Below are 56,980 nucleotides of genomic sequence, written 5' to 3' on the forward strand. Positions count from 1 at the left end.
CAGGGCCACGGACATGTCCGTGGCTTTTTTTCGTTTAAAACTATGGGTCATTTTCATGCAACAACAGTCACCCACCACTGCCCCCGACAATAAGCTGAAACGCGGCCTCAGCACGCGTCATATCCGCTTTATGGCGCTGGGATCGGCCATCGGCACCGGGTTGTTCTACGGCTCGGCGGACGCCATCAAAATGGCCGGCCCGAGCGTGCTGCTGGCTTACCTGATCGGCGGCATCGTGGCCTTTATCATCATGCGCGCACTGGGGGAGATGTCGGTCAACAACCCGCAGGCCAGCTCATTTTCCCGCTACGCGCAGGACTACCTCGGCCCGATGGCGGGTTACATCACCGGCTGGACTTACTGCTTTGAGATCCTGATCGTCGCCATCGCCGACGTGACCGCCTTCGGCATCTATATGGGGGTCTGGTTCCCGGAAGTGCCGCACTGGATCTGGGTGCTGAGCGTGGTGCTGATCATCGGCGCCATCAACCTGATGAGCGTCAAGGTATTCGGCGAGCTGGAGTTCTGGTTCTCGTTCTTCAAGGTCGCCACCATCATCATCATGATCGCGGCCGGCATCGGCATCATCATCTGGGGTATCGGCAACGGCGGGCAACCGACCGGCATTCATAACCTGTGGTCGAACGGCGGCTTCTTCAGCAACGGCGTTATCGGCATGATCCTGTCGCTGCAGCTGGTAATGTTCGCTTACGGCGGCATTGAAATCATCGGCATCACCGCCGGCGAAGCCAAGGATCCGAAAAAATCGATTCCCAAAGCCATCAACTCGGTGCCGTGGCGCATTCTGGTGTTCTACGTCGGCACGCTGTTTGTCATCATGTCGATCTACCCGTGGAACCAGGTGGGCACCAACGGCAGCCCGTTCGTGCTGACCTTCCAGCATATGGGCATCACCGTGGCGGCGGGCATCCTCAACTTCGTGGTGATCACCGCTTCGCTGTCGGCGATCAACAGCGACGTGTTCGGCGTCGGCCGCATGCTGCATGGCATGGCCGAGCAAGGGCACGCGCCGAAGATGTTCAGCAAGGTGTCGAAACGCGGCATTCCCTGGGTGACGGTGGTGGTGATGATGCTGGCGCTGCTGCTGGCGGTATACCTCAACTACATCATGCCGGAGAGCGTGTTCCTGGTGATCGCCTCCCTGGCGACCTTCGCCACCGTGTGGGTGTGGATCATGATCCTGTTCTCGCAAATCGCCTTCCGCCGCAGCCTGAGCAAAGAGCAGGTGAAGCAGCTGGCGTTCCCGCTGCGCGGCGGGGTGTTCACCTCGGTGGTGGCGATCGTGTTCCTGGTGTTCATCATCGGCCTGATCGGTTACTTCCCGACCACGCGCGTCTCGCTGTACGCCGGCCTGGTCTGGGTGGTGTTGCTGCTGGCGGGGTACTGGTTCAAGGTCAACCATCAGAAAAAACGCGTGCCGTTGGCGACGCAGCAAGACTAAATGGAAAAACACCGGCTGAGGCCGGTGTTTTTTTAGAGGCAGGCGTTAAGCGAAGTCCAGCTTGCGCAGTTTCGAAACGTCGATGGACTGCCTGGCCTGCCACAGATCGTAAGCATCTTGCATGCCCATCCAAACCTGTTCGGAACTGCCTATCACGATGGACAGGCGGATGGCCATTTCCGGCGAGATATCGGACTTTCCGCTGATCAGGCGTTGAACCGTAGACGGCGCGACGTCCAATGCTTTGGCCAGCGCGCGCGCGCTGAGATTCAGCGTTTCCATGGTTTCTTTGATCAATTCTCCAGGATGAGGAGGATTATGCATGCGGTTCATTAGTGATAGTCCTCATAATTCACGATATAAACATCACCCTCGACCAGTTCAAACGTGATACGCCAGTTGCCGGTGACGGTGACGGATCACTGCCCGCTGCGAGCGCCCGTTAGCGGGTGCAAGAAGAAGCCGGGCAGATCTACGTCATCAATCACTTTCGCCAGATCCAGCACGCTCAGCCGCAGCGCGATTTTCTTCGCCTGCTTGGCGTCGATACCTGCCGTTGAACCGGTTTCGAAAAACTTTTTGAGTCCCTTATGCTTGAAGCTTCTTATCATCCTGATGGCTCCATGAGTGTTGCGTGTGGCGCAACAAGATGGGGCGTTTTTTAACCTGCTATGCCAAGCGTTTGTCTTCCGCTTCCTCCTCCCCGGCGGCGCGCGCTTCGATGCGCATGCCGCCGTCGTTCAGCCGTTCCTCCTCTTCCTCGCCGGCGCAGCGCGCCAGCACTTCGCGAATGTCCTGCAGGTTGCTGCTGAGGGCGCTCAGCGAAGGTTGCAGATTGCGGGGCATGCGGCTTTCATCCAGCGACGCGTTGTGCAGGCAGCCGATAAACAGCAGGGTGGCCAGCAGGGTAAACAGCCGATGACGTATCCGTTTCAGCAAGGGCTTTCCCTCTCGGTGGTGAAGGTGATGGCGCATTAACGCCGTTTTCGCCGGGGAAAAGAAGGGGATGGAGATATCTGCTGGCAATTGAAAGAGAATAATTACCAGCAGACACAGTTACGTCAGCCGACGTCAGGAAGCGTTCGCGCTTTGTCGCAGCATGCCGCGCAGGTCATTGCCGGTTGGCGTCTGATGCACGCGCAGGCCGAACTCGTCGATCACCGCCAGGATATGGTCGAAAATATCCGCCTGAATACTTTCGTACTCCGCCCAGACCGTGGTGTTGGTGAAGGCGTAGATTTCCAGCGGCAGGCCCTCCGGCGTCGGCGCCAGCTGGCGCACCATCAGCGTCATGTTCTGGTGAATGCGCGGGTGAGCGCGCAGGTAGGCTTCCAGATAGGCGCGCAGCGTGCCGAGGTTGGTCAGGCGGCGGCCGTTGAGCGGCGAGGCCAGATCGACGGCGATCTCCTGGTTGTGCTGGCTCAGCTCCTGGGTCTTAACGTTCAGGTAGCTGTGCAGCAGCGGGTTGCGCTGCAGGCGGCGCTGTTCCTCTTCCGACAGGAAGTGCACGCTGCCGGTGTCGATATTCAAACTGCGCTTGATGCGGCGCCCGCCGGATTCCGACATCGACCGCCAGTTCTTGAATGAGTCGGAGATCAGCGCGTAGGTGGGGATGGTGGTGACGGTGTTGTCCCAGTTGCGCACTTTGACCGTGGTCAGGCCGATGTCGGTGACCGCGCCGTCGGCGCCGTATTTCGGCATTTCCAGCCAGTCGCCGATCTTCAGCATGTCGTTGGCGGAGAGCTGGATGCCGGCCACCAGCCCGAGGATCGGATCCTTGAACACCAACATCAAGACCGCGGTCATGGCGCCCAGGCCACTGAGCAGCAGCAGCGGCGATTTGCCCATCAGCAATGAGACGATCATGATGCCGATCAGGATCGCCGCCACCAGCTTCAGGCCCTGGAAAATGCCGCGCAGCGGCAGCTGATTGGAAATCGGGCTTTGGCGCAGCAGCGCCAGCAGCGTATCCAGCAGCGAGAACAGCGACAACAGGGTGAAGGCGAGGATCCACACCTGCGCGGCGGTGACGATCACCGCCTGAGTCTGGCTGCCGCTCTGCAGCCACAGCGTCGCCTGGATGCTGATGATCACCCCTTGCAGCAGCAGCGCCACGCGCTGGAACAGTTTGTATTGGGTGATGGCCTGTTGCCAGACGCGCTGCGACTGCTGGCCACGGCGCTGAAGGGCCGCCAACACCACCCGGTGCAGCACCAGGTGGATCGCGACCGAGATCAGAACAATCAACCCCAATACCATCAACAGCGACATCACTCCGCCGAATTCCAAACCAAACTGTTCCAGCCAGCGCGTTATCTGTTGTTGCATTACCGCTCCTTAAAAAATGCGCAAAAAATATCCTGTAAACTTAAAACGCGTTAGCCTAAGGGGTAACGTGCAGGATTTGTGCCTGTTTACCTTTTTTTACATCAAGTTAGCGTTATTTTTCAGTCTCCGCCCCCCGGCTCATCCCCGGGTTTTGCGGCCAGAGAGGAGGGGGAGTTGCACTTAACGTGGCATTGTTCGTTTTTGAAGAACGCCGTCGATTTCGTTTGGTACAGCAGGAGAACAGTATGCTTAACGCCTGGCATCAACCGGTCCCGCCTTTTGTGGTGAAACAAGGGCAACGTTTGGATATCACGCTGTGGTTACAAGGGGATGAACTGCCGGAACGGGTATTTTTGCGCGCCGAACCGGACAACGAAGAGTGGCTGCTGACGATGAAAGCGCAGCGCCACGAGGGGATGCGGCGCTACCAGGCCAGCCTGACGCTGAATGAGGGCGAGCCGACGCGGCGTTACTGCTTCAAGCTGCTGTGGGCCGATCGCCAACAGTGGTTCGGCCCGCAGGGCTGGTCGCCAACGCCGCCGGGCCAGCTGGCGCAGTTCGCCGTCGACGATCCTGACAATGGCCCCGCGTGGGTGGCGGATCAGCTGTTCTACCAGATTTTCCCCGATCGCTTCGCCAGCAGCGGCGGCGAGCACGGCATCCAGAGCGGCAGCTATCGCCATCACGCGGCCGGCGCCGAGGTGATTCGGCGCGACTGGCAGCACCCGTTGGAGGATCGCCACGCCGCCTCGACCTTTTACGGCGGCGATCTGGACGGCATCAGCGCCAAACTGCCGTATTTGCAGCAGCTGGGCGTGACGGCGCTGTATTTGAACCCGATTTTTACCGCGCCGAGCGTGCATAAGTACGATACCGAGGACTATTACCAGGTCGATCCGCACTTCGGCGGCAACGCGGCGCTGCAGCGTTTGCGAGTGAGCACTCACAAAGTGGGCATGAAACTGGTGCTGGACGGGGTCTTCAACCACACCGGCGACTCGCACCCGTGGTTCGACCGCCATCGTCAGGGCGAAAACGGCGCCTGTCACCACCCCGATTCGCCGTATCGCGGCTGGTTCAACTTTTACCCGGACGGCCGCGCGCTCGACTGGAAGGGCAACGCCAGCCTGCCGAAGCTCAATTTCGCCGAGCCGCAGGTGGCGGAAGCGATTTATCAGGGGGAAGGCAGCGTGGTGCGTCACTGGCTGCGCCCGCCGTACAGCATCGACGGCTGGCGGCTGGACGTGGTGCATATGCTGGGGGAGAACGGCGGCGCCACCGGCAATCTGCGCCACCTGGCGGGCATCTATCAGGCGGTGAAGCAGGAGAATCCACAGGCCTATGTCTTGGGCGAGCACTTCGGCGACGCGCGCCGCTGGCTGCACGCCGGCGTGGAGGATGCGGCGATGAACTACATGGGGTTCGCGTTGCCGGTGCGGGCGTTTTTGGCGGGGCTGGACGTGGCCTACCACCCGGTGCGGCTGGACGCCGCCGGGTGCGCGCAGTGGATGGACGGTTACCGCGCCGGGCTGCCGCACAGCCGCCAACTGATCCAGTTCAATCAACTGGACAGCCACGATACCGCGCGCTTCCTCACGCTGTTGCAGGGGAATGCGGCGCGCATGCAGATGGCGGCGGTGTGGTTGCTGAGCTGGATCGGCGTGCCTTGCCTCTACTACGGTGATGAGATTGGTCTGGATGGCGGCAACGATCCGTTTTGCCGCAAGCCGTTCCCATGGGACGTCGGCGACTGGGATCGGCCGTTGTTGACGCTGTTCCAGCGCATGGCGGCGCTGCGTAAACAGAGCCTGGCGTTGCGCCGAGGCGGCTGTCAGGTGCTGTACGCCAGCGGAGAAACGCTGGTGTTCGTGCGCCTGTATCAGCAGGAGCAGGTGTTGGTGGCGCTGCAGCGCGACGGCAGCGGCCAGGCGCAGTTGCCGCACAACCCGCTGTTGGCCCGCGGCCCGTGGCGGCGTGTGGAAGGGCGAGGCGAGTTGAGCGAAACGACAGGAGGGTTGCGCCTGCAGTTGGCGGAAGAGTCGGCCACCGTGTGGCGTTGCGAGGGCTAAAGGGAGTGCGGGGGCAGAAACGCCCCCGCGGTTAAGGTGAGTGGGTGTTTACATCAGTAACCGACCGCGGAGCCTGCCGGGCGGCGCACGTCGTTGGCGCCGTACAGATAGCCTTCGCGCACTTTGCCGGATACCGCCGAATCGTTGCCGGAGTTGGCCGGGCTGACGCCCGCCGCGCCCGGCAAACCGACCAGAATCAGTTCGGCGGCGCCCCACGGCGTTTGCTCGACCATCTTGTAGCCCATGCCGCTCAGCAGCTTCAGCGTATCGGCGGAAACGCCGCGCTGTTCGTAGTACACCTCATCCGGCAGCCATTGGTGATGGATGCGCGGTGCGTCCACCGCTTCCTGCGGCGCCATGCCGTGGTCGATCACGTTCAACGCGGTCTGCAGGGTGATGGTGATGATGCGCGAACCGCCCGGCGAGCCCAGCACCATAAAGATCTTGTTGTCCTTGGTCACCAGCGTCGGGCTCATCGACGATAGTGGGCGCTTACCGGGGGCAATGCTGTTGGCGGTGCCCTGTACCAGCCCGTACAGGTTTTTCTCGCCCACTTTCACCGTAAAGTCGTCCATCTCGTCGTTGAGGAAGAAGCCGGTACCCGGTGCGATGACGACAGCGCCGAAGCGACCGTTGACGGTATAGGTGGTGGAAACCGCGTTGCCGTCGTGATCGACGATCGAATAGTGGGTGGTTTCCGGCTTCTCATGCGGCTCCATGCCGGGCTGCACGTTTTCCGACGGCGTGGCCTTGTCCGCGACGATTTTCTTGCGGATCTGCTCGGCGTAGCTCTTGCTCACCAGTCGGTCGATCGGGTTCTTGATGAATTCCGGGTCGCCAAGGTAGGTGTTGCGATCCATGTAGGCATGGCGCATCGCTTCGGTCATGGTGTGAATGGCCGCCGCCGAGTTGAAGCCCATGCTTTTCAGATCATAGCCTTCCACCACGTTGAGGATTTCGCACAGCGTCACGCCGCCGGAACTGGGAGGCGGCGCTGACACGAACTTGTAGCCGCGATAGCTGCAGGTGATCGGCGGGGTTTCGGTGACTTTATAGTTGGCGAAGTCGGCGGCGGTCAAAATGCCGCCGCCCTGTTTGGCCGCCGCCTCTACCGCCTGCGGGATCTTACCTTTATAGAAGGCGTCGGTTCCGCCTTTGGCGATGGCTTCCAGCGTGTTGGCCAGATCGGTTTGCACCAGCTTGTCCCCCGGCTGCAGCGGGCTGCCGTCCGGGCGCAGGAAGATTTTGGCCGATTCGGGATCCTGCCTGAAGCGCGCGATGGTGGTGTCGAGGATATCGGTGTCGGCGCGGGTCAGCACAAAGCCTTCGCGCGCCAGCCTGATCGCCGGCGCCAGCACCTGTTCGCGGCTCAGTTTGCCGTACTTCTCACGCGCGGTTTCCATCCCCAGCACGGTGCCCGGCACGCCCGCCGCCAGATAGCCGTACAGGCTGGCGTCTTTCTTCACCTTGCCGTCGGCGTCCAGATACATGTTGGCGCTGGCCGCCGCCGGCGCGGTTTCGCGGAAGTTGATGAAGGTATCGGTGCCGTCCGCCAGGTGGACGGTCATAAAGCCGCCGCCGCCGATGTTGCCGCAGCAGGGGTTCACCACCGCTTGCGCATAGCCGACCGCCACGGCGGCGTCGATGGCGTTGCCGCCCATCTTCAGGATATCCACCCCGACCTGCGAGGCCAGATGCTGCGAGGTGACCACCATGCCGTTTTGGGCTTCCACCGCTGGGTTGGATGCCGCATACAGGCTGCCGCTGACCAGCAGCGCCGCCATGGTCAGGGGTTTGCTCCATTTCTGTAAAAACATAGTTATTCCTACCCTGTCAGTTTTTTATTGTGTTGTGTTTGCTTGCCGCTGTTCGCTTGCAAAGCGCGAGCCAGCGTTATTGATAGTAGCCGCAGATGGGCATTCGCGCGGCGAACTGGGCGGGAAATGTGAGCGGAAACAGGGAAATAAAGCACTGAAGACGGGCGGTCTGCCCCAAAAAGGGGCATAAAAAAACCGGCCGCGTGGGCCGGTTGATTCACTATCAGGCTGAAATTACAGCTTGGCAGCGTTTTCAGACAGGTATTTTGCCACGCCGTCTGGGGAAGCGCCCATACCTGCTTTGCCTTTTTCCCACTGAGCCGGGCAGACTTCACCGTGCTCTTCGTGGAATTGCAGCGCGTCAACGGTACGGATCATTTCGTCGATGTTACGGCCGATTGGCAGGTCGTTAACAACCTGAGCACGCACGATGCCGTCTTTGTCGATCAGGAAGGAGCCGCGCAGCGCAACGCCGGCTTCCGGGTGTTCGATGCCGTAAGCTTTCTGGATTTCACGCTTAACGTCAGCAACCATTGCGTATTTCACTTCACCGATGCCGCCTTTGTCGACAGGGGTTTTACGCCATGCGTTGTGGACGAATTCTGAGTCGAAGGAAACGCCAACCACTTCAACGCCACGCTTCTGGAACTCTTCATAGCGGTGATCGAAAGCGATCAGCTCGGAAGGGCATACGAAGGTGAAGTCCATTGGCCAGAAGAACAGCACGGCCGGTTTGCCGTTCAGGTGCTTCTTCAGGTTGAAGTTTTCAACGATTTCGCCGCTACCCAGTACGGCAGCTGCAGTGAAGTCAGGGGCTTGACGAGTTACCAGGACCATAATTACTCCTGTAATAGGTGTTAAAGGGTGGATGTAAAAACAAGGGCCAGTATAGGGGCCATGACTTGGTGAATAAAGGGTAAAAGACCAATCAATGAGATAGCTTTTACCTATCAAAGTCGTTGATATAATTTATCAAGCTTTAAAAATAACCTTTTCCTGCAAAAGGGCAAGCGGCAAAACGTAAATTCTTGCAAGGCGCTGCAATTTCAAAAGCTTGGGCTTGACCTCAGAGCGTTTTTTCCTTCGCCTGCTGCATCATTTGCGGATAAAACTGCCAGAATTGTGTTTCAAGCTGATGATAATGTTGTTCGACGTCGGCGAACGAGCCGGCCAGCGCTTCGAGGCGCGGACGGCGGCTGGCCATGCCCTGCAATACCCGGGCGATGAACGGCAATTCGGCGTAGCGTTCCAGCCAGCGTTCCGGCCACAGATAGCCGTTCAGGTTCTGAAAACGCGGCGGCGTGAGCGGCAGGTAAGGTTCGATCTGGCTGCGGGCTTCCTGGGTAAACTGGTGCAGGTCGCGTGAAGGCTCCAGCTGCTGCCAGTGGCGCGCCAGAAAATGGTCCCACACCACGTCGAGGGTGATCGGCGCCACGCGGCGGTAGGGGGCGCTGAAATAGTCGCGGCAGGCTTTCACCTGCGGCAGGCTGTCGGTCAGCACGTCGACGCGGCGGTGCATCATGATGCCGGCCACGACCTCGGGCTGGTAGTCGGCGGCGGGGTTGCCGCGAACGAAATCGGCCAGCAGGTTGCCCAGCAGCGAGCTGTCTGCCAGCATGGCCAAGTGAAGGTGAGCGAGAAAATTCATCCCTCAACTATACCTGAAGTCAGGCAAATCCTCCTTATTTCTTGCCGCTGACCGCCCCCGGCTTTAGACTAGGCCGCCTGTTTTTTACCAACCAGCCTTAAATTGAAGAAGTGAATACCCATGCGCGTCGCTGATTTTTCGTTTGAACTTCCCGAATCCCTGATTGCCCACTATCCCCAGGCCGAGCGCAGCGCATGCCGCCTGCTGCAGCTGGATGGGCCGAGCGGGGCGCTGACGCACGGCGTATTCACCGATCTGCTGGACAAGCTGGAGGCCGGCGATCTGCTGGTGTTCAACAATACCCGCGTGATCCCGGCGCGCATGTTCGGCCGCAAGGTCAGCGGCGGCAAGATTGAAGTGCTGGTGGAGCGCGTGCTGGACGACCATCGCGTGCTGGCGCACGTGCGCGCGTCGAAAGCGCCGAAGCCGGGCGCTGAGCTGCTGCTGGGGGATGACGAGAGCATCGCCGCCACCATGGTGGCGCGCCACGAGACGCTGTTCGAGCTGCGCTTCAATGACGAGCGCGACGTGTTCACTATCCTCAACGCCGCCGGCCATATGCCGCTGCCGCCGTATATCGCTCGCCCGGATGAAGATGCTGACCGCGAGCTGTATCAGACGGTCTACAGCGAGAAGCCGGGCGCGGTCGCCGCGCCGACCGCCGGCCTGCACTTCGACGAACCGCTGTTGGCGGCGCTGCGCGCCAAGGGCGTGGAAATGGCGTTCGTGACGCTGCACGTCGGCGCCGGCACCTTCCAGCCGGTGCGCGTGGAAACCATCGAAGATCACGTGATGCACGCCGAATACGCCGAGGTGCCGCAGGAGGTCGTGGATGCGGTGCTGGCCTGCAAAGCGCGCGGCAAGCGCGTGGTGGCGGTGGGCACCACCTCGGTGCGTTCGCTGGAAAGCGCCGCGGCGGCCAGCAAAGAGGCGCTGATTGCGCCGTTCTTCGGCGACACCAGCATCTTTATCTATCCGGGCTATCACTACCAGGTGATCGACGCGCTGGTGACCAATTTCCACCTGCCGGAATCGACCCTGATCATGCTGGTATCGGCCTTCGCCGGCTACAAAAATACCATGAACGCCTATCAGCAGGCGGTGGCCGAGCAGTACCGCTTTTTCAGCTACGGCGATGCGATGTTCATCAGCCGTAATCCGCAGGCGGAAAACGAGTCCGTCGGCGGTTAATTTCCCGGGCTGCGCCTACGGCGCGGCCCCGTTTCAACGACATCAGACTGTTTCTCTGATGCTGGAGGCTTTGTGAAGTACGAACTACAAACTACCGATGGCCGCGCACGCCGCGGCCGCCTGATTTTCGACCGCGGCGTGGTGGAAACCCCGGCCTTTATGCCGGTCGGCACCTACGGTACGGTCAAGGGCATGACGCCGGAAGAAGTGAAAGAGACCGGCGCGCAGATCCTGCTGGGCAACACCTTCCACCTGTGGCTGCGCCCGGGCCAGGAGATCATGAAGCTGCACGGCGATCTGCACGACTTCATGCAGTGGCCGGGCCCGATCCTCACCGACTCCGGCGGTTTCCAGGTGTTCAGCCTGGGGGCGATGCGCAAGATCAAAGAGGAAGGCGTGTACTTCCGTAACCCGATCAACGGCGACAAGGTGTTCCTGAGCCCGGAAAAATCGATGGAAATCCAGTATGACCTGGGCTCCGACATCGTGATGATTTTCGATGAATGCACGCCGTACCCGGCCGACTGGGACTACGCCAAGCGTTCGATGGAAATGTCGCTGCGTTGGGCGCAGCGCAGCCGCCAGCGTTTCGACGAGCTGGAAAATAAAAATGCGCTGTTCGGCATCATTCAGGGCGGCGTTTACGAAGATTTACGTGATGTTTCCGTCAAAGGGCTGGTGGATATCGGCTTTGACGGGTACGCTGTGGGCGGCTTGGCTGTAGGCGAGCCGAAAGAGGATATGCATCGCATTCTTGAACACGTTTGCCCGCAAATTCCGGAAGATAAGCCACGCTATTTGATGGGCGTCGGCAAGCCGGAAGATTTGGTGGAAGGCGTGCGTCGCGGCATCGACATGTTCGACTGCGTCATGCCGACCCGCAACGCCCGCAACGGCCATTTGTTCGTGACTGACGGTGTGGTAAAAATCCGTAATGCCAAGCACAAGGATGATACTTCTCCGCTGGATAAGGACTGTGATTGCTACACGTGTCGCCATTACAGCCGCGCCTACTTGCACCATCTCGACCGTTGCAACGAAATATTGGGTGCTCGACTGAACACAATTCATAACCTGCGTCACTATCAGCGCCTGATGGCGGGTTTACGCCAGGCTATCGAAGAGGGTAAATTAGAGCAGTTTGTTGCGGATTTCTATGGTCGGATCGGCAAGCCGATTCCGCCTTTAAACGCTTGATCTAATAATTGATAACTTAATGAGGGAATTTCAATGAGCTTTTTCATTTCTGACGCCGTCGCATCCGCAGGGGCTCCGGCTCAGGGAAGCCCGTACTCTCTGATCATTATGCTGGTGGTGTTCGGCCTGATCTTCTACTTCATGATCCTGCGCCCACAGCAGAAGCGCGCTAAAGATCACAAGAAGCTGATGGACTCCATCGGTAAAGGCGACGAAGTGCTGACCACCGGCGGCCTGATCGGTCGCGTGACCAAAGTGGCCGACACCGGCATCATCGCCATCGCGCTGAACGACACCACGGAAGTGATGATCAAGCGTGACTTCGTGGCGGCCGTTCTGCCGAAAGGTACCATGAAGGCCCTGTAATCTTTTTTCCCGAAGGGAATTGCCGTGCTAAACCGTTATCCTTTGTGGAAGTATCTGATGTTGATCGTCGTGATCCTCGTCGGTCTGCTTTATGCGCTTCCCAACATCTACGGTGAGGATCCGGCCGTACAAATCACTGGCGCGCGCGGCGTCGCCGCCAGTGAAACTACGCTGGACCAGGTCCGTACCGTATTAGAAAAAGACAACATCGCGAGCAAGTCGATTGCGCTGGAAAATGGCGCCATCCTGGCTCGCTTTAAAGATCCTGACGTTCAGCTGCGCGCCCGCGAAGCGCTGGTGACCGAGCTGGGTGACAAATTCGTCGTGGCGCTGAACCTGGCGCCGGCCACGCCGACCTGGCTGGCCATGCTGGGCGCAGAGCCGATGAAACTCGGCCTGGACCTGCGCGGCGGCGTGCACTTCCTGATGGAAGTGGACATGGACACCGCGTTGAGCAAGCTGCAGGAACAGACCATGGATACCCTGCGCAGCGAGCTGCGCGAGAAGGGCATTCCTTACGCGTCTATCCGCAAGCTGGACAACAACGGCGTGGAAGTTCGCTTCCGCGACGATGCGGCCCGTGACCAGGCCATCAGCTACATCGGCCCGCGTCAGCGCGATCTGGTGCTGTCCGCCAACGGCGCCAACACCATGAAAGCCAACCTGACGGACGCCCGTCTGAGCGAAGCGCGCGAATACGCCGTACAGCAGAACATCACTATCCTGCGTAACCGCGTCAACCAGCTCGGCGTCGCCGAACCGCTGGTGCAGCGCCAGGGCGCCGACCGCATCGTGGTTGAGCTGCCGGGCATTCAGGACACCGCGCGCGCCAAAGAAATTCTGGGCGCCACCGCGACCCTGGAGTTCCGTCTGGTGAACACCAATGCGGATGCCACTGCGGCGGCCAATGGCCGCGTGCCGGGCGACTCCGAGGTGAAATACACCCGTGACGGCCAGCCGATCGTGCTGTACAAGCGCGTGATCCTGACCGGTGACCACATCACCGACTCCACTTCGAGCACCGACGAATACAACCAGCCGCAGGTTAACATCTCGCTGGACAGCGCCGGCGGCACGTCCATGTCCAACTTCACCAAGGACAACATCGGCAAGCCGATGGCGACCCTGTTCGTGGAGTATAAGGACAGCGGCAAGAAAGACGCCAACGGCCGTGCGGTGCTGGTGAAACAGGAAGAAGTGATCAACGTGGCGAACATTCAGTCGCGTCTGGGCAACAGCTTCCGCATCACCGGCATCGGCAACCCGAACGAAGCGCGTCAGCTTTCGCTGCTGCTGCGTGCGGGTGCGCTGATCGCGCCGATTCAGATCGTTGAAGAGCGCACCATCGGTCCAACCCTGGGTCAGCAGAACATTACTCAAGGTCTGGAAGCCTGTCTGTGGGGCCTGGTGGCGTCTATCGTCTTCATGGTGGTCTGGTACCGTAAGTTCGGCGTGATCGCCACCACGGCGCTGGTCGCCAACCTGGTGCTGATCGTCGGCGTGATGTCCCTGTTGCCGGGGGCGACGCTGACCATGCCGGGCATTGCCGGGATCGTGTTGACGCTGGCGGTGGCGGTTGACGCCAACGTACTGATTAACGAACGTATCAAGGAAGAGCTGAAGAACGGCCGGTCCGTTCAGCAGGCGATCCATGAGGGCTATAAAGGCGCGTTCTCCAGTATCGTCGATGCCAACATCACCACCCTGATCACCGCGGTCATCCTGTACGCAGTGGGCACCGGTTCGATCAAAGGCTTTGCGATCACCACCGCTATCGGTGTGGCGACGTCCATGTTCACCGCGATTGTCGGTACCCGTGCCATCGTCAACCTGCTTTACGGCGGCAAACGCATTAACAAGCTGTCTATCTGAGGAGTGCGTTGTGGCACAGGATTATACTGTTGAGCAACTCAACTACGGCCGTAAAGTCTACGACTTTATGCGCTGGGACTATTTGGCCTTCGGCATCTCGTTGCTGCTGTTGGTCGCGTCGATCGTCACCATGTCGGTGCGCGGGTTTAACTGGGGTCTGGATTTCACCGGCGGTACGGTGATTGAAATCAACCTGGAGAAACCGGCTAACCTCGACCTGATGCGCGATACGCTGGAGAAGGCCGGGTTCCAGGATCCGATCATCCAGAACTTCGGCAGCAGCCGCGACGTGATGGTGCGCATGCCACCGGCGACCGGCACCGCAGGCCAGGAACTGGGCAACAAGGTGATCGGCGTGATCAACGACTCGGTGGATAAAAACGCCACCGTGAAGCGCATCGAGTTCGTCGGCCCGAGCGTGGGCAGCGAACTGGCGCAAACCGGCGGCATGGCGCTGCTGGTGGCGTTGATCTGTATCCTGATCTACGTCGGTTTCCGCTTCGAATGGCGCCTGGCGCTGGGGGCGGTTATCGCGCTGGCGCACGACGTGATCATCACGCTGGGCGTGCTGTCGCTGTTCCACATCGAGATTGACCTGACCATCGTCGCGTCCCTGATGTCGGTTATCGGTTACTCGCTGAACGACAGCATCGTGGTTTCCGACCGTATTCGTGAGAACTTCCGCAAGATCCGCCGCGGCACGCCTTACGAGATCATGAACGTGTCGTTGACCCAGACGCTGAGCCGTACGCTGATGACTTCCGGTACTACCCTGATGGTGGTGCTGATGCTGTACATCTTCGGTGGCGCGATGCTGCAAGGTTTCTCGCTGGCGATGTTGATCGGCGTGTCGATCGGTACCGTCTCCTCCATCTACGTCGCGTCCGCGCTGGCGTTGAAACTGGGGATGAAACGCGAGCACATGCTGCAGCAAAAAGTGGAAAAAGAGGGCGCGGATCAGCCTTCGATTCTGCCTTAACCGCCGCAGTATTCAGCGAAATGAGAAGGAGCGCCCATCGGCGCTCCTTTTTTTGCTTTGGGTTTCAGCGTTGCTGCACCACCGCCGGTTGGGCGGTCGAAACCAGACGGTGCAGACGGATATAGCCCAATTGTTCCGGCGTCACGCCGCTGAAGCGCAGCTCAAAGTCCTGGCCGGGTTTCGGCAGCAGCGAATCGGCGCTGGCGATCGGTTGCGACAGCGCCTCGGCGGTCAGCGGCCGCCCGGTGGCGTCGTCCAGTTGGCCCCATTCCACCACCGCTTTGAACGGCGGCAGCGTGGCCTGTGAGAGGATGCGCACATGCAGCTGCGCCTGCGTGCCGTTGGCTTCGCTCTTGATGTGGCTCAGCGAAACGCTCAGCTCGCCGATGCCGCTCTGCAAACGGGCGGCGCTTCGGGCCGCCGGCAGCAGGTAGACGCCGTTGTCGGAGTGCTGATTGAGCATATTCTGCCGCTCCAGCGCGGTGGTTTGATCGGTCAGCACGCTCACTTTCTGGTTCAGCGCGGCGACCTGATGGCGCAGTTGAGGCACGGCGGCGTTGTGCGCGCAGCCTGCCAGCAACACGGCGGCGGCGAGCAGGGCGATTTTGGGGTAACAGGTTGTCATGACGGCGATTTCCTATGCTGAATCTCCTGCTATCAGCTTAGTCCGCTCGGAGGGGAAAGTCATATCGGCGCCGCTTCCCGGCGGCGTGTCGCAACAAATGGCCGCCGCCCTTTGTTGTGGCTGCACTTCGGGGTAAACTGCGTTTATCTATAAAAACGTTTATCAGGACGTGTTATGCATTGCCCTTTCTGCGCCGCCGTTGATACCAAAGTCATTGATTCCCGCCTGGTGGGGGACGGTTCGCAAGTGCGCCGCCGCCGCCAGTGTCTGGTGTGCAATGAGCGCTTCACCACCTTCGAGGTGGCCGAGCTGGTGATGCCGCGAGTGATTAAAAGCGATGAGGTGCGCGAGCCGTTCAACGAAGACAAACTGCGCCGCGGCATGCTGAAAGCGCTGGAAAAGCGCCCGGTAAGCTCGGACGACGTGGAAAACGCCCTTAATCATATCAAATCCCAACTGCGCGCCACCGGCGAACGCGAAGTGCCGACCAAACTGGTGGGCAATCTGGTGATGGACGCGTTGAAAAAGCTGGATAAGGTCGCCTACATTCGCTTTGCGTCGGTGTACCGCAGCTTCGAGGACGTACGCGAGTTCGGCGAAGAGATTGCCCGCCTGCAAGACTAAAGGATCTTTCATGCATCACGACGAATTTTATATGGCGCGCGCCTTCGAACTGGCGCGCCTGGGGCGTTTCACCACCGCGCCCAATCCGAACGTCGGCTGCGTTATCGTGCGCGACGGCGAAATTGTCGGTGAAGGCTACCATCTGCGCGCCGGCGAGCCGCACGCGGAAGTGCACGCGCTGCGCATGGCGGGCGACAAGGCGCGCGGCGCCACCGCCTATGTGACGCTCGAGCCGTGCAGCCACCACGGCCGCACGCCGCCCTGCGCCGATGCGCTGGTGGCCGCCGGCGTGACGCGGGTGGTCGCGGCGATGCAAGATCCCAATCCGCAGGTGGCGGGGCGCGGGCTGTACAAGCTGCAGCAGGCCGGCGTCGAAGTCCGTCATGGCCTGATGCTGGCCGAGGCCGAAGCGGTCAACCTGGGCTTCCTCAAGCGCATGCGCACCGGTTTCCCTTACGTGCAGCTGAAGCTGGGCGCGTCGCTGGACGGCCGCACGGCGATGGCCACCGGCGAGAGCCAGTGGATCACCTCACCCGAAGCGCGTCAGGACGTGCAGCGCCTGCGCGCGCAGAGCGCCGCGATTCTCAGCACCAGCGCCACCGTGCTGGCGGACGATCCGTCGCTGACGGTGCGTTGGGATGAGCTGGACGCCGAGACGCAGCGCCTCTATCCGCGCGAAAATCTGCGCCAGCCGCTGCGCATCCTGCTCGACAGCCAAAATCGCATCACCCCGCAGCACCGCGTGGTGCAGCAGCCGGGCGCTACCTGGCTGGCGCGCCTGCAGGCGGATGAACAGGCCTGGCCGCAAGAGGTCGAACAGTTTATCTGCCCGGCGCACGGCGGCGGCATTGATCTGGTGGTGATGATGATGCTGTTGGCCAAGCGCCAGGTGAATTCAATCTGGGTAGAGGCGGGCGCAATGCTGGCCGGTGCGCTGCTGCAGGCCGGCCTGGTGGATGAGCTCATTTTGTACATCGCGCCGAAACTGTTGGGCGATAATGGCCGTGGCCTGTGTCATCTGCCGGGCCTGGAACGGCTGGCCGACGCGCCGGAATTCGTCTTTAGCGACGTGCGCCAGGTCGGCCCCGATCTGCGTTTGCGCCTGCGGGCGAAACACTGAATCTCGCGCCCGCGCGCCGGTTTTACAAAAGCGCCGCGCAGGCGATGAAAGAATATGATAGAATCCGCCCCCCTGCGGGGTATTGAACCCATTTTTAAGGAAAGCCCATGAAAGTTATCGAAGGTGTTGTTGCTACTCCAAATGCCCGTGTGGCGATCGCAATTGCACGTTTTAACAATTTCATCAACGACAGCCTGCTGGAAGGCGCCATCGACGCGCTGAAACGCATTGGTCAGGTTGCTGACGACAACATCACTGTTGTCTGGGTCCCGGGCGCTTACGAGCTGCCGCTGACGGCGAGCGTATTGGCCAAAACCGGCAAATACGACGCGGTTATCGCGCTGGGCACCGTTATCCGCGGGGGCACCGCGCACTTCGAATATGTGGCGGGCGAAGCCAGCTCCGGCATTGGCAACGTTGCGATGAATGCCGAAATCCCGGTTGCCTTTGGCGTGCTGACCACCGAAAGCATCGAACAGGCGATCGAACGCGCCGGCACCAAAGCGGGCAACAAGGGCGCTGAAGCCGCGTTGACCGCACTTGAAATGATTAATGTTATCAAAGCTATTAAAGCCTGAATTTAGTTAAGGGGAATTCCGTGAAACCTGCTGCTCGTCGCCGCGCTCGTGAGTGCGCTGTTCAAGCGCTTTACTCTTGGCAGTTGTCTAAAAACGACCTTGCCGATGTTGAACACCAGTTCCTGACGGAGCAGGATGTCAAAGATGTTGACGTCGCCTATTTTCGCGAGTTGCTGTCCGGCGCGGCAGTGAATGCAGGTATGCTGGACGAACTGATGGCGCCATACCTGTCGCGTCAGCTCGAAGAGCTGGGCCAGGTGGAGCGCGCGGTGCTGCGCGTCGCGCTGTTTGAACTGAAGATGCGCGAGGATGTCCCTTACAAAGTGGCGATCAACGAAGCGATCGAGCTGGCGAAAACCTTCGGCGCGGAAGACAGCCACAAGTTTGTGAACGGGGTGCTGGATAAAGTGGCGCCAACCCTTCGCAAGAAAAAGTAAAACATTAAGGCCGGCATTCCCGGCCTTAATTTCTTCTCGTGGAATATCGATATGGCATGCGGCGAATTTGACCTCATTGCCCGCTATTTTGACCGGTTTAAGCGCGTGCGCCGGGATGTACAGTTGGGCATTGGAGATGACTGCGCACTGCTGGCAGTGCCGGAAAAACAGCTGGTGGCCGTCAGTACCGATACATTGGTGGCGGGCGTGCACTTCTTGCCGGATATCGATCCGGCCGATCTCGGTTATAAAGCGCTGGCGGTCAATCTGAGCGATCTGGCGGCGATGGGCGCCGATCCGGCGTGGCTCTCGCTGGCCCTGACCCTGCCGGAGGTGAACGAACCCTGGCTGAAGGCCTTCAGCGACAGCCTGTTTGATCAGCTCAACTATTACGGCATGCAGCTGATCGGCGGCGATACCACGCGCGGCCCGCTGAGCATGACGTTGACCATTCAGGGTTTGATCCCGGCCGGCCGGGCGTTGACCCGCAGCGGCGCGCGCATCGGCGACTGGATCTACGTGACCGGCACGCTGGGCGACAGCGCCGCCGGTCTGGCGATCCTGCAGGATCGCCTGGCGGTGCCGGATGCGGCGGCGCGCGATTACCTGCTCGCTCGCCATCTGCGGCCGCAGCCGCGGGTGCTGCAGGGGCAGGCGCTGCGGGATCTGGCCAGCTCGGCGATCGACATCTCCGACGGCCTGATTTCCGATCTGAAACACATCCTGAAGGCCAGCGACTGCGGGGCACGCATCGTGCTGGACGAGCTGCCGATGTCGCAGGCGCTGAGCAGCCACACCGACGCCGAGCAGGCGCTGCGCTGGGCGCTGGCGGGCGGCGAAGATTACGAGCTGTGCTTCACCGTGCCGGAGATCAACCGCGGCGCGCTGGAAGTGGCGCTGAGCCACCTCGGCGCCGACTACACCTGCATCGGCCAAATTGGTCCGCTGTCTGAAGGCATCCGCTATTATCGCGACGACGAAGCGGTAGAGCTGGACTGGGCCGGGTTCGATCATTTCAATGCGGAGCCGGGCACCCATGGATGAAGCCAAACGTCGGCTGCGGATGAGCAATCCGTGGCACCTGCTGGCCACCGGTTTTGGCAGCGGTTTGTCGCCGGTGATGCCGGGCACCATGGGATCGCTGGCGGCGATCCCGTTCTGGCTGCTGCTGATCCAGCTGCCGTGGCAGCTCTACTCGTTGGCGGTGATGTTCAGCATCTGTATCGGCGTCTATATTTGCCACCGCACGGCAAAAGACATGAAGGTGCACGATCACGGCAGTATCGTCTGGGATGAGTTCGTCGGCATGTGGATCACGCTGATGGCGCTGCCGATCAACGACTGGCGCTGGGTCGCCGCCGGTTTCGTCATCTTCCGCATTCTGGATATGTGGAAGCCGTGGCCGATCCGCTGGTTCGACCGCAACGTGCATGGCGGCATGGGCATCATGGTCGACGATATCATCGCCGGCGTGCTGTCCGCCGGCATCATCTACCTGATTGGCCACCACTGGCCTATCGGGCTGTTCTGACAGACGGGCGCGCTTCTTCGCGCCCGCTTCTCTTTATTCAAACCCTGTCACCCGGTGCGGCACGTAGGCCGTCTCCAGTTCCGCCACCTCTTGTGGCGACAAACTCAAATCGACCGCGGCGATGGCGTCATCCAACTGCTCGCTGCGTGAAGCACCGACGATCGGCGCGCTGACCGTCGGTTTGTTCAGCAGCCAGGCCAGCGCGATCTGCGCGCGTGAAACGCCACGTTCGTCGGCGAGGCTGGCGACGCGCTCGGCGATGATGGCGTCGATGCCTTCAGTGTCCTCGTACAGGCTCTTGCCGAACTGGTCGGAGACCAGCCGCGCGGTGGTTTCGCCCCAGGGGCGGGTCAGGCGGCCGCGCGCCAGCGGGCTCCACGGCAGCACGGCGATGCCTTCGGCGGCGCACAGCGGGTGCATCTCGCGTTCTTCTTCGCGCTGGATCAGGTTGTATTGATCCTGCATGCTGACAAAGCGCGTCCAGCCGTGCAGATCGGCGGTATACAGCGCTTTGGCGAACTGCCAGGCGTACATCGAGGAGGCGCCGATGTATCGCGCTTTACCGGCTTTCACCACGTCGTGCAGCGCTTCCAGCGTCTCTTCCAGCGGCGTTTCGTAATCCCAGCGATGGATCTGCAGCAAATCGACATAGTCGGTGCCCAGACGCCGCAGGCTGTCGTCGATGGACTGAATGATCTTGGCGCGCGACAAACCGCGCTCCAGGTTGCTCAACGGGAAATAGACCTTGGTGGCGATCACCACGTCCTCGCGGCGCGCATAGTCGCGCAGCGCCCGACCGAGGATCTCCTCGCTGCTGCCGTCGGAATAGCTGTTGGCGGTGTCGAAAAAGTTGATGCCGGCTTCCAGCGCCTGTTTCAGCAGCGGGCGGCTGCTCTCTTCCGGCAACGTCCAGGCGTGATTGCCGCGATTCGGTTCGCCGTAGGTCATGCAACCCAGGCAGATGCGCGAAACGTTCAGATCGGTGTTGCCCAGTTTCAGGTACTTCATGTTTGCCTCCCATTCACAGCTCAGACAGTAACTGTAGCGCGGATCCCGGAGGGCGGAAACGAAAACGCCTCCGAGAGCGGAGGCGTTTTTTCAGGCGCGGGGGTGATTACTGCGCCAGCCAGGTTTCGATTTGGCGCTGAATGCCGGCGGCGTCCAGCCCCAGATCGGCGCGCAGCTCTTCCTGGCTGCCCTGCGAGACGAAGCTGTCAGGCAGGCCGAGGTTCAGCACCGGCACCGGCCGGCGTTTGGCCATCAGCAGTTCGTTGACGCCGCTGCCGGCGCCGCCCATGATGGCGTTTTCTTCCAGCGTCACCAGCGTTTCATGGCTGGCGGCCAGTTCGAGCACCAACTGCTCGTCCAGCGGCTTGACGAAGCGCATGTCGACCAGCGTGGCGTTGAGCGCTTCCGCCGCTTGCGCGGCCTCCGGCAGCAGAGTGCCGAAGTTGAGAATGGCGATCTTTTCCCCCTGGCGGCGCACCACGCCTTTGCCGATCGGCAGCATGTTGAGCGGCTCCAGCGCCGCGCCGGTGCCGGTGCCGCGCGGATAGCGCACGGCGCTCGGGCCGGCATTGTAGTGATAGCCGGTATACAGCATCTGGCGGCATTCGTTTTCGTCGCTCGGCGTCATGATCACCATGGTCGGGATGCAGCGCATGAACGACAGATCGAACGCACCCTGGTGAGTCTGACCATCGGCGCCGACGATGCCGCCGCGATCGATGGCGAACATCACCGGCAGGTTTTGGATCGCCACGTCGTGGATCAGTTGGTCGTAGGCGCGTTGCAGGAAGGTGGAATAGATCGCCACCACCGGCTTGTAGCCGCCGATCGCCAGCCCGGCGGCGAAGGTGACCGCGTGCTGCTCGGCGATCGCCACATCAAAATATTGCTGCGGGTAGTCGCGGGAGAACTGCACCATGCCGGAGCCTTCGCGCATCGCCGGCGTGATCGCCATCAGCGAGCTGTCTTTGGCGGCGGTTTCACACAGCCAGTCGCCGAAGATTTTCGAATAGGTCGGCAGACCGCCGGCGCTTTTCGGCAGCGTGCCGCTGGCGGGATCGAACTTCGGCACCGCGTGGAAGCTGATCGGATCCTTTTCCGCCGGCGCGTAGCCACGGCCTTTCTTGGTCATGATGTGCAACAGCTGCGGGCCTTTCAGATCGCGCATGTTTTTCAACGTGGCGACCAGCCCCTGCACGTCGTGCCCGTCTACCGGGCCGATGTAGTTGAAGCCCAGCTCTTCGAACAGCGTGCCCGGCACCACCATGCCTTTCAGGTGCTCTTCGGTACGTTTCACCAGCTCCTTGATCGGCGGCACGCCGGCCAGCACTTTCTTGCCGCCTTCGCGCAGGGTGGAGTAAAGCTTGCCGGACAGCAGCTGCGCCAGATGGTTGTTCAGCGCGCCGACGTTTTCCGAGATCGACATCTCGTTGTCGTTCAGCACCACCAGCATGTCCGGATTGATGTCGCCGGCGTGGTTCATCGCTTCGAACGCCATGCCGGCGGTGATGGCGCCATCGCCGATCACGCACACCGTGCGGCGGCCTTTGCCTTCACGCTCCGCCGCCACCGCCATGCCGAGGCCGGCGCTGATCGAGGTTGACGAATGGCCGACCGACAGCACGTCGTATTCGCTTTCGGCGCGCCATGGGAAGGGGTGCAAGCCGTTCTTTTGCCGGATAGTGGCGATCCGGTCGCGGCGACCGGTCAGAATTTTGTGCGGGTAGGCCTGGTGGCCGACGTCCCACACCAGATGATCGAACGGCGTGTTGTAGACGAAATGCAACGCCACCGTCAGTTCGACGGTACCCAGCCCGGAGGCAAAGTGGCCGCTGGAGCGGCTGACGCTGTTCAGCAGATATTGCCGCAGCTCATCGCACAGCTTCGGCAAGCTCTCTTTGGGCAGTGAGCGGAGTTCCTCGGGGTTTTCCGCTAGCGCCAGGGTTGGGTATTTGGCTATATCAAGACTCATTCGATACTCATATCAGAGGAGTTAACGTCATACGTTAATTGTCGCGTTCAATAATGAAGCTGGCTAACGCTCGCAATGGCGCTGTGTTGTAAGATTGCGCTGCCAAAGTGTCTAATGCAGCTAATGCTTCCTGATAGAGATCCCACGCTTTTGCTTTCGCGCTGTCAAGCCCGAGCAACGCCGGGTAGGTACTCTTTCCGTGTTGTTGGTCCGCGCCCTGGCGCTTGCCGATCTTTTCAGTCTCGCCGACAACGTCCAAAATGTCATCCTGCACCTGGAACGCCAGGCCAACCGCAGCGGCGTAGCGATCCAGCTGCGGCAGCGCCGCTCGCCCGGCCTCGCCGGCGCTCAGCGCGCCCAGGCGCACCGCCGCGCGGATCAGCGCGCCGGTTTTGTGGCGGTGGATCTGTTCCAGCGCCTGCAGATCAACGCGCTTGCCTTCAGCTTCCAGATCCAGCGATTGGCCGCCGCACATGCCGGCGACGCCGCTGGCGGTCGCCAGTTCGGAGACCATCGCCAGCCGATCGCGCAGCGCCACGTCAGGCATTTCGGCATCGGCCAGGATCGAAAACGCCAGCGTTTGCAGCGCATCGCCGGCCAGGATCGCGTTGGCTTCGCCGAATTTAATGTGACAGGTCGGCTGGCCACGGCGCAGATCGTCGTCGTCCATCGCCGGCAGATCGTCATGGATCAGCGAGTAGGCGTGGATGCATTCCACCGCCGCCGCCGGCGCGTCCAGGTTGCTCAGCGACACGCCGAACATCTGGCCGGTGGTGTACACCAGGAACGGACGCAGACGCTTGCCGCCCAGCAAGGCGCCGTGACGCATCGCCGCCACCATGTTGCCGTCGTTGAACGGCAGCGGGGCGATGAAGTCCAGCAGCGCGCGATCGGCGCGCTGGCGGAAAATCTGCAGTTGATCGGCAAAAGCGGCCGATGGGGCGATCTCAGACATGTCGGTTACTCGGCATCCGGTGTGAAAGGCGCCAGCGCCGCATCGTCGGCGCTGTCGTTAAGAAGTATCTGCACACGCTGTTCCGCCTGTTGCAGTTTCTGCTGGCCTTGGCGCGCCAGCTGCACGCCGCGTTCGAATTCGTTCAGCGCGTCTTCCAGCGGCAGTTCGCCCGACTCCAGACGCGTCACGATGCTTTCCAGCTCGCCGAGGGCGCTTTCAAAGCTGGCAGTTTGCTCTGTACTGGCTGATTGTGCTGGTTTTTTCGGCATAATTTTCTTTTTACGTCATCATGTGAACCGTGGCGCCAGAGCCTATCCTAGCGGATCTTGATTAGCAAATCATGGCGCTCATGTGTGGTTTTGTGCGCAGAGCACGGCGATATGGTGATATACTCCGCGCCGTAATTCTTATCTGACAACAAAGACCGCCATGAAGTTTATCATTAAATTGTTCCCGGAAATCACCATCAAGAGCCAATCTGTGCGCTTGCGCTTTATCAAGATTCTCTCGACCAATATTCGCAACGTCCTGAAGCAGTATGATGAAACGCTGGCGGTCGTCCGTCACTGGGATCATATCGAAGTTCGCGCCAAAGATGAAAACCAGCGGCCGATCATTGCCGACGCGCTGACGCGCATTCCCGGCATCCACCATATTCTGGAAGTGGAAGATCGCGCTTATACCGATATCCACCACATCTTCGAGCAGACGCTGGAAACCTACCGCGCCCAGCTGGAAGGCAAAACCTTCTGCGTGCGCGTCAAGCGCCGCGGCAAGCAGGCGTTCAATTCGCAGGACGTGGAGCGTTACGTCGGCGGCGGCCTGAATCAGCATATCGAGAGCGCGCGCGTTAACCTGACCCGACCGCAGGTCACGGTAAACCTGGAGATTGAAGACGACAAGCTGATGCTGGTCAAACGCCGTCTTGAAGGCATCGGCGGTTATCCGGTCGGCACTCAGGAAGACGTGATGTCGCTGATTTCCGGCGGTTTCGACTCGGGCGTGTCGAGCTATATGCTGATGCGCCGCGGCTGCCGCGTGCACTTCTGCTTCTTCAACCTGGGCGGCGCCGCGCACGAGATTGGCGTGAAGCAGGTGGCGCACTACCTGTGGAACCGTTTCGCCAGCTCGCACAAGGTGCGCTTCGTCGCCATCGACTTCGAGCCGGTGGTGGGCGAGATCCTGGAGAAGGTCGACGACGGCCAGATGGGCGTGGTGCTCAAGCGCATGATGGTGCGCGCCGCTTCGCAAGTGGCCGAACGCTATGGCGTGCAGGCGCTGGTGACCGGTGAAGCGCTGGGGCAGGTGTCCAGCCAGACGCTGACCAACCTGCGCCTGATCGATAACGCGTCCGACACCCTGATCCTGCGTCCGCTGATCTCGCACGATAAAGAGCACATCATCAAGCTGGCGCGCGAAATCGGCACCGAAGACTTCGCCAAAACCATGCCGGAATATTGCGGCGTGATTTCGAAGAGCCCGACGGTGAAAGCCGTCAAGGCCAAGATCGAAGAGGAAGAGAGCCACTTCGATTTCAGCATTCTCGATCGGGTGGTGAGCGAAGCGAAGAACGTCGATATTCGCTCCATCGCCGAGCAGGCGCAGGAGCAGGTGACCGAGGTGGAAACCGTTGCGGCCTTCGGCGCCGACGAGGTGATCCTGGATATCCGTTCCAACGACGAGCAGGAAGAGAAGCCGCTGCAGCTGGAACAGGTTGAAGTGAAAGCGCTGCCGTTCTACAAGCTGAGCACCCAATTCGGCGATCTGGACCAAAGCAAAACCTACCTGCTGTACTGCGAGCGCGGCGTGATGAGCCGTCTGCAGGCGTTGTACCTGCTGGAGCAGGGCTTCAGCAACGTGAAGGTTTATCGCCCGTAACGCGCGTAGCGCCATAAACGAGAAGGGCTGAACCGATGTTCAGCCCTTTTTTATCGGCAAGCCGCTCAGTCGCGGAAATCGTACATTCCCGGGATCAGCACCAGCTGCGCGGCGATCTCCGCCGCTTTGGCCTTGCCGAGCAGCAAGTCTATCAGCTTCAGCGCGAACTCCATCGCGGTGCCCGGCCCCTGGCTGGTGAGCAGGTTGACGCGCGCGTCGTACACCACGCGGCGCTCCATCCATTTATCCGCCGGTATCCGATCTTTCAAACCCGGGAAACCGGTCATGTTGCCGATCGGGAACAGATCGTGGTGCTGCAACACCAGCGCCGGGGCCGCGCAGATGGCGGCAACGATGTGGCCCTGCAGATGCATCTGCCGCACTTTTTCCACCAGCAGCGGACTGTCGCGGAAGCATTCTGCGCCTTTCAGGCCGCCGGGCAGCACGATGGCGTCGAAAGGCTCATCGACGATCGCCACCAGCGGCGCATCGGCCAGCAGTTTGACGCCGCGTGAACAGACGATAGTCAGCTCGCCGTCGCCGGCGACGCTGGCGGTAGTGACTTTTACGCCCGCCCGCACCAGCAGATCGATGGTGGTGACGGCTTCGGTTTCTTCGCTACCAGGTGCCAGGCAAACCAGCGCCGATACGCTCATATTCATTTTCCTTTCGTTTAATCAATTCAAACAGCCGCGCATTCTCCGGCAGCGTGAGGCCGTGGCTGCGCGCGCGGCGCAGCAGGTAGCCGGTGATGTAGTCGATCTCGGTATGCCGCTGGCTGCGGATATCCTGCAGCATCGACGAAACGTTGTCGGCGGTGCTGTGGATCACGTCCATCACATATTGCATCAGGCCTTCGCAGGAGGTGTGGTAGCCCTCCATCGCCATCACGCTGGCGACTTCACGACACAGCGTTTCGATCTGCTCCGGGTAGCGCTGCAGATCGCCGTTGCGGCAGCCGTACAGCGCCGTCAGCGGGTTGATCACGCAGTTGACCGCCAGCTTGCGCCAGTTGGCCGAGGCGATATTGTTGTGCCAGGCAACGTCAGGCAAAGCCTGATGCAGCACTTCCGCCAGGTGGCTGAGGTGCTGGGCGGCCGGCGAGGTTGGGCCGATGTGGGTGATGCCGGTGGCGACGTGGATAATGGTGCTGCCTTCGTGGCGCGCGGCGTGGGTGGTGGTGCCCTGCAGGATGGGCTGGCCGTTTGGCGGCAGTTCCTCCTGGGTGCCCATGCCGTTATGCAACAGCAAAATGGCGCACTGAGGGTTCAGCTTCGGCAGCAGCGCGCTGACCGCACTGGACACCTGCCAGGCTTTCAGCGTCACCAGCAGCAACTCGCTCTGCGCGAGGTGCTCAGGATCGTTGGTGGGCAAATTGCGATTAAACGAGACGCCTTCCGGCTCGATCACGTTCACGGCGCAAAAAGGCTGCGGCACTCTTAGCCATCCCTGTACATCGTGGCCCTGCTGATACAGCCGGGAGAGCCACAGTTGTCCGAGCGCGCCGCAACCAAGAATGGTTATTTTCATTCAGTCTCCTTGGAAACACGGGAATACCGCTCAATTACCGTGATTTAACTATAGGCTTTATGGCAGCCTGAAGCGCTATCCCTGCGTGCGTTCAGCAGATTTTGTCTGAGGCGGCAAAGCGGTTATCATGCTCGGCATCAAAATCGCCTAAGCTATTAGGCACTCATTCAGGAGGAAGAAGTATGCCATCTTTCGACATCGTTTCCGAAATTGATATGCAGGAAGTGCGTAACGCCGTTGAGAACGCCACCCGCGATCTCGGCACCCGCTGGGATTTTCGCAACGTGCCGGCCAGCTTTGAGCTAAACGAGAAAAACCAAAGCATTAAGGTTGCCACCGAGTCTGATTTCCAGGTGCAACAGCTGCTCGACATTCTGCGCGAAAAGCTGAGCAAGCGCAGCATCGACGGCGCCGCGCTGGAGATCCCGGAAGAGTTTACCCACAGCGGTAAAACCTACAGCGTGGAAGCCAAGCTGAAGCAGGGGATTGAAACCTCTGTAGCGAAGAAAATCGTCAAGCTGATCAAAGACAGCAAGCTGAAGGTGCAGGCGCAGATCCAGGGCGAAGAAGTGCGGGTGACCGGCAAATCACGCGACGACTTGCAGAGCGTGATGGCGCTGGTGCGCGGCGGCGATCTGGGGCAGCCGTTCCAGTTCAAGAACTTCCGCGATTAATCTCTACGGGGCCGGCATTGCCGGCCCCGTTTCTTTACAGCGAATTGACCAGCGCTTCCAACTGACCGCGATTGGTCTGCTTGGTGTCCACCTTGACGTAGGCGCTGCGCTCTTCCGGCACCACGATCGCCTCGGCCACGCCGGGCTGCGCCTTCAGGCGGCTTTCCAGCGCCGAATCCTTCACCGCCAGTTCCGACAGCGTAATGCGCAGGCTGCTGACATACGGCGGCTCTTTCATGGTGCTGCTGACCAGGAACCAGACGGCGGCCAACACGGCACCAGCGATAAACACCAAGCCTGCCCCCTGCAAACCGTACAGCCAGCCGCCGAGGCTGCCGCCGATCGCCACGCCGATAAACTGGCTGGTGGAGTAGACCCCCATCGCGGTGCCTTTGTAGCCGGCCGGTGACTCTTTGCTGATCAGCGAAGGCAGAATGGCTTCCATCACGTTAAAGGCCATAAAGAACAGCTGTACGCCGGCGATGATGCCCCACAGGTGCGCGCCGGAGAGCCACAGCAGCACTTCGGCGCAAAACAGCACCGCCACGCAGCCCATAAACACCTGCTTCATGCGGCGATACTTTTCGGCATAGATGATGAACGGCACTACGGCGGCGAACGACACCAGCATGGTTACCAGGTAGACGATCCAGTGTTCGCTGGCCGCCAGCCCGGCTTTCTCCATCGCCAGCGGCAGCGCCACGAAGCTCGACATCAGCAGGATATGCAGGCACATGATGCCGACGTTGAGCTTCAGCAGGCGCGAGTTGCTCAGCACTTTGCGGAAGCTGCCGCGCACGATGCTGGACTCGCGGTTCAACAGATGGGTATCGGCGGAAGGCACTACTGCCAGAGTGATGACGATGCCGGCCAGCGCCAGCACGGCGATCATCCAGAACAACGCATGTAAGCCAAAGGCATGAGTGATGATAGGGCCCAGAACCATGGCGATGGCGAAGGTGATACCGAAGCTGACGCCGATGAACGCCATCGCTTTGGTGCGGTTCTGCTCGCGGGTCAGATCGGAGAGCAGCGCCATTACCGCGGCGGCGATGGCGCCGGAGCCTTGCAACGCGCGGCCGAGGATCACGCCCCAGATAGAGTCAGTGACCGCGGCGATCACGCTGCCGAGGGCAAAAATCAGCAGGCCGCCGACGATCAGCGGCTTGCGGCCGATGCGATCGGACACAAGGCCGAACGGGATCTGAAACACCGCCTGCGCCAGGCCGTAGATGCCGATGGCGATGCCGATCAGCGCTTCGCTGGCGCCGTTGAGCGCCATGCCGTAGGTGGTCAGCACCGGCAATACCATAAACATGCCGAGCATGCGCAGGGAGAATACGGTGCCCAATCCCCAGGTAGCGCGGCGCTCCTGCGGGGTCATTGAATTATCGTTCACATCAAACCTCGGTAAAAACCATGCCATCAGACGTTGAGACAGCGCCTGATGGCATGATTTCTGTAAAGCTGCGTCATTTTAGTGTGCGGGGCAGGGGGGGTAAATCGAATGTTGTTTAACAGATATTACAGTTTGGCCGCTTTTCGGCGTGACAAATAAAATGGGCCGCAAAAGCGGCCCATTCACAGATGATTTGGCTTACCAAACGTAGGTCACCAGCGCTTCAGGCGCCGCCGTGGCGCTGAAGTCGATCGACATCATCACGCTCAGCGAGGTGATGGCGACGATGGAGAACACGAACAGTTTACGCGCCCAGACACTGTCGTTTTCGGTCTTGTAACCGCGCAGCGCCATGCCCAGCCACCATACGCTCACCGCCGCAGCGACGATCAGGTACTTGTAGCCGGCATAACCTACCAGGGTCAGCATCAGCGTGGCGATCATAAATGCCAGGATGTAGACCGTGATGTGGTTCTTGGCGACGGAAATGCCTTTCACCACCGGCAGCACCGGAATGTTGGCCGCCTGGTAATCTTTAAAGCGGAAGATAGCGATCGCATAAGAATGCGGCATCTGCCACAGGCTAAAGATAGCCAGCAGGATCAACGCGCCGGCGTCGAACTCGTTGGTCACCGCGCAGTAGCCGATAACCGGCGGCGCGGCGCCCGACAGGCTGCCGATCAGCGTGCCGTAGACCGAATGGCGTTTCATGTACAGGCTGTAAACGCCGACATAAACCACGAAGCCCATCACCGCCAGCCACATGGCAAGCGGGTTGGCCGCGATATACAGCAACGCGAAGCCCGCAATACCCAACACGGTCGCATAAACCAGGGTGACACTCGGCGCGATCAGGCCTTTTACCAGCACCCGATTCTTCGTTCTCTCCATTTTCTTGTCGATGTCGCGGTCGATGTAGTTGTTAAACACACAGCCCGACGCGACCACCAACGAGACACCCACCAGGGTGGCGAGAAACAGGGGATAGTCGATGCTCCCTTTGGAAGCGAGCAGGAATCCCCCAACGACAGAAATTAAATTGCCGAAAATAATTCCTGGTTTAGTGACTTGCAGGTATTGCTTAATCATCACGTGCAGCTCAGCTCTTAATCGACCATCATATTGATGTTGAGGTTGTACATAATCCAGAGTGAACCTACAACAACGATACCGATGATCATAGCGGTGAACAGCAATGCCACCAGGTTCCAGCGCTCTTCCGATGAGGTGTTCATGTGCAGGAAGTAGACCAGGTGAACAATCACCTGGATAACCGCCATACCGACAACAACCGCCAGGATGGTGGAATGAGAGGCGGAGCCGTTCATTACCATCGCAAATGGAATTACCGTCAGGATGATCGACAGGATAAAGCCGATCAGGTATGACTTCACGCTGCCGTGGCTTGCGCCGCCGTGAGAGGTTTCATGGGATGAATGGCTCATTACATAACCCCCAGCAGGTAGACAACGGTAAATACGCAGATCCAGACCACGTCCAGGAAGTGCCAGAACAGGCTCAGGCACATCAGGCGGGTTTTGTTGGTCGCGGTCAGGCCGAACTTGCTCACCTGAATCATCAGCACGATGATCCAAATCAGGCCGGAAGTCACGTGCAGACCGTGGGTGCCGACCAGCGCGAAGAAGCTGGACAGGAACGCGCTGCGATCCGGACCGAAGCCTTCGGCGATCAGGTGATGGAATTCATAGATTTCCATCGCCACGAAGCCCAGACCAAACAGGAAGGTCAGGAACAACCAGGTGTTTACACCGCCAACTTTACCTTTGTTCATGGCGATCATCGCCATGCCGTAGGTGATGGAGCTGAACAGCAGCAGGAAAGTTTCGACCAGGACAAACTTCAGGTCGAAGATGTCTTTGCCTGAGGGACCGCCAGCGGTCCCGTTCACCAGGACTGCATAAGTCGCGAACAAGCTCGCAAACAAAATACAGTCGCTCATCAGGTAGATCCAGAATCCGAAGACTTTGGTCTCTCCCGCGTCGTGGTGCCCATGCTCTGCATGGGCTGCGTTATGATTGGTCAGAGTTTCAGTTGACATGGTTCACGCCTGCTTTACGGATTTGTTCGTAGTGTTGGTTCTCAATGCGCTCGATTTCATCAACCTGCACATAGTAGTCAACATCGTGATCGAAGCTCTTGCCGATCCAGACAACGATCATACCGATGAAGCCGGCCAGAGCCATCCACCAGATTTCCCAAATCATTGCGAAACCGAATACCAGGCTGAAGAAGGCGATGATAACGCCGGCGCCGGTGTTCTTAGGCATATGAATCGGTTCGTATTTAGCCGGTTTCTTATACGCTTCGCCTTTTTCTTTCATGTCCCAGAATTCATCACGGTCATGAATCTGCGGCACTACGGCAAAGTTATAGAACGGCGGTGGAGACGAGGTTGACCACTCCAGAGTACGAGCACCCCATGGGTCACCGGTCAGATCGCGGTTCTGTTCGCGGTCACGGATACTGACGAAGATCTGGGTCAGCTGGCACAGGATGCCGCAGGCGATCAGCGCCGCACCGCCGGCTGCAACCAGCAGCAGAGGGTGGAACTCAGGGTTGATGTTCTGGCTGATACGACGGGTCATGCCCATAAAGCCCAATGCGTACAGCGGCATGAAGGCGGTGAAGAAGCCGATGATCCAGAACCAGAACGCGCGGATGCCCCATTTTTCGTTCAGCGTGAAGCCGAAGGATTTCGGGAACCAGTAGGTCAGGCCCGCGAAGCAACCGAACACCACGCCGCCGATGATGACGTTGTGGAAGTGAGCGATCAGGAACAGGCTGTTGTGCAGCACGAAGTTCGCGCCCGGCACCGCCAGCAGAACGCCGGTCATACCACCCACGGAGAAGGTGATGATGAAGCCAACGGTCCACAGCATCGCGGAGTTGAGCTTGATACGGCCCTGATACATGGTGAACAGCCAGTTGAAGATTTTCACCCCGGTCGGGATGGAAATGATCATGGTGGCGATACCGAAGAAGGCGTTAACGTTCGCGCCGGACCCCATGGTGAAGAAGTGGTGCAGCCAGACGATGAACGACAGAACGGTGATCGCGATGGTTGCCCATACCAGTGAGGTATAGCCGAACAGGCGTTTTCTGGAGAAGGTCGCGGTGACTTCGGAGAACACGCCGAACACCGGCAGAACCAGGATATACACCTCTGGGTGACCCCAGGCCCAAATCAGGTTGATGTACATCATCATGTTGCCGCCCATATCATTGGTGAAGAAATGGGTGCCCAGATAGCGATCCAGGGTCAGCAGCGCGATGGTGACGGTCAGAATTGGGAAAGAAACGATGATCAGGACGTTAGTACACAACGCCGCCCAGGTGAACACCGGCATCTTCATCATAGGCATGCCAGGGGCACGCATCTTCAGAATGGTGGCGAAGAAGTTCACGCCGGTCAGCAGGGTACCCAGACCGGAAATCTGCAGACTCCAGATCCAGTAATCGACCCCGACGCCAGGACTGTACTCTTTACCCGACAGCGGCGGATACGCCAGCCAACCGGTCTGAGCGAATTCACCGACCCCCAGGGAGATGTTGATCAGCACAACGCCCACCACGAAGAACCAGAAGCTCAGGGAGTTCAGGAACGGGAAGGCGACGTCACGCGCACCGATTTGCAGCGGCACCACGACGTTCATCAGGCCGACCACGAAAGGCATCGCCATGAAGAAGATCATGATAACGCCGTGCGCGGTGAAGATCTGGTCGTAGTGGTGCGGCGGCAGGAACCCGGCTTCGCCGGCGGACGCCAACGCCTGCTGGCTACGCATCATGATGGCGTCGGCGAAGCCGCGCAGCAGCATGACCATCGCCACGATGATGTACATGATACCAATTTTTTTATGGTCGACCGAAGTCAGCCATTCGCTCCACAGCCACTTCCATTTGCCGAAATACGTCAGCAGCGCCAGCACTGCCAGGCCCCCGACAATAATTGCGGCTACGGTGACCATGATGATCGGTTCGTGGTACGGAACCGCATCAAGTGTTAATTTTCCCAACATCAGTTATTCCTCGGCTCCGGCGTGAGCAGCATGTTCACCCATGTCCATACCTTGGCTCATGTCCATGCCTTCGTGCGCGCCAGCGCCCTTGTGCATATCCATGTCGCCCATGAATTTGGCAATTGTTTCTTTGAACAAATTCGGTTTGACAGCGGCAAAGTACTCAACCGGGTTGTTTTCACTCGGCTCTGCCAGTTTGTTAAAGTCGTCGGTGGTGTTCAGGTTTTTAGACGATGCCTTCACCTTGGCCACCCACTGATCGAAGTCGCCTTCGGTCGGGGTAACGATCGCGGTGAATTTCATACCGGAGAAGCCTGCGCCGCTGTAGCTGCTGGAGATACCTTTGTAGGCACCGGCTTCGTTGCCGATCAGGTGCAGTTTGGTCTGCATGCCGGCCATCGCATAAATCTGTCCACCCAACTGCGGGATAAAGAACGAGTTCATTACCGAGTTAGAGGTGATCTTGAATTCGACTGGAACATCTTTCGGGAAAGCCAGCTCATTAACGGTCGCAATGCCTTGTTCCGGGTAGATGAACAGCCATTTCCAGTCGAGCGACACCACTTCGATCGTCATCGGCTTCTTGTCAGTGACAATCGGCTTGAACGGATCGAGTTCGTGGGTGGTCTTCCAGGTAATGGTGCCAAGGATGGCGATGATAATGATAGGAATGGTCCAGACGACCGCTTCGATCTTGTTGGAGTGGGCCCAGTTCGGACTGTACTTGGCGTCTTTGTTGGAAGCGCGATACTTCCAGGCAAAGGCGAACGCCATGAAGATAACTGGCACCACTACGATCAACATCAACGCGATTGCAGTGATAATCAGTGTCCGTTGCTCAACACCAATTGCTCCTTTGGGATTCATCAAAACCATATCGCAGCCACTGAGCAATACAGTGCCTGCGATTAATGACAGCATCCCAATACTTTTATTGTATTTCTTAAGTCTCATCTAACGACCTCAATAACAAAGGCTCAATTGTCGTTTCATGTGTGCGGGCATTTTACGGGAAGGTTGCAGTACTGTAAACATGCTTAAGGGAGTGTCAGCGGCTTGTTGACACTTTCTGTTAAGGGGGTCACAGATGTAACCCTGCGTGACAATTTACCAATGACAACAACGCGTTGGCACGCTGAATCGTGACGAGCAGCCCGTATGTTAAGGAAAACTAAAGGTATGATGAATTTGGCGAAGAAATGCGCGGCGGGGAAATACGCAGAAAAGGTTTATTTAATGTAAAATAATTGTGTCTTAAAGGTGAATTTAATTTTATTTCCGAGCGCGGCAGTCGGATAAAAAAATAATTTCCGCGCCGATTATCTTTTTTTACCGAAATAAATATACCCCCGGATCGCTTTTTTTTCGGCCGGCGAAATCACCGGCCGTTCAGATTATGCCAAACGGGTGCGGCGCAGGGCGAGGTAATCCAACGTACTGCCCATTGCGACGCCGAGCAGGCTCAGCGCGGCGCCGGCCTGCAGCAGCCGATCGGCCAACTGCGGGGCCTGCGTCCAATCCAGCGCATTGGCGATAAGCAACAGCAACCACAGGCCCAACAGCGAACAGCCTAGCGTCAGCAAGCGCAGTGCCCAACGGTAAGATTCTGAAAACTCGGTGCGCGGCATAAAATTGCCATGCTGCTGGGTGTGCTCCAGCGTCTGACGACAGATACCGAGCAGCAGCAAGCCGGGCAGGGCAGCGGCGATAGAGAACAGGTAGAACAACGGCCAACCGTGGGCTTCGACGAACCAGCCGGCGATCGGGCCGACATAGACACGCCCTACGGCGGACAGCGCCGACAGCAGCGCGAACTGGGTGGCGGAGAACGACCGGTTGCACAGCGTCATCAGCAACGCCACGAAGGCCGCGGTGCCCATGCCGCCACACAGATTTTCGAGGAAGATGGCGCTGCCCATGGTGAGCAGGCTCTTGTCGGTCACCGCCAGGATCCAATACCCGAGATTGGAGACCGCCTGCAGGACGCCGAACAGCATCAGCGCGCGGAACAGGCTGAGGCGCTGCATCAGCACGCCGCCGAACAGGGCGCCGACGATGGTCGCGAACAGGCCGAGGGTTTTGTTCACCAGCCCGACTTCACCGGCGTCGAACCCCACGCCGCGGATCAGGAAAGTGGTGCTCAGGCTGCCGGCGAAAGCGTCGCCCATTTTGTACATCACGATCAGCAGCAGGATCAGCCAGGCGTTGTTGCGGCCGAAGAAATCGCGCAGCGGCGCGACGACCGCCTGTTCCATGGTGCGCGGCGCCGGGATGTTTTCGTCCGGCTCCGGCGCCAGCAGCGTGGCGGCCACGCCGATCAGCATCAACCCGGCCATCAGCCAGTAGGTGGCTTGCCAGCCGAAATAGCGATCCGCCAGCCACAGCGCCAGGCCGCCGGAAACCAGCATCGCCAGCCGATAACCCAGCACCGAGATCGCTGCGCCCGTGCCCCGTTCTTCGGCTTTCAGCAGGTCGGTTTTATAGGCGTCGAACACGATATCTTGCGAGGCGGAGCAGAACGCCACCAGCACCGCCAACGCCGCCAGCCACCACAGGTGCTGCGCGGGCTGCATAAAGCCCATCGCCACAATCGCCGCCACCAGCAACAGCTGGCTGATCAGCAGCCAACCGCGCCGCCGCCCGAGAAACGGCGGGGTATAGCGGTCCATGAACGGCGACCAGAGGAATTTGAAGACGTAGGCCTGGCCCACCAGCGAGAAGATGCCGATGGTTTTCAGATCGATATTTTCGACGGTCATCCAGGCTTGCAGCGTGCCGGAGGTCAATGCCAGCGGCAGACCCGACGCGAAGCCCAGCAGCAGCAGAATGGCGGAGTTACGCTGGGTGAAGATGTTCAAATAGTGTTTCGACATGAGTTCCCTGTCTGCGCCGCCCGATCCGCCGGGCGGCACAAGGCGCGGCGATTAACGCGCGTTTTGCTTGATGAAATCGTTGACGCTGGTGTCCTGAGCCATGTCGGCGATCACGTCGCCCAGCACGGAGTTGACGGCGTCGGTGATCTTCTCGTTGGTCGCCGTGAAGGCGCCCTGCACGTTATAGGTCGAGCGGTAATTCTTCACCTGCTTGTTGCCGTTCTTCGCCTGGGCGATGATCGAGATGTCGGCTTTGGTGGTGATGTTGTAGCGCAGGTTACCTTCGGCGACGTCCGCGTACAGATTATTGACGACGATTTGCAGCGCTACCGGGCCGTCGGCGCCGATCATGTAGCCACGTGCGCCCATCTGTTTCTCCAGCACTTCCTGCAGCAGGAAACGCAGATCGCGCGATGGCGTCAGCGTGACCAACTGGCCGTCGCGGTTCACCTTGGCCAGCGCCTGGTCGGTGCGCTGATCCGCGCCGTTGATGCTGACAGTGATGCCCTGCAGGGTAGGATCCTGCTGCGGCAGAACGATTTTCGGCGTGACGTTCAGGGTGTTGCTGCTGGTCGCGCAGCCGGCCAGCAGCAGGGCGGCCAGCAAAGGAAGACAAAGTTTCTTTAACATGTTTTCTGTCTCATTCTCGATGGATTTAGCAATAATCAGAGCGGGATAGCCGACAACAAATTGCCGACATCATAGCATCGCCGCCGTGCGGTGGAAGCGCGGAAGGCGCCTGAGTGACAAATTTTTACCTGCCGTTGATAAAAACACGCTTTTTTGGCCCGCTCAATCGGATAATCCCCCAAGCGGCGGGGATGGCGCTCATCATTTGACCGCAGAAAAGAGAAATTTGTCCCGGCGATGGTCTAAACGGGGGAAAACCGGCTAATATTGAACTAGATGGGCACGGTCCTCTGCCGGTGTTGTAAGGAGATCCTATGATTCGCGAGCAAATAGAAGCAAAGTTAAGGGCGGCGTTTGAGCCCGCGTATCTGGAAGTCGTTGATGAAAGCTATCGTCATAACGTTCCGGCGGGTTCAGAAAGCCATTTCAAAGTGGTATTGGTCAGCGATCGCTTCGTCGGCGAACGTTTTTTGACGCGCCACCGCTCCATCTACGGCGTATTGTCGGAGGAGCTGGCGGACGGCGTACACGCGCTGGCGCTGCATACCTATACGCTCAAAGAGTGGGAAGGTCTGCAGGATACCGTGCCGGCCTCGCCGCCGTGTCGCGGCGCGGGCACGCTGGCCTGAGGGGGAAATTTTCAGGTATCAGTGGAACTTTGCCCTTGAATTAGGGTATTACTACTGACGAATTTTGAAACGGCCTGCGGGCCGTTTCTGTTTTTGACGACGACATGGCCGACGCGCAATGTGGCCAACGTTCGGTCTGTTTTGGCGGCCTTTTGGCGATCGAATCGGCAAAAGTGTGAGTTTTAGCGCGCCTGCGCCGCCTAGCTTTCCTCGACTCGCCACGCATGCGCCGCTATAATGTCGCGTCTTATTTTTCCGGAATGGTTTCGGGACGCTTCTGTCATCAGGGAACTCGGTTCTTATCTGTAGCCGTCCTGGTTCTTGGAACGGAGTTGACCGAGCACTGTTATTTTTTTGAGGTAACAAGATGCAAGTTTCAGTAGAAACCACTCAAGGCCTTGGGCGCCGTCTCTCTATTACTGTACCGGCTGATACTATCAAGCAGGCGGTGAAGAAAGAGCTGATCAACGCAGCGAAAAGCGTGCGTATCGACGGCTTCCGCAAAGGCAAAGTGCCGATGAACATCGTGGAACAGCGTTACGGCGCCTCTGTTCGTCAGGACGTGCTGGGCGAAGCGATGCAGCGCAGCTTCGTTGACGCGATCATCAAAGAAAAGATTAATCCGGCCGGCGCACCAAACTACGTGCCGGGCGAGTACAAAGAAGGTGAAGACTTCACTTTCGCCGTTGAGTTCGAAGTGTATCCAGAAGTTGAGCTGAAAGGCCTGGAAAACATCGAAGTTGAAAAACCCGTGGTTGAAGTGAACGACGAAGACGTCGACGCGATGCTGGATACCCTGCGCAAGCAGCAGGCAACCTGGAAAGAAACCGATCGCGCAGCGGAAGCTGAAGATCGCGTGACCGTTGACTTCACCGGTTCTATCGACGGTGAAGAGTTCGAAGGCGGCAAAGCGTCCGACTTCGTGCTGGCAATGGGCCAGGGCCGCATGATCCCAGGCTTCGAAGAAGGTCTGGTTGGTCACAAAGCGGGCGAAGAGTTCTCCATCGACGTGAACTTCCCGGAAGACTACCACGCGGAAAACCTGAAGGGCAAAGCGGCCAAATTCGCTATCGTGCTGAAGAAAGTTGAAGAGCGCGAGCTGCCGGAACTGACCGAAGAGTTCATCAAGCGTTTCGGCGTGGCGGACGGTTCCGTTGCCGGCCTGCGCACCGAAGTTCGCAAGAACATGGAGCGCGAGCTGAAAGGCGCCGTGCGTAACCGTATCAAGTCTCAGGCGATCGACGGCCTGGTGAGCGCGAACGAAATCGACGTGCCTGCTGCCCTGATCGACGGCGAAATCGACGTGCTGCGTCGTCAGGCTGCACAGCGTTTCGGCGGCAACGAGAAGCAAGCGCTGGAACTGCCACGCGAACTGTTCGAAGAGCAAGCGAAACGCCGCGTAGTGGTTGGCCTGCTGCTGGGCGAAGTGATCAGCACCAACGATCTGAAAGCTGACGAAGACCGCGTGAAGACGCTGATCGAAGAAATGGCTTCTGCCTACGAAGATCCAAGCGAAGTCATCGAGTTCTACAGCAAAAACAAAGAGCTGATGAACAACATGCGCAACGTGGCTCTGGAAGAGCAAGCGGTTGAAGCCCTGCTGGCAAAAGCGAAAGTGACTGAAAAAGCCACTACCTTCAGCGAGCTGATGAACCAGACTCAACAGGCGTAATGCCGGCGTGCCGGGCGCGATGAACGGCGCCCCCGGTTTCGCCTGGCGAACCGGCGCACGATGAAAAAGCCCGCAACCTCAGGTTGCGGGCTTTTCTTTTCGCCACGTTGCTGATTAATCTCAGGTTAAGCGGGTTAATATGCACTATATTTACCCTGTTGCCTGGGGAACTGGCTGGCATGATAACGGTCAGATTAACGGCATCGTTTTCGGCGCGCGGAGAAAATCGGCCCCTGGGCTTGAAATTGCGCCGGGATCCCCCAATCTGTAAAGAATGATTCTGGGGCTGTTTGCCAAAGTGCGCGGGATAAACTAACCGTCGGGTACGTGCGGCGCGGGTCGAATGCTTGAGCATAGTCATCATGGCCGTTCTCAAGTAGAATCGGCGTATTAGGGTGACACCCTGGCCGCCAAGGCAATTTCTATTAGGAGACGGTAATGTCATACAGTGGCGAACGAGATCAATTTGCACCGAACATGGCGCTGGTGCCGATGGTGGTAGAGCAGACTTCACGCGGGGAGCGTTCTTACGACATTTATTCCCGCCTGCTGAAAGAGCGCATCATTTTCCTGACCGGGCAGGTGGAAGATCACATGGCCAACCTGATCGTGGCGCAAATGCTGTTCCTCGAAGCGGAAAGCCCGGAAAAAGACATTTTCCTCTACATCAACTCGCCGGGTGGGGTGATCACCGCGGGCATGTCGATTTACGACACCATGAAGTTCATCAAGCCGGACGTCAGCACCATCTGTATGGGCCAGGCGTGCTCGATGGGCTCCTTCCTGCTGACCGCGGGCGCCAAAGGCAAACGTTTCTGCCTGCCGAACTCGCGCGTGATGATTCACCAGCCGCTGGGCGGCTACCAGGGCCAGGCGACGGACATCGAAATCCACGCGCGTGAAATCCTCAAGGTGAAAGCGCGCATGAACGAACTGATGGCCGAGCATACCGGCCAGCCGCTGGAGCAGATCGAGCGCGACACCGAGCGCGATCGCTTTATGACCGCGGAAGAAGCCGTGGAATACGGCCTGGTTGACGGCATTCTGACACACCGCAGCTAGAACCACGCGGCGCCGATGGACTATAGTAAACAGAGTGGGCAGGGGCTCGCTCTGTTGTAGCCCCTCGGCGTTCCCGATATGAGTTTGGGCGCACTGCCGCCGTGATTTTCCTGCGGGACAAGACTAAAGAAGAGGTTTGACTGATGACAGATAAGCGCAAAGACGGTTCAGGAAAGCTGCTGTACTGCTCTTTTTGCGGCAAAAGCCAGCATGAAGTGCGTAAGCTGATTGCCGGGCCGTCAGTGTATATCTGCGATGAATGTGTCGATCTGTGTAACGACATTATTCGCGAAGAGATTAAAGAAGTTGCCCCGCATCGTGAGCGCAGTGCGCTGCCGACGCCGCACGAGATCCGCCACCACCTGGATGACTACGTCATCGGCCAGGAGCAGGCGAAGAAAGTGCTGGCGGTTGCGGTGTACAACCACTACAAACGCCTGCGCAACGGCGATACCAGCAACGGTATCGAGTTGGGCAAGAGCAACATCTTGCTGATCGGCCCGACCGGCAGCGGCAAAACTCTGCTGGCGGAAACGCTGGCGCGCTTCCTGGACGTGCCGTTCACCATGGCCGACGCCACCACGCTGACCGAAGCCGGTTATGTGGGCGAGGACGTGGAAAATATTATCCAGAAGCTGTTGCAAAAATGCGACTATGACGTGCAGAAAGCGCAGCGCGGCATCGTTTATATCGATGAAATCGATAAGATTTCCCGTAAGTCCGACAACCCGTCGATCACGCGTGACGTCTCGGGTGAAGGCGTGCAGCAGGCGCTGCTGAAGCTGATTGAAGGCACCATCGCCGCGGTTCCGCCGCAGGGCGGGCGCAAGCATCCGCAACAGGAATTCCTGCAGGTCGATACTTCCAAGATCCTGTTTATCTGCGGCGGCGCATTCGCCGGCCTGGATAAGGTGATCGGTCAACGCGTCAACACCGGCTCCGGCATCGGCTTCGGCGCGACCGTCAAGGGCGAGTCCGAGAAGGCCACCGAAGGCGAACTGCTGCTGCAGGCCGAACCGGAAGATTTGATCAAGTTTGGTCTGATCCCTGAGTTCATCGGCCGTCTGCCGGTGGTGGCGACCCTGAGCGAGCTGAGCGAAGACGCGCTGATTCAGATCCTGAAAGAGCCGAAGAACGCCCTGACCAAGCAGTATCAGGCGCTGTTCAATCTGGAAGGCGTGGAGCTGGAGTTCCGCGACGAAGCGCTGAACGCCATCGCCAAGAAAGCCATGGCGCGCAAAACCGGCGCACGCGGCCTGCGTTCCATCGTGGAAGGCGCGCTGCTCGACACCATGTACGATCTGCCGTCGATGGACAGCGTAGACAAAGTGGTGATCGACGAGTCGGTGATCGCCGGCCAATCCAAACCGCTGCTGATTTACGGCAAGCCTGAAGCCCAGGCATCTGGCGAATAATTAGCCAGTTAAACCAGCGCGTTATCAGCAAAATGGGGGATTTCATCCCCCATTTCTTTTTCCTGCATTCTTGCCGTTGAATGTAAGAGATTCATCCCCATATACTCATTAACCAGATTTTATGAAACGTTAGATGCTTGCGTCTCATGAGATTCCCCCTCAACCTGGCGGAAATTAAACTAAGAGAGAGCTCTATGAACCCTGAGCGTTCCGAACGCATTGAAATCCCCGTTTTGCCATTGCGCGACGTGGTGGTTTATCCGCACATGGTGATCCCGTTATTTGTTGGCCGGGAAAAATCGATTCGGTGCCTCGAAGCCGCAATGGATCACGATAAGAAGATCATGCTGGTGGCACAGAAAGAGGCCTCAACGGATGAACCTGGCATTAACGACTTGTTCTCGGTCGGCACCGTAGCGTCGATCCTGCAGATGCTGAAGCTGCCGGACGGCACGGTAAAAGTGCTGGTCGAGGGGCTGCAGCGCGCACGCATCACTACGCTGTCCGACAGCGGTGAGCATTTCGCCGCGCAGGCGGAATACCTTGAGTCGCCGGCTATCGACGAGCGCGAGCAGGAAGTGCTGGTGCGCACCGCGATCAATCAGTTTGAAGGCTATATCAAACTGAACAAAAAAATCCCGCCGGAGGTGCTGACTTCACTCAACAGCATCGACGACGCCGCGCGCCTGGCGGACACCATCGCCGCCCATATGCCGCTGAAACTCAGCGATAAGCAGTCGGTGCTCGAGATGTCCGACATCACCGAGCGTCTGGAATACCTGATGGCGATGATGGAATCGGAGATCGACCTGCTGCAGGTTGAGAAACGCATCCGTAACCGCGTCAAGAAGCAGATGGAGAAGAGCCAGCGCGAGTACTATCTGAATGAGCAGATGAAGGCGATTCAGAAAGAACTGGGCGAGATGGACGACGCGCCGGACGAGCACGAAGCGCTGAAGCGCAAGATCGATGCGGCGAAAATGCCGAAAGAGGCGCGCGAAAAAACCGAAGCGGAACTGCAAAAGCTGAAGATGATGTCGCCGATGTCGGCGGAAGCGACCGTGGTGCGCGGCTACATCGACTGGATGCTGCAGGTGCCGTGGAATGCGCGCAGCAAGGTGAAAAAAGACCTGAACAAGGCGCAGGAAGTGCTCGATACCGATCACTACGGCCTGGAGCGCGTCAAGGATCGCATCCTCGAGTACCTCGCGGTGCAGAGTCGCGTCAGCAAAATCAAGGGGCCGATCCTGTGTCTGGTGGGGCCGCCGGGCGTGGGTAAAACCTCGCTGGGGCAGTCGATCGCCAAAGCGACCGGTCGCCAGTACGTGCGCATGGCGCTGGGCGGCGTGCGTGACGAAGCGGAAATCCGCGGTCACCGTCGTACCTACATCGGTTCGATGCCGGGCAAACTGATCCAGAAGATGGCCAAGGTTGGGGTGAAGAACCCGCTGTTCCTGCTGGATGAGATCGACAAGATGTCTTCCGACATGCGCGGCGATCCGGCTTCCGCTCTGCTGGAGGTGCTGGATCCGGAACAGAACGTGGCGTTCAACGACCACTATCTGGAAGTGGATTACGATCTGTCCGACGTGATGTTCGTCGCCACCTCGAACTCGATGAACATTCCTGCGCCGCTGCTGGACCGTATGGAAGTGATCCGCCTGTCGGGTTATACCGAGGACGAGAAGCTCAACATCGCCAAACAGCACCTGCTGCCGAAGCAGCTTGAGCGCAATGCGCTGAAAAAAGGCGAACTGACGGTCGACGACAGCGCCATCATCGGCATCATTCGCTTCTACACCCGCGAAGCCGGGGTGCGTAGCCTGGAGCGTGAAATCTCCAAGCTGTGCCGTAAAGCGGTGAAAACGTTGCTGATGGACAAGAAGCGCAAGCATATCGAGATCAACGGCGACAACCTGAAGGATTACCTGGGCGTGCAGCGCGTCGATTACGGCCGTGCGGATACCGAAAACCGCGTGGGCGAAGTCACCGGGCTGGCGTGGACGGAAGTGGGCGGCGATCTGCTGACCATCGAAACCGCCTGCGTGCCGGGCAAAGGCAAGCTGACCTACACCGGTTCTCTGGGTGAAGTGATGCAGGAATCGATTCAGGCGGCGCTGACCGTGGTGCGCGCGCGCGCGGAGAAATTGGGCATCAACGCCGATTTCTACGAGAAACGCGACATCCACGTGCACGTGCCGGAAGGGGCGACGCCGAAAGACGGCCCGAGCGCCGGTATCGCGATGTGCACCGCGCTGGTCTCCTGCCTGACCGGCAACCCGGTACGCGCCGATGTGGCGATGACCGGCGAGATCACGCTGCGCGGTCAGGTGTTGCCGATCGGCGGCCTGAAAGAGAAGCTGCTGGCGGCGCATCGTGGCGGCATCAAAACCGTGCTGATCCCTTACGAGAACAAGCGCGATCTGGAAGAGATTCCGGACAATGTTATCGCCGATCTGGAGATTCATCCGGTGCAGCGAATCGATGAAGTTTTGAACATTGCGTTGCAAAACCCGGCCTTCGGCGCACTGCCGGTAGCGGCAAAATAGTGACGAATCGCAAAAACCATTGATAAAACTTATACTGGCAAGCCATTTCGGACTTGCCAGTATTTTTTTGTACCGCTAAGTTAGATCTCTGTCGGCCCGCGTTTTGTCACCCAGTCGGTGGCTTGCCAAGGTTCGATGGGATTGATATAACAGCTGCGCTGTCGCAACCGTAGGGATTTTTCGGTGCGACGATAGAATTCTAGAGGGGATGATAGAGTGAATAAGTCACAACTGATCGACAAGATTGCCGCAGGTGCTGATATTTCCAAAGCGGCAGCGGGACGTGCTTTAGACGCAGTAATCGCTTCCGTTACCGACTCCCTGAAAGCAGGGGATGACGTGGCTCTGGTAGGTTTCGGTTCCTTTACCGTGCGTGAACGTTCGGCCCGTACCGGCCGCAACCCGCAGACCGGTAAAGAGATCAAGATCGCGGCAGCCAAAGTACCTGCCTTCCGTGCAGGGAAAGCGCTGAAAGACGCTGTAAACTGATTTAGCGTCTAACCGTTTAGCGTAACAGGGTTTTGTAATAAACAATCACCTGACGCAGCGGTGCTGGTAAGGTAAGATACAAGGCGCATCGGACTGATGCGCTTTTTTTATTTTTGTCGCAGGGAACGCGCCTGCGCAAGGGTTGTTAATCCACATCACAGCGGAGTGTTGTCACACTATGATGGACAATTTACGCGCGGCTGCCAATCACGTCGTGCTCAAAATCATCCTGGCCCTGATCATCCTGTCATTCGTTCTGACCGGGGTGGGTAACTACCTGATCGGCGGCTCCGGCGATTATGCTGCGAAAGTAAATGGTCAGACGATCGAACGCGCTCAGCTGGAACAGGCTTTCCAAAGCGAGCGCAGCCGCATGCAGCAGCAGCTGGGTGACCAGTTCTCTGCGCTGGCCGGCAACGAAGGCTACATGCAGCAGATGCGCCGTCAGGTGTTGTCCCAGTTGATCGACAACATGCTGCTCGACCAGTACGCCAAAAAGCTGGGCCTGGCGGTCAGCGACGATCAGATCAAGGACGCCATCCGCAAGGCGCCTTACTTCCAGACCAACGGCCAGTTCGATAACGCCAAATATCTCGATCTGATCGGCCGCATGGGTTACACCGCCGACAACTTCGCGCAGTCGATGCGTCAGCAGTTGGTCAATCAGCAGGTGATCCAGGCCTTCGGCGAGTCCGGTTTCGTGCTGCCGTCTGAATCGCAAGCCATGGCGGCGCTGGTGCTGCAGGAGCGCGACGTGCGCCTGGCGACCATCGATTTGAAAGCGCTGCAGGCGAAACAAAGCGCCGGCGACGACGAACTGAAGGCGTATTACGATCAGAACAAGAACAGCTTCATCGCCCCGGAGCAGGTGAAGGTGAGCTATATCCCGCTGGACGCCGCGTCCATGCAGGACAAGGTGAAAGTGAGCGAAGAGGACATCAGCGCTTACTACGACCAGCACAAGAGCAGCTACGGCCAGCCTGAGCGTAAAAACTACAGCGTGATCCAGTTGAAAACCGAGGCGGAAGCCAACGCGGCGCTGGACGAGCTGAAGAAGGGCGCCGATTTCGCCACGCTGGCGAAAGAGAAATCCACCGACATCATCTCGCGCCGCACCGGCGGCGAACTGGGGTGGCTGGAGCCGGAAACCACCGCCGATGAGCTGAAGCAGGCTAACCTGACCGAGAAAGGGCAGCTGTCCGGCGTGGTGAAATCCTCTGTCGGCTTCCTGATCGTGCGTTTGAACGACATCGAACCTGAGAAACTGAAACCGCTGAGCGACGTGCATGACGCTATCGCCAAGCAGGTGCAGCAGGAGAAAGCGGTAGACGCGTATTACGCGCTGCAGCAGAAGGTGAGCGAAGCGGCGACCAGCGACAACGAATCTCTGGCCTCGGCTGAAGAAGCGGCCGGCGTGAAAGCGGCGCAAAGCGACTGGTTCACCCGTGACAACATTCCTGCCGCGCTGAACTTCAAGCCGGTGGTGCAGGCGATCTTCGACGGCTCGCTGATCGGCGAGAACGGCGCGCCGGGCAGCAACTCCGACGTGATCACCGTAGACGGCGACCGCGCCTTCGTGGTGCGCGTGAGCGGCCACAAGCCGGAAGGCATCGAACCGTTCGACCAGGTAAAAGACCGCGTGGCGGAACTGGTGAAACGCAACAAGGCGCTGCAGGCAGCGAAGCTGCAGGGCGAGAAGCTGTTGGTTGAGCTGAAGCAGGGCAAGGGCGACGAAGCGATGAAAGCCGCCGGCCTGAGCTTTGGCGCCGTGCAGAAGATGGCGCGCGCGCCGGAAGACAGCCAACTGGTGGAGAGCGTGTTCGCGCTGCCGCACCCGCAGGACGGCAAACCGGTGTACGGCATGTCGCAGGATCGCCAGGACAACGTGGTGCTGATTGCGCTTGATGCGGTGAAGCCGGGCACGCTGCCGGAAGACGAAATGAAAACCTTCGTCGGCAAGATGGAAGAGGGCGCGACCGGCGTCTCCTTCGATTCGCTGCTGGCGAGCCTGCGTAAAGAAGCCAAGATCAAAATGGGCGCCGCTGAGCAACAGCCTCAGTAATCGCCGCATTTTTCTGCAACGCAGTGCAACAAACAAAGGCCGCTTTCGCGGCCTTTTCCATATCTGACATCCGTCGATTGCTGAATATCCGCCGCCGCGGCAAGGTAGCCGTGCTGTCACACACAAGGAGGATACAGCATGCAATATTCAGAGAAAAAAGCGTTTTTCGGTTGCCGTCGTCACGTTAACGCCGCGCTGACCGCGCTGTTGTTATGCCTGGCCGGGCCGGCCGCCGCGGTGGAAAAAAACGAGGCGCCCATGCTCTCAACACCGGTGGGCAATGGCGGGCAATCGGTGATGACCAAGGCAACCGAAGAGGCGGTGGTCAGCATCAATCAGGCCACTGCCGAACAGCTGGCCGCCGCCTTGAGCGGCGTCGGTCTGAAGAAGGCGGAAGGCATCGTGCGCTATCGCGAACAGAACGGGCCGTTCACCCAGGTTGAGCAGTTGCAGGAGGTGCCGGGCATCGGGCCGGCGCTGTTTGAGAAGAACCGCACCCGGCTGAAAATGTGATCCCGGTCGCGGCTGCGTGGCAAAAGGCCGCTGAGGCCGTGACTCCTCTGCTACATTTTACAGGTCTTACCAGTTTGGCGCGTTGACCAAACGGGCGAGGGAGCCAGCGTGGCTCCCTCTTTCTGTAATCACCAGGCAGGAGCGATCGTTCCCTATGCAAACCTTTATCAAAGTTCGCGGTTATCACCTTGATGTTTACCAGCACGTTAACAACGCCCGCTATCTGGAGTTTCTGGAAGAGGCGCGTTGGGAGTGGTTGGAGAACGAAGCCGGGTTCCGCTGGATGACGGAAAACAACATCGCTTTCATCGTGGTGAACATCAATATCAATTACCGCAGCCCGGCGGTATTGGGGGATAAGCTGCGTATCGACAGCCAGATGGTGCAGCTCAACGGCAAGAGCGGGGTGCTGAGCCAAAAGGTGACGCAGGATCCGGCGGGGACGCCGGTGGCAGACGCGCTGCTGACTTTCGTGTGCGTCGATCTGAAAACGCAGCGGGCGCTGCCGATCGAAGGCGAATTGCGCGAGCACCTGGAGGCGCTCACGCTGAAGGATAATCCGCAGTAAGCTCACGGGCGGCAGAGGTTGCCGCCGTCACTGCCCTCAGGCCAGGCCGGCTTTCTGTTTCAACGCCGCCATCACTTCTGCCTGGTTGGCCCGGTACTGCGTCAGGCCATTGGCGCGCAGGTTGCAGGCGGCGCACTCGCCGCAGCCGTCACCCTTGATGCCGTTGTAGCAGGTCAGCGTATCCTGGCGTACGCGATCCAGCTGGTGGTAATAATCCGCCAGCGCCCAGGTCTCGGCCTTGTTCAGCCACATCAGCGGCGTTTCGAAGCGGATATCGCGGGCGATGCCCAGCATCACCGCCTTGTTCAGCGCTTTAACGAACTCGTCGCGGCAATCCGGGTAGCCGGAAAAATCGGTTTCACACACGCCGGTGATCACCGCTTCCGCTTCGACCTGGTAGGCGTAGATCGCCGCCAGCGTCAGGAACAGGATGTTGCGGCCCGGCACGAAGGTGCTCGGCAGCGCATTTTTCTGGTTGGGATCGTAGGCGGGAACCGGAATATTGTCGCGCGTCAGGCTGCTGACGGCCAGCTCATTGAGCAGCGTCACGTCCAGCACCTTGTGCGCTTTGGCGCCGAGAGCCACCGACAGCTCCTGAGCCACTTCAATCTCGGCGCGATGGCGCTGGCCGTAATCGAACGTGACGCAGTGAACTTCGTCATACTGTTGCAATGCCTGGATCAAGCAGGTCGTGGAGTCTTGTCCACCGCTGAAAACGACAACCGCGCGCTTCATAAAATCACCTTTTTGGGCTTTGGCCTCTCCCGATACACATTCGGGCGGCAGGATAAAAATTGCGTTGCGGCGACAATAGTAGCAGAAAGGGCCGCCAGGCGCAGGGCGGTTCGGCTCAGGCCGGTGCGTCATCCACCGGCGGCGGCAGCCACGCCTGACAAAAATCGAACCAGCCGTGGGCGGTCAGCGTCACGCCATGCATGCGCGGCGGCGCGCTGATCTGATACTGGTAGTGAAACAGCGGCGTGATGATGGCGGCGGCCATCAGCTGTTGATAATAGGCCTGCAGCCGTGCGAAGCGCGGTTGCTGCGCCTGCAGCTGCTGGATCTGCCGCAGCGTATCCTGTTGCTGCTGCCAGCGGCTTTCCGTGAGGATGCCGCGCCACAGCGTATCCTGCCGCAGCCAACTCTCCAGCGTCGCCTCCGGCGCTTCGCCGATCAGGTTGTCCGCCAGCAGCAGATCGGCCTGGGCGATCTGTTCCTCGCTTTGCCAGCGCTTGCCGGCGTAGTAGCGCACTTCCAGCTCGCAGCCGTGCTGCGCGAGCAACCGCTGTAGTGCGGCCGTCACCGTTTCCAGCTCGACCGGCGGCCGATACAGCAGCGTCAGCCGGGCGGGCAGGGCGACGTCCTCTTCGACCTGTTGGTGCGGGATGCGCCAGCCGGGCAGCATTTCATGGCTGGGGGTGATCACGCTGTTGGGGATCGGCAGATGGCTCAGCAGGCCGGACTGCTGGATCAGCATCAGCAGCTTTTGCCCTTGGGCTTCGCTCAGCACGCCGTGGCGCAGGTTCAGCGCCAAATAACACCAGCCCAGGCTCATGCTGCGCTGCACCGGCCGGGCCTGCGCTAAATCGTCTTGCTGACCGATGGTGATGCGCACCGGATGCTGGCAGCTGGCGTCGGCGCCGGCGGTGGGCAGATCGGGGGTGATCCAGTATTCGATGGTGTCCAGATACGGATGCTGCAGATGGTAACCGGCGTGCTGTTCCAGCCGCACCAGCTGCGGTTCATTCAGGGTCAGCTTGAACGGGCCGGCGCCGATGGCCGGCAGCTCCGGGTGCGTCATCAGGCAAGGCAGCTCCGCCAGCCGGTGGGCCAGCCAGTAGTCCGGCAGGTGCAGATCGAACTGAATGCACAGCGGGTGCGGCAGGCTGATGCGCGCGACGTTAGCCAGGCTCGGTTGGCTGCGCGGATGGCGCTGCAGTTTTTCCAGCGTTTGCAGCAGCTGGTGGCCGGTCAACGGTTCGCCGTTGTGCCAGCGCAGCTGGCTGCGCAGAAAGAAGCGCCAGCGCAGGCCGCGATCGCTAATCTGCCAATGGTGCGCCAGATCGGGTTGCGGTTCCGGGTTACCGGTCATCAGGCGCGTCAGTCCGGCGTGCAGGGTCGACACCAGATGTTGTTCGGCGCGGCCGGTCAGCGTGAGCGGGTCGAGTGCTTCCAGCGTGCGGTAATAGGGAATGCGCAGCGTCGGGCTGCCGGCCTGCCATTGCCCGCCGAGGTGCGGGCTGAGCAGATCCTGCAGGTGCTGAGGATCGAGTTGCGCCATCTCCAGCGCCCCCTGATGATTGCCCTGTTGCAGTAGCTGTTGCAGTAGCAGCGCGCGCAGTTCATCCGGGGTTTTCAGGCAGTGCAGGCGAGCGCGTTTGCCGCGGCCGGGCTGCGAATGCCAGCTCAGCCAGCCTTGATCCTGCAGCTGTTGCACCAACGTGCGGGCGTGTCGCTCGCTGCAATAGAACATCGCCGCCAGCTCGCCGATGGTCACGGCGACCGGCGCGCTGCCGAGCTGATGGTACAGGCGTTGATATTGGCTGAGACGGTGAACCAGGCGCATGGGCAGAAATCCGGAACAGTTTTCTCAAATTGTTCACTATTACTTCCGCAAATGCCATCCCATACTGCAGTGATTGTAATCGCGTTCACATTCAAGAGGTCTTTATGTATCGCCTGGCAGCTTTCGATATGGACGGCACGCTGTTGATGCCGGATCACCGGGTTGGTCCGGAAACGCTGGCGGTGCTGAACCAGCTGGTGGAGCGGGAGATGGTGGTGACGTTCGCCACCGGGCGGCACTACCTCGATGCGCAACCGATCATGGCGCAACTGGGGCTGCAGGGTTACCTGATCACCGGCAACGGCACGCGGGTATATGACAACCGCGGCCAACAGCTGCACGCCACCGACCTGCCGGCGGAGATCGCCGAAGAGGTGCTGCATCATCATTGGCGCACCCGCGCCAGCATGCATGTATTCCGCGACGAAGGTTGGCTGACCGAGTTTCCCGTGCCGGAAGAGATGCTGCGGGCGCACCACCTGAGCGGCTTTCGTTTTCAACTGGCCGATGTGCGCCGTCTGCCGGCGTTCGGCAACAGCAAGGTGTGCTTTGTCGCGCCGCATGAAGAGTTGCTGGCGTTGCAGGTGCAGCTGCGGGCGCAGTTGGGCGACGAGGCAGACCTGTGCTTTTCCGCTTACGACTGTCTGGAGGTGCTGCCGCTCGGTTGCAACAAAGGCACGGCGCTGGAGCGGTTGAGCCGTCATCTGGGGCTGACGATGGCCGACTGCATGGCGTTCGGCGACGCGATGAACGACAAAGAAATGCTGGGAGCGGTGGGGCACGGCGTGGTGATGGGCAACGCCCTGCCGCAGCTGAAATCCCTGCTGCCGCAGCTACCGGTTATCGGCCATTGCCAACAACAGGCGGTGGCCCACTATTTACAACATTGGCTGCGTTCACCTTGCCTCACCTATTCCCCCGAAGAATGAGGTTCTCCTTACAGCCGGCCGGGTATGACTACCCGGCTTTTTTTTACCCGAAGCCTGGCGTTACAAATCCTCCAGCTGCGCGAGATATGGCTGCAGATCGCCGATGTTGTTGCTGACCCATTCCGGGTTGTAATAGGTATCCAGATAACGCTCGCCGCTGTCGCACAGCAGGGTGACGATCGCCCCTTGCTCGCCGTTTTCCCGCATCTGCTTTGCCAACTGCAGCGCACCCCAAACGTTGGTACCGGTAGAGGCGCCAACCTTGCGGCCCAGCACGCCTTCCAGCCAGTGAATGGTGGCGACGCTGGCGGCATCCGGCACGCGCAGCATGTTGTCGACCACCGACGGGATGAACGACGGCTCGGCGCGCGGGCGGCCGATGCCTTCGATACGGCTGCCGCAGCTGCCGATCAGAGTGCGATCGCCATGGTGGAAGCAGTCATAGAACACCGAGTTTTCCGGATCGACCACCGTCAATTGGGTGTCGTGCCCCTGATAGCGGATATAGCGCCCCAGCGTGGCGGAGGTGCCGCCGGTGCCGGCGCTCATCACGATGTGTTTCGGCACCGGGAAGGGTTCGCGCGCCATCTGGCGGAAGATGCTGTCGGCGATGTTGTTGTTGCCGCGCCAGTCGGTGGCGCGCTCGGCGTAGGTGAACTGATCCATATAGTGGCCGTTCAGCTCTTTCGCCAGCTGTTCGGAGGCGGCGTAGATCTGGGCGGCGTGATCGACGAAGTGACAGCGGCCGCCATAGAAGGCGATCTGCTCCACCTTGCGGCGCGCGGTGCAGGACGGCATCACCGCGATGAACGGCAGGCCGATCAGACGGGCGAAGTAGGCTTCGGACACCGCGGTGCTGCCCGAAGAGGCCTCGATGATGGTGGTGTTCTCGGTGATCCAGCCGTTGCACAGGCCATAAAGGAACAGCGAGCGCGCCAGGCGGTGTTTCAGGCTGCCGGTCGGGTGGGTGCTCTCATCTTTCAGGTACAGGCAGATGCCGGGAAACGCCGGCAGGTTCAGGCGAATCAGATGCGTATCGGCGGAGCGCTGAAAATCCGCTTCTATTTCACCGATAGCATATTTTACCCAAGAGTTTGTCATGATTTGGCCTCAGAATAGGGGGCTGGTTTATGGCGTAGCATAGCCTGTCGGCGGGAAAAAAGGATTGCCATTTTCCCTGTTTAATCGCCTAATGAGAGAAAATTTTTCTCCTGGTGGCCGCTATGTTAGATAAAACAGACCGTAAGCTGCTGTGCATGCTGCAGCAAGATTGCACCCAGTCGCTGCAGGCGCTGGCCGATGCGGTCAATTTGACCTCGACGCCGTGCTGGAAACGGCTGAAGCGCCTGGAGGACGAGGGCTATATTCGCGGCCGAGTGGCCTTGCTGGATAATGAAAAGCTCGGCCTGGGGTTGACGGCGTTCGTGCTGATCAAGACCCAGCAGCACAGCAGCGAGTGGTATCAGGCGTTTGTGCAGTTGACCAGCCAAATGCCCGAGGTGCTGGCGTTCTACCGGATGGCGGGGGAGTACGACTACCTGATGCAGGTCGAAGTGGCGGACATGAAAAGCTACGACGGCTTTTATAAGCGCCTGGTGAACGGCGTACCGGGCCTTATTGACGTCACCTCGAGCTTTGCCATGGAAAAAATCAAATACACCACCGCGCTGCCGGTGCCGGAGTGAAAAGTTCACCGGACGGGCGGCTCAACGATGGTATCCTGCTCTGCTGAAGCAGAAAAAGAGACAAATCCCATAAAATCCTGGAATCAAACTGCGTGAGATTATTTGCACAAATCGGCTGGTACTTCCGCCGGGAGTGGCGCCGCTACCTCGGGGCGGTGGTGCTGCTGATCGTCATCGCCATCCTGCAACTGTTGCCGCCTAAGCTGGTCGGCATCATCGTGGACGGCGTCACCGAAAAACAGATGTCCACCGGCGTGCTGATGGCCTGGCTCGGGCTGATGATCGGCACCGCGATCGTCGTTTACCTGCTGCGCTATGTGTGGCGGGTATTGCTGTTCGGCGCCTCCTACCAGCTGGCGGTCGAACTGCGCGAAAACTTTTACCGCCAGCTCAGCCGACAAAACCCGGCGTTCTACCTGCGCCACCGCACCGGCGACCTGATGGCGCGCGCCACCAACGATGTGGATCGCGTGGTGTTCGCCGCCGGTGAAGGCGTGCTGACGTTGGTGGATTCGCTGGTGATGGGGGTGGTGGTGCTGGTGGTGATGAGCACCCAAATCAGCTGGCAGCTGACGGTGTTGGCGTTAATCCCGATGCCGCTGATGGCGATCGCCATCAAATATTACGGCGACCAGCTGCACCAGCGCTTTAAATCGGCGCAGGCGGCGTTTTCCAGCCTGAACGATCAGGCGCAGGAAAGCATGACCAGCATACGCATGATCAAGGCCTTTGGGCTGGAAGATCACCAATCGAACCGCTTCGCCGATGTCGCGGCGCAGACCGGGGCCAAGAACATGCACGTGGCGCGTGTGGATGCGCGCTTCGATCCGACCATTTATATCGCCATCGGCGCGTCTAACCTGTTGGCCATCGGCGGCGGCAGCTGGATGGTGGTGAACGGTTCACTGACGCTCGGGCAACTGACCAGCTTTGTGATGTACCTCGGCCTGATGATCTGGCCGATGCTGGCGCTGGCCTGGATGTTCAATATCGTCGAGCGCGGCAGCGCGGCCTACAGCCGCATCCGCAGCCTGCTCGATGAGGCGCCGGCGGTGCAGGATGGCCCGCAGGCGTTGCCGGCCGGGCGCGGCGTGCTGGACGTGGATATTCGCGCGTTCCACTACCCGGACAACCCACATCCGGCGCTGCATGACGTGGCGCTGACGTTGAAGCCGGGGCAGATGCTGGGGCTGTGCGGGCCGACCGGGGCCGGTAAGTCGACATTACTGTCGCTGATCCAGCGCCAGTTCGACGTCGACCAAGGGCAGATCCGCTATCACGGCCTGCCGTTGCCGCAGGTCAAACTCGACGACTGGCGTTCGCGGCTGTCGGTGGTGAGCCAAACGCCGTTCCTGTTCTCCGATACCGTGGCGAACAACATCGCGCTGGGCCATCCGGGGGCGACGCAGGCGCAGATCGAACAGGCGGCGCGGTTGGCCAGCGTCCATGAGGACATTCTGCGGCTGCCGCAGGGCTATGACACCGAGGTGGGCGAACGCGGCGTGATGCTGTCGGGCGGGCAGAAACAGCGCATCTCTATTGCACGAGCGCTGCTGCTGGATGCGGAAATCCTGATCCTCGACGATGCGCTGTCGGCGGTGGATGGCCGTACCGAACACCAGATTCTGCACAACCTGCGCAGCTGGGGGCAAGATCGCACGGTGATCATCAGCGCGCACCGGCTGTCGGCATTGACCGAAGCCAGCGAGATCCTGGTGATGCAGCACGGCGGCGTGGCGCAGCGCGGCGATCCGGCGGCGTTGGCGGCGCAGCCGGGCTGGTATCGCGATATGTACCGTTATCAGCAGTTGGAAGCGGCGCTGGACGAAGCGCCGGAAAACGGCGAGGAGGCGTTGGCCGATGAATAAAGTGCAAAAGCTGTGGCCGACGCTGAAGCGGCTGCTGGCCTACGGCTCGCCGTACCGCAAACCGCTGGGGCTGGCGGTGCTGATGCTGTGGATCGCGGCGGCGGCGGAAGTCGCCGGGCCGATCCTGGTGAGCTATTTTATCGATAATTACGTCGCCAAAGGGCAACTGCCGCTGATGATCGTCGGCGGGCTGGCGGCGGCCTACATTCTGCTGGAGCTGCTGGCGGCGGCGCTGCACTACTTCCAGGCGCTGCTGTTCAACCAGGCGGCGGTGGGGGTGGTGCAGCGGCTGCGCACCGACGTGATGGACGCCGCGCTGCGCCAGCCGCTCAGCGCCTTCGACACGCAACCGGTCGGGCAATTGATCTCGCGCGTTACCAACGACACCGAAGTGATCAAGGATCTGTACGTGATGGTGGTCTCCACGGTGCTGAAAAGCGCCGCGCTGATCGGCGCCATGCTGGTGGCGATGTTCAGCCTCGACTGGCGCATGGCGCTGGTGGCCATCTGCATCTTCCCGGCGGTGTTCGTGGTGATGGGCATTTATCAATATTACAGCACGCCGATCGTGCGCCGGGTGCGCAGTTATCTGGCGGACATCAACGACGGTTTCAACGAAGTGATCAACGGCATGGGCGTGATCCAGCAATTCCGCCAGCAGGTGCGCTTCGGCGAGCGCATGAGCGCCGCCAGCCAGTCGCACTATCTCGCGCGCATGCAGACCCTGCGGCTCGACGGTTTCCTGCTGCGGCCGCTGCTCAGCCTGTTTTCGGCGTTGGTGCTGTGCGGTTTGCTGATGTTGTTCGGCTTCAGCGGCGAAGGCGTGATTGGCGTCGGCGTGCTCTATGCCTTCATCAACTACCTGGGGCGTTTGAACGAACCGCTGATCGAGCTGACGTCACAACAGTCGATCTTGCAGCAGGCGGTGGTGGCCGGCGAACGTATTTTCGAACTGATGGATCGCAGCCAGCAGAGCTACGGCGCCGACGATAGTCCATTGGCCGGCGGCCGTATCGACATCACCGATCTGAGCTTCGCTTACCGCGCGGACAAAAAGGTGCTGCAGCATATTTCGCTGTCGGTGCCGTCGCGCGGCTTCGTGGCGCTGGTCGGGCACACCGGCAGCGGCAAGAGCACCTTGGCTAACCTGCTGATGGGTTATTACCCGGTCAGCGAGGGGGAAGTGCGTCTCGATGGCCGCCCGATCTCCAGCTTGTCGCACCGCACGCTGCGCCAGGGCGTAGCGATGGTGCAGCAGGATCCGGTGGTGATCGCCGATTCGGTGCTGGCCAACGTCACGTTGGGGCGCAATATCGAGGAAGACGCCGTTTGGCGGGCGCTGGAAACGGTGCAACTGGCGGATCTGGTGCGCGGCTTCCCGCAGGGTATCCACACCCGCCTGGGGGAGCAGGGCAATAACCTGTCGGTCGGGCAGAAACAGCTGCTGGCAATGGCGCGGGTCTTGGTGCAGGCGCCGCAGATCCTGATCCTCGACGAGGCGACCGCCAATATCGACTCGGGAACCGAACAGGCTATCCAGCGCGCGCTGCGTGCGATCCGCGAGCACACCACGCTGGTGGTGATCGCCCACCGGCTGTCGACCATCGTCGATGCCGATTCCATTTTGGTGCTGCATCGCGGCCAGGCGGTGGAGCAGGGCAACCATCAGCAGCTGCTGGCGCAGCAGGGGCGTTACTACCAGATGTACCAGCTGCAGTTGGCGGGCGAACAACTGGCGGAAGCGGTGCGCGAGGAGAGCCAACCCGCCTGAACATGGGCCGCGCTCGCGGCCCTTCTTTCTTTCCAACGCACCATAAGCAGGCAAACCATCTGGGCCACGCCCCCTTTCTGCACTTTTTTCGACGCGATGCGCACCAAATCGGTGCGCATTATTTAACCTATCCAAGGTATCGGTGCCGTGCTGCCGCGCGGCTGCGCCCGCGTGCCCGCTAATCCGCTGAATCGCCCTGCAAAATTAAATTTGGCACAGCCCTTGCTACATATGACGCGTACCAGGGGTGAGTTTGGGCTTAATTCGTGGAGGGGCAATATGAAGCTGGTGACCGTGGTAATCAAACCGTTCAAGCTGGAGGACGTGCGCGAGGCCTTGTCCTCCGTGGGCATTCAGGGGTTGACCGTAACCGAAGTGAAGGGCTTTGGCCGCCAGAAG

General features: G+C 59.6%; 53 protein-coding genes and 1 pseudogene (1 of these 54 only partly in view). 29 read left to right on the forward strand and 25 right to left on the reverse strand.

Annotated features, from left to right (window positions below; all coding sequences use genetic code 11):
* Nucleotides 1-55: 55 nt before the first annotated feature.
* The gene (gene proY, locus IT763_RS04520) at nt 56-1,462 is read left to right on the forward strand and encodes a proline-specific permease ProY (RefSeq protein WP_028128209.1); all 1,407 of its coding nucleotides are present in this window, start codon (nt 56-58) and stop codon (nt 1,460-1,462) included.
* 45 nt (nt 1,463-1,507) lie between these two features.
* Here the strand turns inward: proY and IT763_RS04525 are convergent, their stop codons facing one another.
* The 4 genes and pseudogenes from IT763_RS04525 to IT763_RS04540 form a co-directional block, all read right to left on the reverse strand.
* A complete protein-coding gene (locus IT763_RS04525) occupies nt 1,508-1,795 on the reverse strand; it encodes a HigA family addiction module antitoxin (RefSeq protein ID WP_025160069.1) in 288 nt (95 codons plus the stop codon).
* Nucleotides 1,795-2,073: pseudogene (locus IT763_RS04530) on the reverse strand (type II toxin-antitoxin system RelE/ParE family toxin). The gene IT763_RS04525 and the pseudogene IT763_RS04530 overlap by 1 nt, the downstream one beginning before the upstream one ends.
* 58 nt (nt 2,074-2,131) lie before the next feature.
* Nucleotides 2,132-2,401: a hypothetical protein gene (locus tag IT763_RS04535; protein ID WP_049299687.1), complete on the reverse strand. Its 270-nt coding sequence runs from the start codon at nt 2,399-2,401 to the stop codon at nt 2,132-2,134.
* Nucleotides 2,402-2,533: 132 nt separating this feature from the next.
* Nucleotides 2,534-3,790: a mechanosensitive ion channel family protein gene (locus tag IT763_RS04540; protein WP_016928882.1), complete on the reverse strand. Its 1,257-nt coding sequence runs from the start codon at nt 3,788-3,790 to the stop codon at nt 2,534-2,536.
* A 245-nt stretch (nt 3,791-4,035) separates the two neighbouring features.
* Between IT763_RS04540 and malZ the strand changes: the two genes are divergently transcribed.
* Nucleotides 4,036-5,859 (forward strand): maltodextrin glucosidase, encoded by a 1,824-nt coding sequence (malZ, locus tag IT763_RS04545; protein ID WP_103686955.1) that lies wholly within the window; start codon nt 4,036-4,038, stop codon nt 5,857-5,859.
* Nucleotides 5,860-5,912: 53 nt separating this feature from the next.
* On the opposite strand, the gene ggt is transcribed toward malZ, so the two are convergent.
* The 3 genes from ggt to IT763_RS04560 all read right to left on the reverse strand — a co-directional run bounded on the left by ggt (nt 5,913) and on the right by IT763_RS04560 (nt 9,324).
* The gene (ggt, locus tag IT763_RS04550) at nt 5,913-7,676 is read right to left on the reverse strand and encodes a gamma-glutamyltransferase (RefSeq protein ID WP_049299685.1); all 1,764 of its coding nucleotides are present in this window, start codon (nt 7,674-7,676) and stop codon (nt 5,913-5,915) included.
* Nucleotides 7,677-7,910: 234 nt separating this feature from the next.
* Nucleotides 7,911-8,513, reverse strand: coding sequence for a peroxiredoxin C (locus tag IT763_RS04555; protein WP_004940403.1), 603 nt, complete (start codon nt 8,511-8,513; stop codon nt 7,911-7,913).
* Between the two features lie 229 nt (nt 8,514-8,742).
* Complete coding sequence (locus IT763_RS04560; protein ID WP_033641155.1) at nt 8,743-9,324, reverse strand: ACP phosphodiesterase; 582 nt, start codon at nt 9,322-9,324, stop codon at nt 8,743-8,745.
* 120 nt (nt 9,325-9,444) lie between these two features.
* Here IT763_RS04560 and queA point away from each other — a divergent pair, with 120 nt between their 5' ends.
* The 5 genes from queA to secF all read left to right on the forward strand — a co-directional run bounded on the left by queA (nt 9,445) and on the right by secF (nt 14,929).
* Nucleotides 9,445-10,515 (forward strand): tRNA preQ1(34) S-adenosylmethionine ribosyltransferase-isomerase QueA, encoded by a 1,071-nt coding sequence (gene queA, locus IT763_RS04565; RefSeq protein WP_004940394.1) that lies wholly within the window; start codon nt 9,445-9,447, stop codon nt 10,513-10,515.
* Nucleotides 10,516-10,587: 72 nt separating this feature from the next.
* Complete coding sequence (gene tgt / locus IT763_RS04570) at nt 10,588-11,712, forward strand: tRNA guanosine(34) transglycosylase Tgt (RefSeq protein WP_016928877.1); 1,125 nt, start codon at nt 10,588-10,590, stop codon at nt 11,710-11,712.
* A gap of 33 nt (nt 11,713-11,745) precedes the next feature.
* The gene (yajC, locus tag IT763_RS04575) at nt 11,746-12,078 is read left to right on the forward strand and encodes a preprotein translocase subunit YajC (RefSeq protein ID WP_004940391.1); all 333 of its coding nucleotides are present in this window, start codon (nt 11,746-11,748) and stop codon (nt 12,076-12,078) included.
* A gap of 24 nt (nt 12,079-12,102) precedes the next feature.
* On the forward strand, nt 12,103-13,950 hold the full coding sequence (gene secD / locus IT763_RS04580; protein WP_004940390.1) for a protein translocase subunit SecD: 1,848 nt from the start codon (nt 12,103-12,105) through the stop codon (nt 13,948-13,950).
* 10 nt (nt 13,951-13,960) lie between these two features.
* Complete coding sequence (gene secF, locus IT763_RS04585; RefSeq protein ID WP_004940389.1) at nt 13,961-14,929, forward strand: protein translocase subunit SecF; 969 nt, start codon at nt 13,961-13,963, stop codon at nt 14,927-14,929.
* Between the two features lie 64 nt (nt 14,930-14,993).
* Here secF and IT763_RS04590 read toward each other — a convergent pair whose 3' ends face one another.
* The gene (locus IT763_RS04590; protein WP_206195212.1) at nt 14,994-15,554 is read right to left on the reverse strand and encodes a DUF3251 domain-containing protein; all 561 of its coding nucleotides are present in this window, start codon (nt 15,552-15,554) and stop codon (nt 14,994-14,996) included.
* Nucleotides 15,555-15,728: 174 nt separating this feature from the next.
* Between IT763_RS04590 and nrdR the strand changes: the two genes are divergently transcribed.
* The 6 genes from nrdR to pgpA all read left to right on the forward strand — a co-directional run bounded on the left by nrdR (nt 15,729) and on the right by pgpA (nt 19,844).
* Nucleotides 15,729-16,178 (forward strand): transcriptional regulator NrdR, encoded by a 450-nt coding sequence (gene nrdR, locus IT763_RS04595; protein ID WP_004940387.1) that lies wholly within the window; start codon nt 15,729-15,731, stop codon nt 16,176-16,178.
* Between the two features lie 10 nt (nt 16,179-16,188).
* Nucleotides 16,189-17,298 (forward strand): bifunctional diaminohydroxyphosphoribosylaminopyrimidine deaminase/5-amino-6-(5-phosphoribosylamino)uracil reductase RibD, encoded by a 1,110-nt coding sequence (gene ribD / locus IT763_RS04600; protein ID WP_016928874.1) that lies wholly within the window; start codon nt 16,189-16,191, stop codon nt 17,296-17,298.
* 107 nt (nt 17,299-17,405) lie between these two features.
* A complete protein-coding gene (gene ribE / locus IT763_RS04605; protein ID WP_004940385.1) occupies nt 17,406-17,876 on the forward strand; it encodes a 6,7-dimethyl-8-ribityllumazine synthase in 471 nt (156 codons plus the stop codon).
* Between the two features lie 20 nt (nt 17,877-17,896).
* Entirely contained in the window at nt 17,897-18,313 is a 417-nt protein-coding gene (nusB, locus tag IT763_RS04610; protein WP_004940384.1) for a transcription antitermination factor NusB, read from the forward strand.
* A 51-nt stretch (nt 18,314-18,364) separates the two neighbouring features.
* Nucleotides 18,365-19,357 carry a thiamine-phosphate kinase gene (gene thiL / locus IT763_RS04615; protein ID WP_016928872.1) on the forward strand — a complete coding sequence of 331 codons (993 nt, stop codon included), beginning with the start codon at nt 18,365-18,367 and terminating at the stop codon, nt 19,355-19,357.
* Nucleotides 19,350-19,844 (forward strand): phosphatidylglycerophosphatase A, encoded by a 495-nt coding sequence (gene pgpA / locus IT763_RS04620; protein WP_016928871.1) that lies wholly within the window; start codon nt 19,350-19,352, stop codon nt 19,842-19,844. Before thiL ends, pgpA begins: the two co-directional genes overlap by 8 nt.
* A gap of 33 nt (nt 19,845-19,877) precedes the next feature.
* Here the strand turns inward: pgpA and IT763_RS04625 are convergent, their stop codons facing one another.
* From IT763_RS04625 to xseB, 4 genes are all read right to left on the reverse strand, one after another.
* The gene (locus IT763_RS04625; protein WP_193843300.1) at nt 19,878-20,852 is read right to left on the reverse strand and encodes an aldo/keto reductase; all 975 of its coding nucleotides are present in this window, start codon (nt 20,850-20,852) and stop codon (nt 19,878-19,880) included.
* Nucleotides 20,853-20,958: 106 nt separating this feature from the next.
* Entirely contained in the window at nt 20,959-22,824 is a 1,866-nt protein-coding gene (dxs, locus tag IT763_RS04630; RefSeq protein ID WP_028128213.1) for a 1-deoxy-D-xylulose-5-phosphate synthase, read from the reverse strand.
* A 34-nt stretch (nt 22,825-22,858) separates the two neighbouring features.
* Nucleotides 22,859-23,779, reverse strand: a complete 921-nt coding sequence (ispA, locus tag IT763_RS04635; RefSeq protein WP_033634008.1) for a (2E,6E)-farnesyl diphosphate synthase — start codon at nt 23,777-23,779, stop codon at nt 22,859-22,861.
* Between the two features lie 5 nt (nt 23,780-23,784).
* Complete coding sequence (gene xseB, locus IT763_RS04640; RefSeq protein WP_015376838.1) at nt 23,785-24,048, reverse strand: exodeoxyribonuclease VII small subunit; 264 nt, start codon at nt 24,046-24,048, stop codon at nt 23,785-23,787.
* A gap of 160 nt (nt 24,049-24,208) precedes the next feature.
* On the opposite strand from xseB, the gene thiI reads away from it, so the two are divergent.
* Complete coding sequence (gene thiI, locus IT763_RS04645; RefSeq protein ID WP_176063608.1) at nt 24,209-25,657, forward strand: tRNA uracil 4-sulfurtransferase ThiI; 1,449 nt, start codon at nt 24,209-24,211, stop codon at nt 25,655-25,657.
* A gap of 65 nt (nt 25,658-25,722) precedes the next feature.
* Here the strand turns inward: thiI and yajL are convergent, their stop codons facing one another.
* Nucleotides 25,723-26,313 carry a protein deglycase YajL gene (gene yajL, locus IT763_RS04650; protein ID WP_049299681.1) on the reverse strand — a complete coding sequence of 197 codons (591 nt, stop codon included), beginning with the start codon at nt 26,311-26,313 and terminating at the stop codon, nt 25,723-25,725.
* The gene (gene panE / locus IT763_RS04655) at nt 26,276-27,187 is read right to left on the reverse strand and encodes a 2-dehydropantoate 2-reductase (RefSeq protein ID WP_033647309.1); all 912 of its coding nucleotides are present in this window, start codon (nt 27,185-27,187) and stop codon (nt 26,276-26,278) included. The genes yajL and panE overlap by 38 nt, the downstream gene beginning before the upstream one ends.
* 182 nt (nt 27,188-27,369) lie before the next feature.
* Between panE and IT763_RS04660 the strand changes: the two genes are divergently transcribed.
* Nucleotides 27,370-27,861: a YajQ family cyclic di-GMP-binding protein gene (locus IT763_RS04660; RefSeq protein WP_004940373.1), complete on the forward strand. Its 492-nt coding sequence runs from the start codon at nt 27,370-27,372 to the stop codon at nt 27,859-27,861.
* Between the two features lie 34 nt (nt 27,862-27,895).
* On the opposite strand, the gene IT763_RS04665 is transcribed toward IT763_RS04660, so the two are convergent.
* From IT763_RS04665 to IT763_RS04700, 8 genes are all read right to left on the reverse strand, one after another.
* Nucleotides 27,896-29,260, reverse strand: a complete 1,365-nt coding sequence (locus IT763_RS04665; protein ID WP_176519329.1) for an MFS transporter — start codon at nt 29,258-29,260, stop codon at nt 27,896-27,898.
* 198 nt (nt 29,261-29,458) lie between these two features.
* The gene (cyoE, locus tag IT763_RS04670; protein WP_015376842.1) at nt 29,459-30,349 is read right to left on the reverse strand and encodes a heme o synthase; all 891 of its coding nucleotides are present in this window, start codon (nt 30,347-30,349) and stop codon (nt 29,459-29,461) included.
* Nucleotides 30,350-30,366: 17 nt separating this feature from the next.
* Nucleotides 30,367-30,705 carry a cytochrome o ubiquinol oxidase subunit IV gene (locus IT763_RS04675; protein ID WP_016928864.1) on the reverse strand — a complete coding sequence of 113 codons (339 nt, stop codon included), beginning with the start codon at nt 30,703-30,705 and terminating at the stop codon, nt 30,367-30,369.
* On the reverse strand, nt 30,705-31,319 hold the full coding sequence (locus IT763_RS04680) for a cytochrome o ubiquinol oxidase subunit III (protein ID WP_004940367.1): 615 nt from the start codon (nt 31,317-31,319) through the stop codon (nt 30,705-30,707). The genes IT763_RS04675 and IT763_RS04680 overlap by 1 nt, the downstream gene beginning before the upstream one ends.
* Nucleotides 31,309-33,300: a cytochrome o ubiquinol oxidase subunit I gene (gene cyoB / locus IT763_RS04685; RefSeq protein WP_004940366.1), complete on the reverse strand. Its 1,992-nt coding sequence runs from the start codon at nt 33,298-33,300 to the stop codon at nt 31,309-31,311. Before cyoB ends, IT763_RS04680 begins: the two co-directional genes overlap by 11 nt.
* Before the next feature lie 3 nt (nt 33,301-33,303).
* Nucleotides 33,304-34,254, reverse strand: a complete 951-nt coding sequence (gene cyoA, locus IT763_RS04690) for a cytochrome o ubiquinol oxidase subunit II (protein WP_004940365.1) — start codon at nt 34,252-34,254, stop codon at nt 33,304-33,306.
* A gap of 440 nt (nt 34,255-34,694) precedes the next feature.
* Nucleotides 34,695-36,173, reverse strand: coding sequence for a muropeptide MFS transporter AmpG (gene ampG, locus IT763_RS04695; protein ID WP_016928861.1), 1,479 nt, complete (start codon nt 36,171-36,173; stop codon nt 34,695-34,697).
* Between the two features lie 51 nt (nt 36,174-36,224).
* Nucleotides 36,225-36,803 (reverse strand): lipoprotein, encoded by a 579-nt coding sequence (locus IT763_RS04700; RefSeq protein WP_004940363.1) that lies wholly within the window; start codon nt 36,801-36,803, stop codon nt 36,225-36,227.
* 314 nt (nt 36,804-37,117) lie between these two features.
* On the opposite strand from IT763_RS04700, the gene bolA reads away from it, so the two are divergent.
* The 9 genes from bolA to IT763_RS04745 all read left to right on the forward strand — a co-directional run bounded on the left by bolA (nt 37,118) and on the right by IT763_RS04745 (nt 47,762).
* Nucleotides 37,118-37,432, forward strand: a complete 315-nt coding sequence (bolA, locus tag IT763_RS04705; protein ID WP_004940361.1) for a transcriptional regulator BolA — start codon at nt 37,118-37,120, stop codon at nt 37,430-37,432.
* A gap of 367 nt (nt 37,433-37,799) precedes the next feature.
* Nucleotides 37,800-39,104 (forward strand): trigger factor, encoded by a 1,305-nt coding sequence (tig, locus tag IT763_RS04710; protein ID WP_004940358.1) that lies wholly within the window; start codon nt 37,800-37,802, stop codon nt 39,102-39,104.
* A 438-nt stretch (nt 39,105-39,542) separates the two neighbouring features.
* Nucleotides 39,543-40,166, forward strand: a complete 624-nt coding sequence (clpP, locus tag IT763_RS04715; protein WP_016928858.1) for an ATP-dependent Clp endopeptidase proteolytic subunit ClpP — start codon at nt 39,543-39,545, stop codon at nt 40,164-40,166.
* Nucleotides 40,167-40,309: 143 nt separating this feature from the next.
* On the forward strand, nt 40,310-41,581 hold the full coding sequence (gene clpX, locus IT763_RS04720; RefSeq protein ID WP_004940354.1) for an ATP-dependent protease ATP-binding subunit ClpX: 1,272 nt from the start codon (nt 40,310-40,312) through the stop codon (nt 41,579-41,581).
* 194 nt (nt 41,582-41,775) lie between these two features.
* On the forward strand, nt 41,776-44,130 hold the full coding sequence (gene lon / locus IT763_RS04725) for an endopeptidase La (RefSeq protein WP_004940352.1): 2,355 nt from the start codon (nt 41,776-41,778) through the stop codon (nt 44,128-44,130).
* A 216-nt stretch (nt 44,131-44,346) separates the two neighbouring features.
* Complete coding sequence (gene hupB / locus IT763_RS04730) at nt 44,347-44,619, forward strand: nucleoid-associated protein HU-beta (protein WP_004940351.1); 273 nt, start codon at nt 44,347-44,349, stop codon at nt 44,617-44,619.
* 178 nt (nt 44,620-44,797) lie between these two features.
* Complete coding sequence (gene ppiD, locus IT763_RS04735; RefSeq protein ID WP_016928857.1) at nt 44,798-46,681, forward strand: peptidylprolyl isomerase; 1,884 nt, start codon at nt 44,798-44,800, stop codon at nt 46,679-46,681.
* Between the two features lie 138 nt (nt 46,682-46,819).
* Nucleotides 46,820-47,194 carry a helix-hairpin-helix domain-containing protein gene (locus IT763_RS04740; RefSeq protein ID WP_206195213.1) on the forward strand — a complete coding sequence of 125 codons (375 nt, stop codon included), beginning with the start codon at nt 46,820-46,822 and terminating at the stop codon, nt 47,192-47,194.
* Nucleotides 47,195-47,348: 154 nt separating this feature from the next.
* A complete protein-coding gene (locus IT763_RS04745) occupies nt 47,349-47,762 on the forward strand; it encodes a thioesterase family protein (RefSeq protein WP_004940344.1) in 414 nt (137 codons plus the stop codon).
* 36 nt (nt 47,763-47,798) lie between these two features.
* Here IT763_RS04745 and queC read toward each other — a convergent pair whose 3' ends face one another.
* Entirely contained in the window at nt 47,799-48,497 is a 699-nt protein-coding gene (gene queC / locus IT763_RS04750) for a 7-cyano-7-deazaguanine synthase QueC (protein ID WP_151254911.1), read from the reverse strand.
* Between the two features lie 115 nt (nt 48,498-48,612).
* Nucleotides 48,613-50,328, reverse strand: a complete 1,716-nt coding sequence (locus IT763_RS04755; RefSeq protein WP_206195214.1) for an SgrR family transcriptional regulator — start codon at nt 50,326-50,328, stop codon at nt 48,613-48,615.
* A 104-nt stretch (nt 50,329-50,432) separates the two neighbouring features.
* Between IT763_RS04755 and cof the strand changes: the two genes are divergently transcribed.
* Nucleotides 50,433-51,257: an HMP-PP phosphatase gene (gene cof / locus IT763_RS04760; RefSeq protein WP_033641140.1), complete on the forward strand. Its 825-nt coding sequence runs from the start codon at nt 50,433-50,435 to the stop codon at nt 51,255-51,257.
* 60 nt (nt 51,258-51,317) lie between these two features.
* On the opposite strand, the gene IT763_RS04765 is transcribed toward cof, so the two are convergent.
* On the reverse strand, nt 51,318-52,358 hold the full coding sequence (locus IT763_RS04765; protein WP_206195215.1) for a PLP-dependent cysteine synthase family protein: 1,041 nt from the start codon (nt 52,356-52,358) through the stop codon (nt 51,318-51,320).
* Between the two features lie 122 nt (nt 52,359-52,480).
* On the opposite strand from IT763_RS04765, the gene IT763_RS04770 reads away from it, so the two are divergent.
* From IT763_RS04770 to glnK, 4 genes are all read left to right on the forward strand, one after another.
* On the forward strand, nt 52,481-52,942 hold the full coding sequence (locus IT763_RS04770) for an Lrp/AsnC family transcriptional regulator (protein WP_004940330.1): 462 nt from the start codon (nt 52,481-52,483) through the stop codon (nt 52,940-52,942).
* Nucleotides 52,943-53,034: 92 nt separating this feature from the next.
* Nucleotides 53,035-54,810 (forward strand): multidrug efflux ABC transporter permease/ATP-binding subunit SmdA, encoded by a 1,776-nt coding sequence (gene smdA, locus IT763_RS04775; RefSeq protein WP_016928851.1) that lies wholly within the window; start codon nt 53,035-53,037, stop codon nt 54,808-54,810.
* Nucleotides 54,803-56,581 carry a multidrug efflux ABC transporter permease/ATP-binding subunit SmdB gene (gene smdB / locus IT763_RS04780; RefSeq protein ID WP_016928850.1) on the forward strand — a complete coding sequence of 593 codons (1,779 nt, stop codon included), beginning with the start codon at nt 54,803-54,805 and terminating at the stop codon, nt 56,579-56,581. The genes smdA and smdB overlap by 8 nt, the downstream gene beginning before the upstream one ends.
* 279 nt (nt 56,582-56,860) lie before the next feature.
* Nucleotides 56,861-56,980, forward strand: partial view of a P-II family nitrogen regulator gene (gene glnK / locus IT763_RS04785; RefSeq protein WP_049299676.1) — the 5' end (the start) only. 219 nt of this gene lie beyond the right edge of the window; only the first 120 of its 339 coding nucleotides appear in the window; the start codon lies at nt 56,861-56,863; its stop codon lies beyond the right edge, outside the window.

The organism is Serratia sp. CMO1 (assembly GCF_015689115.1).
Lineage (GTDB): Bacteria > Pseudomonadota > Gammaproteobacteria > Enterobacterales > Enterobacteriaceae > Serratia > Serratia marcescens.

What these genes read in the sequence shown, in the direction of transcription:
- proY (WP_028128209.1), top strand. Translation starts at nt 56, where the DNA reads ATGCAACAACAGTCACCCACCACTGCCCCCGACAATAAGCTGAAACGC.
- IT763_RS04525 (WP_025160069.1), bottom strand. Translation starts at nt 1,795, where the DNA reads ATGAACCGCATGCATAATCCTCCTCATCCTGGAGAATTGATCAAAGAA.
- IT763_RS04540 (WP_016928882.1), bottom strand. Translation starts at nt 3,790, where the DNA reads ATGCAACAACAGATAACGCGCTGGCTGGAACAGTTTGGTTTGGAATTC.
- malZ (WP_103686955.1), top strand. Translation starts at nt 4,036, where the DNA reads ATGCTTAACGCCTGGCATCAACCGGTCCCGCCTTTTGTGGTGAAACAA.
- ggt (WP_049299685.1), bottom strand. Translation starts at nt 7,676, where the DNA reads ATGTTTTTACAGAAATGGAGCAAACCCCTGACCATGGCGGCGCTGCTG.
- IT763_RS04555 (WP_004940403.1), bottom strand. Translation starts at nt 8,513, where the DNA reads ATGGTCCTGGTAACTCGTCAAGCCCCTGACTTCACTGCAGCTGCCGTA.
- IT763_RS04560 (WP_033641155.1), bottom strand. Translation starts at nt 9,324, where the DNA reads ATGAATTTTCTCGCTCACCTTCACTTGGCCATGCTGGCAGACAGCTCG.
- queA (WP_004940394.1), top strand. Translation starts at nt 9,445, where the DNA reads ATGCGCGTCGCTGATTTTTCGTTTGAACTTCCCGAATCCCTGATTGCC.
- yajC (WP_004940391.1), top strand. Translation starts at nt 11,746, where the DNA reads ATGAGCTTTTTCATTTCTGACGCCGTCGCATCCGCAGGGGCTCCGGCT.
- IT763_RS04590 (WP_206195212.1), bottom strand. Translation starts at nt 15,554, where the DNA reads ATGACAACCTGTTACCCCAAAATCGCCCTGCTCGCCGCCGCCGTGTTG.
- nrdR (WP_004940387.1), top strand. Translation starts at nt 15,729, where the DNA reads ATGCATTGCCCTTTCTGCGCCGCCGTTGATACCAAAGTCATTGATTCC.
- ribD (WP_016928874.1), top strand. Translation starts at nt 16,189, where the DNA reads ATGCATCACGACGAATTTTATATGGCGCGCGCCTTCGAACTGGCGCGC.
- ribE (WP_004940385.1), top strand. Translation starts at nt 17,406, where the DNA reads ATGAAAGTTATCGAAGGTGTTGTTGCTACTCCAAATGCCCGTGTGGCG.
- thiL (WP_016928872.1), top strand. Translation starts at nt 18,365, where the DNA reads ATGGCATGCGGCGAATTTGACCTCATTGCCCGCTATTTTGACCGGTTT.
- pgpA (WP_016928871.1), top strand. Translation starts at nt 19,350, where the DNA reads ATGGATGAAGCCAAACGTCGGCTGCGGATGAGCAATCCGTGGCACCTG.
- IT763_RS04625 (WP_193843300.1), bottom strand. Translation starts at nt 20,852, where the DNA reads ATGAAGTACCTGAAACTGGGCAACACCGATCTGAACGTTTCGCGCATC.
- dxs (WP_028128213.1), bottom strand. Translation starts at nt 22,824, where the DNA reads ATGAGTCTTGATATAGCCAAATACCCAACCCTGGCGCTAGCGGAAAAC.
- ispA (WP_033634008.1), bottom strand. Translation starts at nt 23,779, where the DNA reads ATGTCTGAGATCGCCCCATCGGCCGCTTTTGCCGATCAACTGCAGATT.
- xseB (WP_015376838.1), bottom strand. Translation starts at nt 24,048, where the DNA reads ATGCCGAAAAAACCAGCACAATCAGCCAGTACAGAGCAAACTGCCAGC.
- thiI (WP_176063608.1), top strand. Translation starts at nt 24,209, where the DNA reads ATGAAGTTTATCATTAAATTGTTCCCGGAAATCACCATCAAGAGCCAA.
- yajL (WP_049299681.1), bottom strand. Translation starts at nt 26,313, where the DNA reads ATGAGCGTATCGGCGCTGGTTTGCCTGGCACCTGGTAGCGAAGAAACC.
- panE (WP_033647309.1), bottom strand. Translation starts at nt 27,187, where the DNA reads ATGAAAATAACCATTCTTGGTTGCGGCGCGCTCGGACAACTGTGGCTC.
- IT763_RS04660 (WP_004940373.1), top strand. Translation starts at nt 27,370, where the DNA reads ATGCCATCTTTCGACATCGTTTCCGAAATTGATATGCAGGAAGTGCGT.
- cyoE (WP_015376842.1), bottom strand. Translation starts at nt 30,349, where the DNA reads ATGATTAAGCAATACCTGCAAGTCACTAAACCAGGAATTATTTTCGGC.
- IT763_RS04675 (WP_016928864.1), bottom strand. Translation starts at nt 30,705, where the DNA reads ATGAGCCATTCATCCCATGAAACCTCTCACGGCGGCGCAAGCCACGGC.
- IT763_RS04680 (WP_004940367.1), bottom strand. Translation starts at nt 31,319, where the DNA reads ATGTCAACTGAAACTCTGACCAATCATAACGCAGCCCATGCAGAGCAT.
- cyoB (WP_004940366.1), bottom strand. Translation starts at nt 33,300, where the DNA reads ATGTTGGGAAAATTAACACTTGATGCGGTTCCGTACCACGAACCGATC.
- cyoA (WP_004940365.1), bottom strand. Translation starts at nt 34,254, where the DNA reads ATGAGACTTAAGAAATACAATAAAAGTATTGGGATGCTGTCATTAATC.
- ampG (WP_016928861.1), bottom strand. Translation starts at nt 36,173, where the DNA reads ATGTCGAAACACTATTTGAACATCTTCACCCAGCGTAACTCCGCCATT.
- IT763_RS04700 (WP_004940363.1), bottom strand. Translation starts at nt 36,803, where the DNA reads ATGTTAAAGAAACTTTGTCTTCCTTTGCTGGCCGCCCTGCTGCTGGCC.
- bolA (WP_004940361.1), top strand. Translation starts at nt 37,118, where the DNA reads ATGATTCGCGAGCAAATAGAAGCAAAGTTAAGGGCGGCGTTTGAGCCC.
- tig (WP_004940358.1), top strand. Translation starts at nt 37,800, where the DNA reads ATGCAAGTTTCAGTAGAAACCACTCAAGGCCTTGGGCGCCGTCTCTCT.
- clpP (WP_016928858.1), top strand. Translation starts at nt 39,543, where the DNA reads ATGTCATACAGTGGCGAACGAGATCAATTTGCACCGAACATGGCGCTG.
- clpX (WP_004940354.1), top strand. Translation starts at nt 40,310, where the DNA reads ATGACAGATAAGCGCAAAGACGGTTCAGGAAAGCTGCTGTACTGCTCT.
- lon (WP_004940352.1), top strand. Translation starts at nt 41,776, where the DNA reads ATGAACCCTGAGCGTTCCGAACGCATTGAAATCCCCGTTTTGCCATTG.
- ppiD (WP_016928857.1), top strand. Translation starts at nt 44,798, where the DNA reads ATGATGGACAATTTACGCGCGGCTGCCAATCACGTCGTGCTCAAAATC.
- IT763_RS04740 (WP_206195213.1), top strand. Translation starts at nt 46,820, where the DNA reads ATGCAATATTCAGAGAAAAAAGCGTTTTTCGGTTGCCGTCGTCACGTT.
- IT763_RS04745 (WP_004940344.1), top strand. Translation starts at nt 47,349, where the DNA reads ATGCAAACCTTTATCAAAGTTCGCGGTTATCACCTTGATGTTTACCAG.
- queC (WP_151254911.1), bottom strand. Translation starts at nt 48,497, where the DNA reads ATGAAGCGCGCGGTTGTCGTTTTCAGCGGTGGACAAGACTCCACGACC.
- IT763_RS04755 (WP_206195214.1), bottom strand. Translation starts at nt 50,328, where the DNA reads ATGCGCCTGGTTCACCGTCTCAGCCAATATCAACGCCTGTACCATCAG.
- cof (WP_033641140.1), top strand. Translation starts at nt 50,433, where the DNA reads ATGTATCGCCTGGCAGCTTTCGATATGGACGGCACGCTGTTGATGCCG.
- IT763_RS04765 (WP_206195215.1), bottom strand. Translation starts at nt 52,358, where the DNA reads ATGACAAACTCTTGGGTAAAATATGCTATCGGTGAAATAGAAGCGGAT.
- IT763_RS04770 (WP_004940330.1), top strand. Translation starts at nt 52,481, where the DNA reads ATGTTAGATAAAACAGACCGTAAGCTGCTGTGCATGCTGCAGCAAGAT.
- smdB (WP_016928850.1), top strand. Translation starts at nt 54,803, where the DNA reads ATGAATAAAGTGCAAAAGCTGTGGCCGACGCTGAAGCGGCTGCTGGCC.